Source organism: Halomonas garicola, assembly GCF_031935715.1.
GTDB classification, from domain to species: domain Bacteria; phylum Pseudomonadota; class Gammaproteobacteria; order Pseudomonadales; family Halomonadaceae; genus Vreelandella; species Vreelandella garicola.
Genome location: NZ_JASSZF010000005.1, coordinates 1 through 57671, shown reverse-complemented (window position 1 = coordinate 57671; position 57671 = coordinate 1). Strand labels below are relative to the sequence as shown.

General features: G+C 66.0%; 48 protein-coding genes (1 of these 48 running past the window's edge). 18 read left to right on the top strand and 30 right to left on the bottom strand.

Annotated features, from left to right (window positions below; all coding sequences use genetic code 11):
• Positions 1-1056, bottom strand: partial view of an LPS export ABC transporter permease LptG gene (gene lptG, locus RS027_RS03405; protein WP_311954183.1) — the 5' portion only. 9 nt of this gene lie to the left of the window's left edge; only the first 1056 of its 1065 coding nucleotides appear in the window; the start codon lies at positions 1054-1056; its stop codon lies off the left edge, out of view.
• The gene (gene lptF / locus RS027_RS03400; protein ID WP_311954181.1) at positions 1056-2132 is read right to left on the bottom strand and encodes an LPS export ABC transporter permease LptF; all 1077 of its coding nucleotides are present in this window, start codon (positions 2130-2132) and stop codon (positions 1056-1058) included. The genes lptG and lptF overlap by 1 nt, the downstream gene beginning before the upstream one ends.
• 108 nt (positions 2133-2240) lie before the next feature.
• Between lptF and RS027_RS03395 the strand changes: the two genes are divergently transcribed.
• The 11 genes from RS027_RS03395 to RS027_RS03345 all read left to right on the top strand — a co-directional run bounded on the left by RS027_RS03395 (position 2241) and on the right by RS027_RS03345 (position 17769).
• Complete coding sequence (locus RS027_RS03395; RefSeq protein WP_311954178.1) at positions 2241-3761, top strand: leucyl aminopeptidase; 1521 nt, start codon at positions 2241-2243, stop codon at positions 3759-3761.
• A gap of 159 nt (positions 3762-3920) precedes the next feature.
• On the top strand, positions 3921-5000 hold the full coding sequence (locus tag RS027_RS03390; protein ID WP_376717575.1) for a branched-chain amino acid aminotransferase: 1080 nt from the start codon (positions 3921-3923) through the stop codon (positions 4998-5000).
• Positions 5001-5023: 23 nt separating this feature from the next.
• The gene (locus RS027_RS03385) at positions 5024-5455 is read left to right on the top strand and encodes a DNA polymerase III subunit chi (protein ID WP_311954172.1); all 432 of its coding nucleotides are present in this window, start codon (positions 5024-5026) and stop codon (positions 5453-5455) included.
• Between the two features lie 42 nt (positions 5456-5497).
• Positions 5498-6697, top strand: coding sequence for an MFS transporter (locus RS027_RS03380; protein ID WP_311954169.1), 1200 nt, complete (start codon positions 5498-5500; stop codon positions 6695-6697).
• Between the two features lie 102 nt (positions 6698-6799).
• A complete protein-coding gene (locus tag RS027_RS03375) occupies positions 6800-9646 on the top strand; it encodes a valine--tRNA ligase (protein WP_311954167.1) in 2847 nt (948 codons plus the stop codon).
• Between the two features lie 223 nt (positions 9647-9869).
• Positions 9870-10889 (top strand): aminoglycoside phosphotransferase family protein, encoded by a 1020-nt coding sequence (locus RS027_RS03370; RefSeq protein ID WP_311954164.1) that lies wholly within the window; start codon positions 9870-9872, stop codon positions 10887-10889.
• 28 nt (positions 10890-10917) lie between these two features.
• Positions 10918-12165 (top strand): ABC transporter substrate-binding protein, encoded by a 1248-nt coding sequence (locus RS027_RS03365; RefSeq protein ID WP_311954160.1) that lies wholly within the window; start codon positions 10918-10920, stop codon positions 12163-12165.
• Positions 12166-12167: 2 nt separating this feature from the next.
• The gene (locus RS027_RS03360; RefSeq protein WP_311954157.1) at positions 12168-13865 is read left to right on the top strand and encodes an ABC transporter permease; all 1698 of its coding nucleotides are present in this window, start codon (positions 12168-12170) and stop codon (positions 13863-13865) included.
• Positions 13858-14442: a TIGR04283 family arsenosugar biosynthesis glycosyltransferase gene (locus RS027_RS03355; protein ID WP_311954154.1), complete on the top strand. Its 585-nt coding sequence runs from the start codon at positions 13858-13860 to the stop codon at positions 14440-14442. The genes RS027_RS03360 and RS027_RS03355 overlap by 8 nt, the downstream gene beginning before the upstream one ends.
• Positions 14443-14482: 40 nt before the next feature.
• Positions 14483-16627: a dihydrolipoyl dehydrogenase family protein gene (locus RS027_RS03350; RefSeq protein WP_311954151.1), complete on the top strand. Its 2145-nt coding sequence runs from the start codon at positions 14483-14485 to the stop codon at positions 16625-16627.
• Entirely contained in the window at positions 16624-17769 is a 1146-nt protein-coding gene (locus RS027_RS03345; protein ID WP_311954149.1) for a slr1591 family oxidoreductase, read from the top strand. Before RS027_RS03350 ends, RS027_RS03345 begins: the two co-directional genes overlap by 4 nt.
• A gap of 3 nt (positions 17770-17772) precedes the next feature.
• Here RS027_RS03345 and RS027_RS03340 read toward each other — a convergent pair whose 3' ends face one another.
• The 9 genes from RS027_RS03340 to rho all read right to left on the bottom strand — a co-directional run bounded on the left by RS027_RS03340 (position 17773) and on the right by rho (position 25642).
• Positions 17773-18258, bottom strand: a complete 486-nt coding sequence (locus RS027_RS03340) for an META domain-containing protein (RefSeq protein WP_311954146.1) — start codon at positions 18256-18258, stop codon at positions 17773-17775.
• Positions 18259-18279: 21 nt separating this feature from the next.
• On the bottom strand, positions 18280-18720 hold the full coding sequence (gloA, locus tag RS027_RS03335; RefSeq protein ID WP_311954137.1) for a lactoylglutathione lyase: 441 nt from the start codon (positions 18718-18720) through the stop codon (positions 18280-18282).
• A gap of 64 nt (positions 18721-18784) precedes the next feature.
• Positions 18785-19537 carry an MliC family protein gene (locus RS027_RS03330; protein ID WP_311954131.1) on the bottom strand — a complete coding sequence of 251 codons (753 nt, stop codon included), beginning with the start codon at positions 19535-19537 and terminating at the stop codon, positions 18785-18787.
• A gap of 69 nt (positions 19538-19606) precedes the next feature.
• On the bottom strand, positions 19607-20122 hold the full coding sequence (locus RS027_RS03325) for a DUF3087 family protein (RefSeq protein WP_311954126.1): 516 nt from the start codon (positions 20120-20122) through the stop codon (positions 19607-19609).
• A gap of 30 nt (positions 20123-20152) precedes the next feature.
• On the bottom strand, positions 20153-21256 hold the full coding sequence (locus RS027_RS03320) for a 3-deoxy-7-phosphoheptulonate synthase (RefSeq protein WP_311954121.1): 1104 nt from the start codon (positions 21254-21256) through the stop codon (positions 20153-20155).
• Between the two features lie 532 nt (positions 21257-21788).
• A complete protein-coding gene (locus RS027_RS03315) occupies positions 21789-21914 on the bottom strand; it encodes a hypothetical protein (protein ID WP_311954118.1) in 126 nt (41 codons plus the stop codon).
• Between the two features lie 107 nt (positions 21915-22021).
• Positions 22022-22765, bottom strand: a complete 744-nt coding sequence (locus RS027_RS03310; protein ID WP_311954114.1) for an FAD-binding oxidoreductase — start codon at positions 22763-22765, stop codon at positions 22022-22024.
• Between the two features lie 49 nt (positions 22766-22814).
• Entirely contained in the window at positions 22815-24314 is a 1500-nt protein-coding gene (gene ubiD / locus RS027_RS03305) for a 4-hydroxy-3-polyprenylbenzoate decarboxylase (RefSeq protein ID WP_311954110.1), read from the bottom strand.
• A 68-nt stretch (positions 24315-24382) separates the two neighbouring features.
• Positions 24383-25642 (bottom strand): transcription termination factor Rho, encoded by a 1260-nt coding sequence (rho, locus tag RS027_RS03300; RefSeq protein WP_311954106.1) that lies wholly within the window; start codon positions 25640-25642, stop codon positions 24383-24385.
• A gap of 581 nt (positions 25643-26223) precedes the next feature.
• Here rho and RS027_RS03295 point away from each other — a divergent pair.
• Positions 26224-27258 carry a Ppx/GppA phosphatase family protein gene (locus RS027_RS03295; RefSeq protein WP_311954102.1) on the top strand — a complete coding sequence of 345 codons (1035 nt, stop codon included), beginning with the start codon at positions 26224-26226 and terminating at the stop codon, positions 27256-27258.
• Here RS027_RS03295 and tilS read toward each other — a convergent pair.
• From tilS to rpsB, 18 genes are all read right to left on the bottom strand, one after another.
• Positions 27185-28510, bottom strand: coding sequence for a tRNA lysidine(34) synthetase TilS (tilS, locus tag RS027_RS03290; protein ID WP_311954095.1), 1326 nt, complete (start codon positions 28508-28510; stop codon positions 27185-27187). The genes RS027_RS03295 and tilS overlap by 74 nt on opposite strands.
• Positions 28491-29447 (bottom strand): acetyl-CoA carboxylase carboxyltransferase subunit alpha, encoded by a 957-nt coding sequence (locus tag RS027_RS03285; RefSeq protein ID WP_311954092.1) that lies wholly within the window; start codon positions 29445-29447, stop codon positions 28491-28493. The genes tilS and RS027_RS03285 overlap by 20 nt, the downstream gene beginning before the upstream one ends.
• A 120-nt stretch (positions 29448-29567) precedes the next feature.
• On the bottom strand, positions 29568-33068 hold the full coding sequence (gene dnaE / locus RS027_RS03280; protein ID WP_311954089.1) for a DNA polymerase III subunit alpha: 3501 nt from the start codon (positions 33066-33068) through the stop codon (positions 29568-29570).
• A gap of 45 nt (positions 33069-33113) precedes the next feature.
• Positions 33114-33749, bottom strand: coding sequence for a ribonuclease HII (gene rnhB, locus RS027_RS03275; protein WP_311954087.1), 636 nt, complete (start codon positions 33747-33749; stop codon positions 33114-33116).
• Positions 33742-34947, bottom strand: coding sequence for a lipid-A-disaccharide synthase (gene lpxB / locus RS027_RS03270; RefSeq protein ID WP_311954082.1), 1206 nt, complete (start codon positions 34945-34947; stop codon positions 33742-33744). The genes rnhB and lpxB overlap by 8 nt, the downstream gene beginning before the upstream one ends.
• A 52-nt stretch (positions 34948-34999) precedes the next feature.
• A complete protein-coding gene (lpxA, locus tag RS027_RS03265; protein WP_311954079.1) occupies positions 35000-35767 on the bottom strand; it encodes an acyl-ACP--UDP-N-acetylglucosamine O-acyltransferase in 768 nt (255 codons plus the stop codon).
• On the bottom strand, positions 35764-36207 hold the full coding sequence (gene fabZ, locus RS027_RS03260; RefSeq protein WP_311954074.1) for a 3-hydroxyacyl-ACP dehydratase FabZ: 444 nt from the start codon (positions 36205-36207) through the stop codon (positions 35764-35766). The genes lpxA and fabZ overlap by 4 nt, the downstream gene beginning before the upstream one ends.
• A 137-nt stretch (positions 36208-36344) precedes the next feature.
• Complete coding sequence (gene lpxD / locus RS027_RS03255) at positions 36345-37376, bottom strand: UDP-3-O-(3-hydroxymyristoyl)glucosamine N-acyltransferase (RefSeq protein WP_311954072.1); 1032 nt, start codon at positions 37374-37376, stop codon at positions 36345-36347.
• A gap of 46 nt (positions 37377-37422) precedes the next feature.
• Complete coding sequence (locus tag RS027_RS03250) at positions 37423-37920, bottom strand: OmpH/Skp family outer membrane protein (RefSeq protein WP_311954070.1); 498 nt, start codon at positions 37918-37920, stop codon at positions 37423-37425.
• Positions 37921-37998: 78 nt separating this feature from the next.
• A complete protein-coding gene (bamA, locus tag RS027_RS03245) occupies positions 37999-40344 on the bottom strand; it encodes an outer membrane protein assembly factor BamA (RefSeq protein ID WP_376717573.1) in 2346 nt (781 codons plus the stop codon).
• A 99-nt stretch (positions 40345-40443) separates the two neighbouring features.
• On the bottom strand, positions 40444-41802 hold the full coding sequence (gene rseP, locus RS027_RS03240) for an RIP metalloprotease RseP (protein WP_311954068.1): 1359 nt from the start codon (positions 41800-41802) through the stop codon (positions 40444-40446).
• 29 nt (positions 41803-41831) lie between these two features.
• On the bottom strand, positions 41832-43040 hold the full coding sequence (ispC, locus tag RS027_RS03235) for a 1-deoxy-D-xylulose-5-phosphate reductoisomerase (protein ID WP_311954065.1): 1209 nt from the start codon (positions 43038-43040) through the stop codon (positions 41832-41834).
• A complete protein-coding gene (locus tag RS027_RS03230; protein ID WP_311954063.1) occupies positions 43037-43849 on the bottom strand; it encodes a phosphatidate cytidylyltransferase in 813 nt (270 codons plus the stop codon). Before RS027_RS03230 ends, ispC begins: the two co-directional genes overlap by 4 nt.
• Positions 43842-44537, bottom strand: a complete 696-nt coding sequence (gene uppS / locus RS027_RS03225) for a polyprenyl diphosphate synthase (protein ID WP_376717574.1) — start codon at positions 44535-44537, stop codon at positions 43842-43844. The genes RS027_RS03230 and uppS overlap by 8 nt, the downstream gene beginning before the upstream one ends.
• 167 nt (positions 44538-44704) lie before the next feature.
• Positions 44705-45259 (bottom strand): ribosome recycling factor, encoded by a 555-nt coding sequence (frr, locus tag RS027_RS03220; protein WP_311954058.1) that lies wholly within the window; start codon positions 45257-45259, stop codon positions 44705-44707.
• Positions 45260-45264: 5 nt separating this feature from the next.
• Positions 45265-46050, bottom strand: a complete 786-nt coding sequence (gene pyrH / locus RS027_RS03215; protein WP_311954057.1) for a UMP kinase — start codon at positions 46048-46050, stop codon at positions 45265-45267.
• A 120-nt stretch (positions 46051-46170) separates the two neighbouring features.
• Positions 46171-47049, bottom strand: coding sequence for a translation elongation factor Ts (tsf, locus tag RS027_RS03210; protein ID WP_311954054.1), 879 nt, complete (start codon positions 47047-47049; stop codon positions 46171-46173).
• A 90-nt stretch (positions 47050-47139) separates the two neighbouring features.
• Positions 47140-47904: a 30S ribosomal protein S2 gene (gene rpsB, locus RS027_RS03205; protein ID WP_311954052.1), complete on the bottom strand. Its 765-nt coding sequence runs from the start codon at positions 47902-47904 to the stop codon at positions 47140-47142.
• A 401-nt stretch (positions 47905-48305) separates the two neighbouring features.
• Between rpsB and map the strand changes: the two genes are divergently transcribed.
• The 4 genes from map to dapE are packed head-to-tail and all read left to right on the top strand — an operon-like array spanning position 48306 to position 53995.
• Positions 48306-49097, top strand: a complete 792-nt coding sequence (gene map / locus RS027_RS03200) for a type I methionyl aminopeptidase (RefSeq protein ID WP_311954049.1) — start codon at positions 48306-48308, stop codon at positions 49095-49097.
• Positions 49097-51769: a [protein-PII] uridylyltransferase gene (locus RS027_RS03195; protein ID WP_311954047.1), complete on the top strand. Its 2673-nt coding sequence runs from the start codon at positions 49097-49099 to the stop codon at positions 51767-51769. The genes map and RS027_RS03195 overlap by 1 nt, the downstream gene beginning before the upstream one ends.
• A 44-nt stretch (positions 51770-51813) precedes the next feature.
• Positions 51814-52839, top strand: coding sequence for a 2,3,4,5-tetrahydropyridine-2,6-dicarboxylate N-succinyltransferase (gene dapD / locus RS027_RS03190; RefSeq protein ID WP_311954044.1), 1026 nt, complete (start codon positions 51814-51816; stop codon positions 52837-52839).
• A complete protein-coding gene (gene dapE, locus RS027_RS03185) occupies positions 52826-53995 on the top strand; it encodes a succinyl-diaminopimelate desuccinylase (RefSeq protein ID WP_311954041.1) in 1170 nt (389 codons plus the stop codon). Before dapD ends, dapE begins: the two co-directional genes overlap by 14 nt.
• A gap of 170 nt (positions 53996-54165) precedes the next feature.
• Here dapE and pdxR read toward each other — a convergent pair whose 3' ends face one another.
• Positions 54166-55662 carry a MocR-like pyridoxine biosynthesis transcription factor PdxR gene (gene pdxR, locus RS027_RS03180; RefSeq protein WP_311954038.1) on the bottom strand — a complete coding sequence of 499 codons (1497 nt, stop codon included), beginning with the start codon at positions 55660-55662 and terminating at the stop codon, positions 54166-54168.
• 122 nt (positions 55663-55784) lie between these two features.
• Between pdxR and RS027_RS03175 the strand changes: the two genes are divergently transcribed.
• Both RS027_RS03175 and pdxK read left to right on the top strand, forming a co-directional pair.
• Entirely contained in the window at positions 55785-56594 is an 810-nt protein-coding gene (locus tag RS027_RS03175) for a YggS family pyridoxal phosphate-dependent enzyme (protein ID WP_311954035.1), read from the top strand.
• Positions 56591-57514 (top strand): pyridoxine/pyridoxal/pyridoxamine kinase, encoded by a 924-nt coding sequence (pdxK, locus tag RS027_RS03170; protein ID WP_311954032.1) that lies wholly within the window; start codon positions 56591-56593, stop codon positions 57512-57514. Before RS027_RS03175 ends, pdxK begins: the two co-directional genes overlap by 4 nt.
• The last annotated feature ends 157 nt before the right edge of the window (positions 57515-57671 follow it).

The window sequence follows — 57671 nt, the reverse complement described above, 5'->3', positions numbered from 1 at the left end:
GCGGCGCAAAAGGAAAAGCCCCGCCGCCGCGCAGGCCAGAATGGGCACCAGCACCGCCCATACCGGCGAAAAGCCGAAGATGGTCGACGCCGGGGCGAGCAGGTCCTGGGTATATTTGAACAAAAGCCCGGTAATCACGCCGTAAAACACCCGGGTGCCGGCGGCTACGGTGCGCAGCGGGCCAAACACGAAGGAGGCCGCGATCAGCACCAGCGACCCCATAGTCAGCGGCAGCAGCATTTTCTGCCAAAAGTACAAAAGCGGCTGCTCGGCGCTGCGCCCCTGGGACTCGAGAAACTGCGCATAGGCATAGAGCTCGCTTGGCGACTGGCTTTCGACGTCGCGCAGCAGTCGCTCAAGCTGCTTGGGCGTGAGCGCGGTCTCCCAGCGCTCGCTTGAGCGGTTAGCGGCCTCGGTATGGTCGGGATAAAACCGCGTGGTCGAGACGTTGCTCAGGCGCCACTCGCCGTTTTCCCAGTAGGCGCGCTCGGCGTAGGACGCCTCGACCAGCTGGCGGTCGTCAAAGCGGTAGCGCAGCAGGTCGAGCACCACGTTGTCGGCACGGATGGCCCCGAAGCGATAAATGCTGTCCTCCTCGATCTGCCAGGCGCTGCGGCTGGTCAGCAGCGCGCCCTCGCCCCGGCGCTGCTCGAACTGCCAGGCCTCGGCAAACTGCTCGGTGCGCGGGCTGACGAACTCCGCCACCAGCAGCACCGCCACCACCACCAGCAGCACCGGCTTCATCACGCCCCAGACAATGCGCGATAGCGAACGCCCGGCGGCGCGCATCACGGTCAGCTCGTTGCTCGAGGCCATGCTGCCAAGGCCGATCAGCGCGCCGATCAGCACCGCCACCGGGGCGTACTGGTAAAACCGCCAGGGCAGGCGCATGCTCAGATACAAAAGCACGTCCAGGCTTGAGTAGGCGCCCTGGACGTCGTCCAGGTCGTCGATATAGGCGATGATCAGGTCAAGCCCCAGCAATACGACCTGCACCACCAGAATGGAGGCCAGCACGTTGCGTGCGATATAGCGGTCCAGACGATCCATCAGCATTAGCGCATCCCCTTGCGTTGCGAACGCCATAAAAGCCCCAGCCCCAGCGCCAGAAAGGCGCCGTGAACCGGCCAGACGCCAATCGCGGCGGGCAGGGTTGCGTTACCCACGGCGTCCACCGCAGCCAGCAATAAGCTAAGATAAGCGACATACAGAAACACCGCCGGCAGCAGTTTGGCAAAGCGCCCCTGGCGGGGGTTGACCCGGGAAAGCGGCTGGGCGATCAGCCCCAGCACGAAGACCATCAGCGGCACGCCCATGCGCCACTGCCATTGGGCCATGGCCTCGGGCTCGCCGCTTTGCCACAGCGAGGCGGTGCTCTGAAACTCCGCCGCATCCAGCTCCTGACGATCGCCGCTTACCCCCAGCCGGATGGTATAGCGCTCAAAGGCCAGGTGTTCGGCCTGGTGCTCACCCGGCGTCACGCCAAAGCGATCGCCGCTTTCCAGCACCAGAAAGCGGCTGCCGGTCTCGTCGCGCACCTCCTGATGGCCCTGCTCGGCCCGGGTCACGTAGTTGGGCACCTCTTCGCCGCGGCTGCCGAGCTGATGGACGAACACGTTCTGCATCTGCTGGCCGTCCCGGGAAAAGCCGCTGATGTAGGCCGTGCGCCCCTGGCCGAAGTTCTGAAAGCGGCCCGGCGCCAGTATCGAGGCATCCAGCCGGCTGCGCTGCTCCTGAATCACTTCCTCGTTGAGCATGCTGCCCCAGGGCGTCAGCCAGATACTGCACAGGCCCACCAGCAGGGCCACCAGCAGCGAGGGCAGCAGGGTAATCTGTAAAAGCTTCCCCGGGCTTACCCCGCAGGCCACCATGACGGTGATTTCGCTGTTCATGTAAAGCTGGCCGTAGGCCAGCAGTATCCCCAGAAAAAACGCCAGCGGCAGCACCAGCTCCATGAACCCCGGCAGATGAAAGAGCATCAGATTGCCAAGCACCGTCACCGGGAAGTCGCCCTCTGCCGCCTTGCCAAAATAGCGGATAAAGCGCCCGCCCATGACCACCAGCAGCAAAACGCCGGCCACTGCCGACATGGTGAGCAGCACTTCACGGGTCAGATAGCGAAATAAAATCAACGTGATCTCCGGCCAGTCTTGCGGGATGCCATGCAATGCGCCCACGGCTTGGGTACACTGGCGGGCATTATCCTGAATCTCTCGATGCTTGTCTTGTTTGGAGACGCCATGCAATTTTCCGTTCAGACCGCCAACCCCGCCAAAGCCGAAACCGCCTGCGTCGTCGTCCCGGTGTTTAAGGACGGCGAGCTGCTGCCCGCCGCCGCCAGGCTGGACGACGCCAGCGAGCGGCTGATTGGCCAGCTGATGGAGCGCGGCGACTTCGACGCGGCCCTGGGCAACGTGCTGATGGTGCCTTTCGCCCCCGGCCTTTGCACCGAGCGGCTGATGCTGGTGGGTCTCGGCGAGCGGAAAGACTGCCGGGAAGCGGCCTTCCTCAAGGCGCTGGACGCCGCCAGCGAAGCGTTGATCAAGCTGCCCGCCGACGACGCCGTGATCGCCTTTGCCGACGTGCCGCTCGACGAGCGCGACAGCGCCTGGAAAGCGCGCAAGGTGCTCGAGGCCGTGCTCGGCGCCGGCTACCGCTTCGACCGCTTCAAGACGTCGCCGGCCGAGTCTCCCGTTCTTGAACGGGTCGCGCTCTGCGCCCGGGACAGCGACGAAGCCGCGCTCATCGAACAGGGAGCGGCCATCGGCCGCGCCATTGGCGAAGGCATCAACCATACCCGCACGCTTGCCAACCTGCCCGGCAACGTCTGCACGCCGCGCTACCTGGCCGCCGAGGCTGAAGCCCTGGCGGCCGAGTCCGACGGCGCGCTCACCGCCGAGATCCTCGACGAAGACGCCCTTGAGGCCCTCGGCGCCGGATCGCTGCTTTCGGTGGGGCGCGGCAGCGTCGAGCCTACGCGGCTGATCGTGATGCACTATCGGGGCGCCGACAACCCTGACGAGGCGCCCCACGTGCTGGTAGGCAAGGGCATCACCTTCGACTCCGGCGGCATTTCGCTCAAGCCCGGCGCCGGCATGGACGAAATGAAATTCGACATGGGCGGTGCGGCAAGCGTATTCGGCACGGCCAAAGCCATGCTCGGCATTCGCCCCGCCATGAACCTCGTGTTCATCGTCGCCGCGGCGGAAAACATGCCCGGCAGCGCGGCCACCAAGCCCGGCGACATCGTCACCACCCTCAAGGGGCTCACCGTCGAAGTGCTCAATACCGACGCCGAAGGCCGCCTGGCGCTGTGCGACGCCCTGACCTACGCCGAACGCTTTGAGCCGGCAAGCGTCGTGGACATCGCCACCCTCACCGGCGCGGCGATCATCGGCCTTGGCCACCACGCCAGCGGGCTTCTGGCCAACGACGACGACGTCGCCCTGGACGTGCTCGACGCCGGGGAAACCGCCTGGGACCGCGCCTGGCACCTGCCGCTGTGGGACGAATACCAGGAGCAGCTGGACTCCAACTTCGCCGACCTGGCCAACATCGGCGGCAAGCCGGCGGGCACCATTACCGCAGGGTGCTTTCTCTCGCGCTTCACCCAAAGCTACCCCTGGGCGCACCTGGACATCGCCGGCACCGCCTGGCACTCCGGCAAGCAGAAAGGCGCCACCGGCCGCCCGGTCGGGCTTTTGACCCAGTACCTGCTGGATCGGCAAAACGAGGCTGACGTGGAAGACGTCGAGCGCTAACATGGAAAGCCCCAGGGCTTGCCGGTCCTCTGTGCCGGCAAGCCCGCGCCGGCTTTTCACTCCGGTTTTACGCCCGTCTTTTATCCGCCAGCCCCGCGCTGGTTTTCAGCGGAGAACACGCCCGTGCCTTCAGACTCATATCCTGCCGACGCCTTTCAACTGGTACCGTCCAACCAGCCCGTGCCCGACAACGTCCGCGACAGCATTCTTCAGGCCCCGGGGTTCGGCACCCACTTCAGCGATCATATGGCGCACATCCGCTGGACGCTGGAGGCCGGCTGGCACGCCCACGGCATTTCTCCCTACGGCCCGCTGACCCTGGACCCGGCCGCCGCGGTGCTGCACTACGGCCAGGAAATCTTCGAAGGCATCAAGGCCTACCGCCACGCCGACGGCTCGGTGTGGACCTTCCGCCCGGAGAAAAACGCCGAGCGCTTTCGCAAAAGCGCCCGCCGCCTGGCGCTGCCGGAGCTCTCCGACGACGACTTTATCGGCGCGCTCAAGGCGCTGCTCGCCCAGGATCACGCCTGGGTGCCCACCCCGGCCGACGCCGCCGACGAGTGCAGCCTTTACCTGCGCCCGTTCATGATCGCTACCGAAGCGTTTCTCGGCGTGCGCCCCTCCCACGAAGTGGACTTCTACGTCATCGCCTCGCCGGCGGCGGCCTACTTCAAGGGCGGCGTGGAGCCGGTGTCGATCTGGCTTTCCAGCCACTTTAAGCGCGCCGCCCCGGGCGGCACCGGCTTTGCCAAGTGCGGCGGCAACTACGCCGCCTCGCTCGCCGCGCAAAAGCAGGCCGAAGCCCAGGGCTGCAGCCAGGTGGCGTTTCTCGACGCCGCGGAGAACCGCTGGATCGAAGAGCTGGGCGGCATGAACCTGTTTTTCGTCTTCAGCGACGGCCGCCTGGTGACCCCGCGCCTGACCGATACCATCCTCGAAGGCGTCACCCGGGACTCGGTGCTGACCCTTGCCCGGGACGAGGGCCTGACCCCGGAAGAGCGCCCGGTGAGTCTCGACGAATGGCGCGAAGGCGCCGAGTCCGGCGAGATTACCGAGGTCTTTGCCTGCGGCACGGCGGCGGTGATTACCCCGGTCAGCGAGCTGGTTACCGAGCACGAGCGCATCCGCCTGACCGCCGGCGGCGACAACGCCGTGGCCAAGCGCCTGCGCACCCAGCTGCTGAACCTGCAGTACGGTCGGAGCGAAGACACCCGCGGCTGGCTGACCCGGCTGGTATAAGCGCCGGCAGCGCAGGAGCCCCTATGGCGCGTATCGACTTCTACATTCTGCCGGACACCACCCTGGACGCGCGGCTGGCGTTTGCCTGCAAGCTTTCGGATACTATCTGGCGCCGAGGCTACCGGCTGCACCTGCACTGCGAAGACCGCGCCCTTGCCGAGCAGGCCGACGCCGCGCTGTGGGACTTTCGCCCGGACGCCTACCTGCCCCACGCGCTGGAAGACAGCGAAATGGCGGCAGAGGTGCCGGTCACCCTGGGGTGGGGCAACCTGCCCGCCCCCAAGGGAGAAACGGCGCTTTTAAACCTGCACCCGGATATTCCCGAGGGCTTCGAGCGCTACGCCCGGGTGGCCGAGATCATCAACCAGCACCAGGCCGTGCTCATGGCCAAGCGCGCCTGCTGGCAGCGCTACAAGGCGCTGGGCCACGAGGTGGTACCGCACCAGCTGGGCTAACGGCCGGCTGGGACGCCATTCGCTTTTCTTTGCGGTGAACCTATGCTGCGGCTTGCTCGCTTTCCGCTGGTGACCATCGTCATCGCCCAGCTCTTCGGCACCTCGCTGTGGTTCAGCGTCAACGGCGTCGGCGAGGCGCTGAAATGGGCCGCGGAATTCACCGACGGCGACCTGGGGCTTTTGACCATTGCGGTGCAGGCGGGCTTTATTAGCGGCACCCTCGCCATTGCCACCACGGGCCTTGCCGACCGGGTGCGCGCCAGCCGCCTCTTCGCCAGCGCCGCGCTTGCCGGCGCGCTGGTCAACGGTGCTTTTATCCTCACCGCCCACCAGCTGGCGCTCGGCGTGCTGCTGCGCTTTCTCACCGGGCTGTGCCTGGCTGGCATCTACCCGCTGGGCATGAAGCTGGTGGTCAGCTGGACGCCCCGCCAGGCGGGTGCCGCGCTGGGCTGGCTGGTCGGCATGCTCACCCTGGGCACCGCCTCGCCGCACCTGCTGCGCGGGCTCACGTTGGCTCTCCCCTGGCAGTGGCCGCTGCTGCTGGCCTCGCTGCTGGCGGTGGTCGCCGCCGCGCTCATCCTGGCGCTGGGCGTGGGGCCGCACCTACCGGAAAAGGCGCCCGCCGGGCCGCCCTGGGCCGGCGCGCGCGCCTTCAAGCAGCGCCCTTTTCGCGCCGCGGCGCTGGGCTACTTTGGCCACTCCTGGGAGCTTTACGGCTTCTGGGCGCTGGTGCCGCTGCTCGTCACCCGGGAGCTTGAGCGCCTTGACGCTCCGCTGGCGGGCGTGGCCTGGCTCAGCTTCGCCGTTATGGCTCTGGGCACCCCGGGGTGCATTCTGGCCGGCCGGGCCAGCCGCCGCTACGGCAGTCCGGCGGTCGCCCGCGCGGCGCTGGCCACCTCCGGCGCGCTGTGCCTGAGCTATCCGCTTCTGGGCAGCGCCCCGCCGCTTTTGCTGATCGCGCTGCTCGGCGTCTGGGGGATCAGCGTGATTGCCGACTCGGCGCAGTTTTCCGCGCTGGCCTCCCAAAGCGCCCCGCCGGAGCGGCTGGGTGCGGCCCTTGCCGGGATGAACGCCATCGGCTTTGCCCTGACCATCCCCGCCATCGCGCTGGTCACGACGCAGTGGGCCGATCACGGCCCGGCCGTGCTCTGGTGGCTATTGCCCGGCCCGGCGTTCGGGCTTCTCGCTATGGGCGGCAGCGCCCGCCGGCCGGGAAGCCACTGCCGCGGGGGCGAGGCCTGACGCCGGACGGCCTCAGGGGTTATACTCGACGCCATTTTTCGCCTGCTGCCCCACAACATCAATGCGATGCCCCGGCGCGGCATCCTTGCTATGAGTGAACCCATGGAAAAGACCTACCAACCCGAAAGCATCGAAACCCGCTGGTATCAGCGCTGGGAAGCCGACAACCGCTTTGCGCCCTCCGGCAGGGGCACGCCGTTTTCCATGATGATCCCGCCGCCCAACATCACCGGCAGCCTGCACATGGGCCACGCCTTCCAGGACACCATCATGGATACCCTGGCCCGCTACAAGCGCATGCAGGGTAACAACACCCTGTGGCAGATCGGCACCGACCACGCCGGCATCGCCACGCAAATGCTGGTCGAGCGCAAGCTCGCCGCCGAGGAAGGCAAGACCCGCCACGACCTCGGCCGCGACGCCTTCATGAACAAGGTCTGGGAGTGGAAGAAAGAGTCCGGCGGCCACATTACCCGCCAGCTGCGCCGCATGGGTGCAAGCGTGGACTGGTCCCGGGAGCGCTTCACCATGGACGACGGCTTCTACCAGGCCGTCCAGGAAGTCTTCGTTCGCCTGCACGAGGACAACCTGATCTACCGCGGCAAGCGGCTGGTCAACTGGGACCCCACCCTACACACCGCGATTTCCGACCTGGAAGTGGAAAACCGCGACCAGCAGGGCAGCTTCTGGCACTTCCGCTACCCGCTGGCCGACGGCGTCAAAACCGACGCCGGTCAGGACCATCTCGTCGTTGCCACCACCCGCCCGGAAACGCTGCTGGGTGACACCGGCGTGGCGGTCAACCCGGAAGACCCGCGCTACGCCTCGCTGGTGGGCAAGTTCGTCGAGCTCCCGCTGGTGGGCCGGCGCATCCCCATCGTCGCCGACGAGCACGCCGACATGGACAAGGGCTTGGGCTGCGTGAAGATCACTCCGGCCCATGACTTCAACGACTACGAAGTCGGCAAGCGCCAGGGGCATCTTTTGATCAACGTTTTCTCCCAGGACGCCACCGTCCTTGAGCGCGCCGAGATCTACGATCTCAAGGGGCAAATCCAGCCCGGCGAAGACTCAAGCCTGCCGGCCAAATACGCCGGGCTCGACCGCTTCGAGGCACGCAAGCGGATCGTCGCCGACATGGACGCCGCGGGCCTTCTGCAGGAAGTCGAAACCGTCAGCAACACCCTGCCCTTTGGGGACCGCTCCGGCGACCTTATCGAGCCGCTTTTGACCGACCAGTGGTTTGTCGCCGTGGAGGAGCTTGCCAAGCCCGCCATCAAGGCGGTGGAAGACGGCGATATCGAGTTTGTGCCCAAGAACTACGAGAACATGTACTTCTCGTGGATGCGCGACCTGCAGGACTGGTGCATCTCCCGCCAGCTGTGGTGGGGCCACCGTATTCCCGCCTGGTACGACGAAAGCGGCCGCGTCTTTGTCGCCCGCACCGAGGCCGAAGCCCGGGAGAAGCACGGCATCGCCGCCGATGTCACCCTGACCCAGGACGACGACGTGCTCGACACCTGGTTCAGCTCGGCGCTGTGGACCTTCGGCACGCTTGGCTGGCCCGAGCAGACGCCGGAGCTTGCCACCTTCCACCCTACCAGCGTGCTGGTCACGGGCTTTGACATCATCTTCTTCTGGGTCGCGCGGATGATCATGATGACGCTCAGGTTCACCGGCGAAGTGCCGTTCAAGACGGTCTACGTCCATGGCCTGGTGCGCGACGGCCAGGGCAACAAGATGTCCAAGTCCAAGGGCAACGTGCTCGACCCCATCGACCTGATCGACGGCATCAGCCTCGACGAGCTCGTTGAAAAGCGCACCGGCAACATGATGCAGCCGCAGAAGGCCAAAGCCATCGCCAAGGCTACCCGGGCCGAGTTCAAGGACGGCATCGAGCCCCACGGCACCGACGCGCTGCGCTTTACCTTCCTCTCCCAGGCGACCACCGGGCGCGACATCAAGTTCGACATGAGCCGTCTCGACGGCTACCGCAACTTCTGCAACAAGCTGTGGAACGCCTCGCGCTACGTGCTGATGAACGCCGACGGCGAAGACTGCGGCGTGGATGGCGGTGAAGTGACGCTGTCGCTGGCCGACCGCTGGATTCTCTCGGCGCTGCAAAAAACCACGGCCAGCGTCACCCGCTACATCGACGACTACCGCTTCGACCACGCCTCCCAGGCGCTTTACGACTTCGTCTGGAACGAGTACTGCGACTGGTACCTGGAGCTGTCCAAGCCGGTACTTTGGGGTGAACAGGAAAGTATTGAGGCCAAGCGCGGCACCCGCCAGACGCTGGTGCGCGTGCTCGAAGCCGTGCTGCGCCTGGCGCACCCGATGATGCCCTACATCTCCGAAGAGATCTGGCAGCGCGTGGCCCCGCTCGCCGGCACCCACTCAGGCGACGGCGATTCCATCATGGCCAAGGCCTGGCCCGAGGCCGACGAGGGCCTGATCGATGACGCCGCCGCGCGGGACATCGAATGGCTCAAGGGCGTGATCGTCGCGGTGCGCAACGTCCGCGCCGAGATGAACATCGCCCCGGGCCGGCAGATCGACGTACTGCTGACCAAGGGACGCGCCGAAGACGCCGCGCGGCTTGAGCAAAACCGGCCGTTTCTGATGAAGCTGGCCAAGCTTTCAAGCGCCACCTGGCTTGACAACCCCGACGACGCGCCGCTTTGTGCCACCCAGCTGGTAGGCCACATGGAGGTGCTGGTGCCCATGGCCGGGCTCATCGACAAGGACGCCGAGCTTGCTCGGCTGGACAAGGAAATCGCCAGGCAGAACAAGCAGATCGACGGCATCGAGAAAAAGCTCGGCAACGAGGGCTTTATCGCCAAGGCCCCCGAAGCCGTGGTGGAAAAGGAGCGCGGCAAGCTCGCCGAGGTGCGCGCCGCCCGGGCTCTGCTGGAAGAGCAGCGGCAGAAAATCGACTCGCTCTAACCCTCTCGGCCACAGCTGCCCAGGCACAACGCCCGCTCCGCGCGGGCGTTTTACCGTCCCCCGAGCCAACGGGTGGCGCTTTCGGCGGCGCCGTGACGAAAGCGTTGAAAGCCCGGGCGCCGCCCGGCGCCTCAGCGTGTATACTATGTGCAACTCTTGTATCATAATCGTCAAGCCATAAAAGCCTCGCCGGACACGCTCAACCCCCTGCCAGGGAGCGCTTATGACTATCGCCATCAAGCCGCTTGAGGCGGCGCTGGAGCACGCCGGAATCGCCTGGCATCACCTTGAGCCCATGGCCGATACTGGACTTGCCCACGATCACGTTTGGCTTCGCGACGACGGCGTCGACGACCGGGTGATACGCCTGCCCAAACCGGGCCGGCTGGATTCCACACCCGAGGCCCGCCTGGCGCACCAGGCCGCGTGCTACCGGCGAGCCGCGGAAAGCGGGCACGCGCCGCATCTGCATGCGGTACTGCCCCCGGACGACCACCTGCCCCAGGGCGGGCTGGTGGTCGACGCCGTGCTCGGCCGGCCGGCCGCGCTGCCCGACGACCTGCCCCGCATTGCCGCAGCGCTTGCCGCGCTTCATAACCTGGCACTGCCCGCGCCCGAGCATCGCCCGCCGCTGCCCGCGCCGGCCAATCCGTGGCGCGCCCTGTACCGCGAGATCGCCGAGCAGTCGCTGTTCGTGGATACCGCCCAGCTGCCCGACGCCGTCAGCCGGCGCATACACCGCGCGTTTAAGGCGCTGCCAACGAAGCTTTACTACGCCACCCCCTGCCTGATCAGCTTGGCAGCCCACCCGAGCAACTTTCTCATCGACGAGCGGGGGCGCGCCCTGTTCCTCAACCTGGACAGCTGCCGCTACGGCCTCGCCGGGTTCGACCTGGCCCACGCCAGCCTGGCTACCTCGACCCCCTGGGATACCGCCAGCTACGCCGTGCTCACGCCGGAAGACGTCGCCGACTTTTATCAGCGCTGGCAGCGCAAAATGAGCGCCACCCAGGGCGAAAATATCCCCAGCGTCGAGACCCTGCTCGCCTGCCGCCGGGCCATGTGGCTGCGTTCGCTGACCTGGTGTGCCAAGTGGCGCACGCAGCGTTTACAGGCGCGCGGCAGCCCGCACGATCCGGCGCAGGGCGAAGACGTCCGCGATCGCGTGGAGCACTATCTGTCGCTGCCGGCCATTGACGCCGCGGAGAACGAGCTCGCCTACCTGGACGACGTGCTCTATTGACTGCTGCCGCTAATACCAAGGACCCCGCATGACCGAGCCTTACCGCCGCCGCTCGCTGGCCACCGCCGGCCTGCTGGCCATGCTCTCGCTGCCCGCTTTTGCCGCCGCGCCGGCGGCACCCGACCCCGACGACTGGCGCGCGGTGCTCAAGCGCGCCGAGGGCCAGACGGTGTACTGGAACGCCTGGGGCGGGGACTCCCGCGTCAACCGCTACGTCGACTGGGTCGCGGGGCAGATGCAAGCGCGCTTCGGCGTTAACGTCGAGCACGTCAAGCTTGAGGACACCGGCAGCGCCGTTGCCCGGGTGCTGGCGGAAAAGCAGGCGGGCAACGACGAAGACGGTAGCATCGATGCCATCTGGCTCAACGGCGAAAACTTCGCCGCCATGCGCGAAAGCGGCCTGCTGTTCGGCCCCTTCGCCGAGTCACTGCCCCACTTTGCGCTGACCAACCCCGCGGACAACCCCGAGGTGGCCACCGACTTCACCCTGCCCGTTGATGGCTTTGAGTCGCCCTGGGGCCGCGCCCAGATCACCTTTTACTACGATAGCGACGCGCCGGGCTTTAGCGCGGATCAGGCGCCGCCGGGCAGCATGCACGAGCTGCTCGGCTGGGCCAGAGAAAACCCCGGGCGCTTCACCTACCCGCGCATTCCGGACTTCACCGGCAGCACTTTTCTGAAGCAGGCGCTGATCGAGCTCACCGATAGCGCTGAGGCGCTCTATGCGCCGGTGACGGAAAGCGACTTTGACAGCGTCACCGCGCCGCTGTGGGACTACCTTGACGCGCTGCACCCCACCCTGTGGCGCGAAGGGCGGAGTTTCCCCGCCTCCGGCCCCCGGCTGCGCACTCTGATGAGCGACGGCGAGCTATCGCTGGCGTTTTCCTTCTACCCTACCGACGCCGCCGTTGCGGTGAAGGAATATCAGCTGCCGCCGAGCGTGCGCAGCTACGTCTTCGACGGCGGCACCCTGGGCAACGTGCACTTCGTCGCGATCCCCTACAACGCGCCGCACAAGGCCGGCGCCATGGCGCTGGCCAACTTCCTGCTCTCCCCGGACGCCCAGGCGCGAAAGCAGTCGCTGGACGTCTGGGGCGATCGCACCGTGCTCGACCTCACCCGGCTGAGCGAAGACGACCGGGCGCTATTTCGAACGCAAAACGATAGCCCCGCCCTGCCGCCTCCTGGCGCGCTGGCCAACACCCTGGCCGAGCCCCACCCCAGCTGGACGGGCGCGCTGCAGGACGCCTGGCTTAAGCGCTACGGAGTGAACTAGCCGTGCTGCGGCTGGCGCCCGTGCTGGTGATCGCCCTGCTGACGCTACCGGTGGTGGCGGGACTTACCATGATTGTGCTCCCGGCCTTTGGCTACCTGCCGGCGCTGGGCGGGGAAACGGTCAGCCTCGCGCCCTGGCGGGAGCTGCTTGACCAGCCGGGGCTCGGGCGCTCGGCGGCGCTGAGTCTGGCAAGCGGGCTGGTCACGCCGGCCGTCGCCCTTGCCGCCGTGGTGCTGTTTCTTGCCGCCGGGCAAAGCGGCCGACTGGCGCGCAGCGTGCGCCGGCTGGTGTCGCCGCTGCTCGCCGTCCCCCACGCCGCGCTGGGCTTTGGCCTGGCGTTTCTCATCGCGCCGTCGGGGCTTGCCATGCGCCTGGTATCGCCCTGGCTTACCGGCGCCGAACAGCCGCCGGACGCGCTGATCGTCAACGACCCGCTGGGGCTTTCGCTGATGGCCGGGCTGATCCTCAAGGAAATCCCGTTTCTGCTGCTGATGAGCCTTGCCGCCCTCGAGCGGCTGCAGCCGGAAAAGCGCGTGGAAATCGCCCGATCGCTTGGCTATGCGCCCACCCTTGGCTGGCTCAAGACCGTACTGCCGGCGCTCTACCCGCTGATCCGCCTGCCGCTGTATGCGGTCATCGCCTACGCCACCGCCAACGTGGACATGGCGCTGATCCTCGGCCCGGCGCTCCCGCCGACGCTTGCGGTGTCGATCCTTGAGTGGTTCAACGACCCGGACTTAAGCCAGCGCTTTATGGCCTCGGCGGCGGCGGTGCTGCAGCTGGGCGTAACGCTTGTCGCCCTTGCCATCTGGTGGCTCGGCGAGCGGCTTGTCACCCGGCTTTTGCGCCCCTGGCTGACCGGGGGCGGCCGCCGGCGCGGCGAGGCGACGCTGCGCGTGATCGGCCGCGCGGGGTTAGCCGGCGCGAGCCTTACCGCCGTAGCCGCTCTCGCCGGGCTGGTGCTGTTTTCCTTCGCCGGATTCTGGCGCTTTCCGGATGCCCTGCCACAAACGCTGACGCTTGATCACTGGCGGCGCTTCACCCCGATGCTCGGCGAGGCGCTTGTTAACACCGCCGGGATTGCGCTGGCGGCCACGCTGCTGGCCACCCTTTTGGTACTCGCCGTGCTGGAAAACGAGCACCGGCGCAACATAAAGCCCTGGCGAGCGCTGTGGCTTTTGTACGCGCCGCTGCTGGTACCGCAGATCGCCTTTCTCTTCGGCCTGGTGGTAGCCGCCGAAAGCGCCGGCATCGGCCCCAATCTCGGCCTGGTGATTGCCGGGCACCTGCTGTTTGTGCTGCCCTACGTCTACCTGTCGCTTGCCGAGGCCTACCGGCGGCTCGACCCGCGCTGGCTGGAAATCGCCCGCACGCTCGGCGTCTCGCGCAACGCCGCCTTCTGGCGGGTGCGCCTGCCGCTGCTGGCCGCCCCGCTTGCTACCGCCTTCGCCGTGGGGCTTGCCATCAGCATTGGCCAGTACCTGCCCACCCGGCTTCTCGGCGCGGGGCGGGTCGAGACCGTCACCACCGAGGCCGTGGCGCTGGCGTCGGGCGGCAACCGGCGGCTGATCAGCGTCTGGGCGCTGGTGCAGGCCGCCCTGCCGCTGGTGGGCTTTACCCTCGCCGCCACGCTGCCCGGGCGCCTGGGCGCGGCAAAGCACACGACACAGACTGTTAAAGAGGACGCTACGCTTGGCTGACACCGCGACACTCAACCCGGCCCACCTCAGCATCGTCATCCCGGTGCTCAACGAAGCAGCGACCCTTGCGGCAACGCTTGAAGGCCTGCAGCCTCTGCGCCGCCGGGGTGCGGAGCTGGTGGTGGTCGACGGCGAAAGCACGGATCGCAGCGCCGCTCTGGCCCTGCCGCTGGCCGATACCGTGATGACCGCTCCGCCCGGCCGCGGCGCGCAGATGAACCTCGGCGCCAGCGCCGCAGGCTTCGACACGCTGCTGTTTCTCCGCGCCGACACCCGGCTGCCGGACGGCGCGCCGGAGCGGATCCAGCAGGCGCTTTCTACCCACCGCTGGGGCCGCTTTGACGTCTCCCTGACACACCGGCCCGGCGTCATCGCCGCGCTGATCAACGCGCGCTCGCGGCTCACCGGCGTTGCTACCGGAGCCCAGGCCATGTTCATGACCCGGGCAGCCTTCGCCGCCGTCGGGGGCTTTCCCGAACGGCCGCCACGAGAAGACATCGCCATGAGCCGACAGCTGAAAAAGCAGGGCAGGCCCGCCTGCCTCAAAGCCCGGGTCACAAGCGCGGGCCACCGCTGAATACGCCTTACCCACGACACCCCACTCGCCGGAGATATCCGTGAACCGACAACGCCTGCTGATCGCCGCCCTGCTTTTGCTCGCCATCGGCGCCTTTTTTGCCACCGGCGCCCACCAGTGGTTCAGCCTGGATACGCTCAAGGCCTACCAGAGCGACTTCCAGGCGGCGTTTGACCGCCGGCCGTGGCAGATCGCCGGGACCTTTTTTGCCGTCTACGTGATCATCACCGCGCTGTCGCTGCCGGGGGCGGCGATTCTTACCCTGCTCGGCGGGGCGCTTTTCGGCCTGCCCCTGGGCCTTTTGCTGATCTCCTTTGCCAGCGCCATCGGGGCGACGCTTGCGTTTCTGATTTCGCGCTACCTGCTGCGCGGCCCCATCGAGCGGCGCTTTCCCCGCCGTCTGGCGGCGATCAACCGGGGGGTGGACCGCGACGGCGCGTTTTATCTCTTCAGCCTGCGGCTGGTGCCGGCGTTTCCGTTTTTCGTCATCAACCTGGTGATGGGGCTGACGCGAATCAAGGCGCGGACGTTTTACTGGGTCAGCCAGGTGGGCATGCTTCCCGGCACCGCGGTGTTCGTCAACGCCGGCGGCCAGCTGGGCGAAATCGAGCGCCTGGGCGACGTGGTCTCCCCGGGGCTTCTCGCCTCCTTTGTGCTGCTGGCCTTCTTTCCCTGGATCGCGCGGAAAATTATGCGCCTGGTTCAGCGCCGCCAGGTCTATCGGGGCTTTACCCGCCCAAAGCGCTTTGACTACGACATCCTGGTCATCGGCGCTGGCTCCGCGGGGCTTGTGAGCGCCTATATCGGCAGCGCGGTCAAAGCCAAAGTGGCGCTGGTGGAAGCCGGCGACATGGGCGGCGACTGCCTGAACACCGGCTGCGTGCCTTCCAAGGCGCTGATTCGCGCCGCCCGCGCCGCGCACGAGGTGCGCCACGCCGAGCGCTTTGGCATTCTCGTAGGCCACGCCGGCACGCCCGCGGTGGATTTCTCCCGGGTGATGGGCCACGTACGCAAGGCTATTGCCACCGTCGCCCCCCACGATAGCGTCGAGCGCTATACCGCGCTCGGCGTCGACGTGCACAAGGCGCACGCTACGCTCGCTACGCCCTGGGAGGTCGAGGCCGGCGGCAAGCGCCTGAGCGCCCGGCATATCGTCATCGCCACCGGCGCGCGGCCGGCCATCCCGGCGCTTCCCGGCATCGACGAGGCCCGGGTGCTGACCTCGGAAAACCTCTGGCAGCTTGAAGAATTGCCCGGGCGGCTGGCGGTGCTCGGCGGCGGCGCCATCGGCTGCGAGCTCGGCCAGAGCTTTGCCAGGCTTGGCAGCCGGGTCACGCTGGTCGAAGGCGGCGAGCAGCTGCTGGGCCGCGAAGACGCCGAGGTGGGCGAACACATGGCCAACACCCTGGAGCAGGACGGAGTGGCCGTGCTGACCCGCGCCCGCGCCGAGCGCATCAGCCACGACGGCGGCCAGCGGCTGCACCTGAGTACCGCCGCCGGCGGCGAACAAAGCGTCGAGTTTGACTATCTGCTGGTGTGCGTGGGCCGCCGTGCCAACGTCGAAGGGCTGGGGCTCGAGGCGCTGGGGATCGCAACCGATACTGGCACTCTGGCGCTCAACCGCCAGCTGCAAACCCGCCTGCCCAACGTCTGGGCCTGCGGCGACGTCGCCGGCCCTTACCAGCTCACCCACGCCGCCGCCCACCAGGCCTGGCACGCCGCGGTCAACGCGCTGTTCGGCGAGCTCAAGCGCTTCAACGTCGACTATCGATTTATCCCCGCCGTGGTCTACACCCAGCCGGAAATCGCCCGGGTGGGGCTCAACGAGCGCGAGGCCAAAGAGCAGGGCATCGCCTATGAGCTGACCCGCTACGCCATGAATGAGAGCGACCGCGCCATTGCCGAGGGCGCCACGGAGGGCTTTATCAAGGTGCTCACCGTCCCCGGCCGGGACAAGATTCTGGGCGCGACTATCGTGGCCGAAAACGCCGGCGAATGGCTCGGCGAGTTCAGCCTGGCGATGAAGCACAACCTGGGCATGAACAAGCTGTTGGGCACGGTTCACCCCTACCCCACCCTGAGCGAGGCGGCCAAGGCCACCGCCGGGGCATGGAAAAACGCCCACAAGCCCGAGCGCGTGCTCAGCCTGCTTGAGCGCTACTTCGCCTGGCGTCGCCACGTATGAACGCAGGAGCGAAAAAAGAGCTGGTGCTGATCGGCGGAGGCCACGCCCACGCCTTGGTGCTCGAAGCCTTCGCCCGCCGCCCGGAACCCGGCGTTCGCCTGACGGTGATCAGCGAAGGCCGCTTCGCGGCGTATTCCGGCCGGGTGCCCGCCTGGCTTGCCGGGAAATGCACGCTTGCTGATACCCAAATCGACCTCGCCGCGCTGTGCCGCCGGGCCGGCGCCCGGCTGATCGAGCAGCGCGCGACGGCGTTCAGCGCCGAGACGCGGGAAGTGACGCTTGCCGGCGGCGAACGCCTGGGTTTTGACGCGGCCTCGATCAACGTCGGCGCAACGCTTTATAAACCCGAAACAGCGGCGCAGGCGCCCAACGTGCTCGCCCTGCGCCCGCTTGCCAAACTGCCGTCGCGCTGGCAGGCGCTGTGCGCGCGGGTTGACGCCCTGCCCGCCGGCAGTCGGCAAAGCGTCGTCAGCGTTGGTGGAGGCGCCGCCGGGTGCGAAACCCTGCTCGCGGTGCTCGCGGCGCTGCGCGCGCGCCGCTCGGACGTGCGCTTTGACGGCGCGCTGATCAGCGGAGGGCAAACGCTCTTACCCGACGCGGGCCGGCTGCCCCGAGCGCTTTTGGCTCGGGCGCTGAAAAAAGCCGACGTGACGCTGCGCACCGGCGTGCGCGTAAGCGAGCTTGGGGAAGAGGCAGTGATGCTTGAACAGGGCGCGCCGGTGCCGGCAGATATCGTGCTCTGGGCCACCGGTGCCATCGGCCACGGCTGGCTGAAAGAGAGCGACCTTGCGCTTAACGAACGGGGGTTTATTGAGGTGGGCAAAAGCCTTGAGGCGCGGGGCGCGCCCGGGGTGTTCGCCGCCGGAGACGGCGCGGCGTTCACCCCCGCCCTGCCCAAGGCCGGCGTCTACGCGGTGCGCATGGGCCCGCCCCTGGCGGCCAACCTGCGCCGGGCGTGCCGGGGCGAGGCCCCGAAGGACTGGCGGCCGCCCCGGCGCGTGCTTTCGCTGATCGGCACCGGCGACGGCCGCGCGGTGGCAAGCTACGGCCCGCTCGGGGCGGCCGGGCGCTGGGCGTGGCGCTTAAAAGAGCGCATCGACGGGCGCTTTATCGCCCGCTTTAACCCTGACCCGAAGCGCTGACGGCTAGTTTGCCTTGCGCCAGCCGCCGATGACCCGGCTATCCGGGCCGAAGAACACCAGCCGGTCGTGGTCGATCAGGTAGCGGTAGGCGTTTTCCAGCATATCGGTCACGCGCTTTGCATCGTCAAGCTGGGGGCAGGCCTTGCGCGTGGTGGCAAGCTCCTCGATGCTGATGCGCTGCTTGTCGCCAAGCGATGCCTTGCCGGTAAAGCGGTTGCAGCCGTCGCTGCCGCTGATGCGGCCGTCCGGCGCGATGCGAAAGTGCGCCGATTCGGGCAGGTCCAGGCGCTCGTGGGTGCCGATGAGCAGCAGATTCCAGCGCTGGTCGACCACCTCGCCGCTGAGCGGTTTGCCGCCGCCCGCCTCATCGGGCGTTGATGCCGGCGGGGTGCTGGAACAGGCGGCCAGCAGCGTGACGGCCGCCGCCAGGGCGCCGGCGGCCGACCAGCGGCGGGTAAAAAAGGAAGGCTTCGAGACGGGGGGCGTCATGTGGTTTCCTCGTTGCGGCGCCTACCAGGTGCCGGTGTTGTCCATGGAGGCCCAGGGCTCGGCGGGCGCCAGCGGCTCGCCCTTTTGCAGAAGCTCTACCGAAATGCCGTCCGGGGAGCGCACGAAGGCCATGCGGCCGTCCCGGGGCGGGCGGTTGATGGTGACGCCGTTATCCTGGAGGTGCTGGCACAGGGCGTAAACATCGTCCACCTCATAGGCCAGATGGCCGAAGTTGCGCCCGCCGTCGTAGGTTTCCGGGTCCCAGTTGTGGGTCAGCTCGATTTCCGGCGCCTGCTCCTCAGCCGAGCGGGTTTCGTCTTCGGGTGCTGCCAGAAATACCAGGGTAAAGCGGCCCTTGTCGTTGTCCTTGCGGCGCATTTCCTTGAGCCCCAAAAGGTCGCAGTAGAAATGCAGCGCGGCGTCCAGGTCGCTGACCCGGACCATGGTGTGAAGATATCGCATGACTCTCCTCAACGATAAAGTGCAAACGCTTAAAGGCTAACGCCGCGGCCGATACTTAACAAGCTCAGGGCGCGATGCCTTCGCCGCAGCCGCTGTACTGCTCGCCGTCGATGGAGAGCGTCACCCGGGCCGGATGAGGATTGCCGCTCATGTCGTCAAAGCAGGCGGCGGCCTCGATGCGCACGCGGAAAAACCGCCCGGCGTTGGCGTTTTCCAGCACTACACGACCGGCGTCGTTGTCCATGACGCTCATCATATAAGGCAGCGTTTCTGTGGTGTCGCCGTAGTCGGTGGAAAGCGTCAGCAGCGGCTCGTGGTTGTCCAGCTCGACGGTCCAGCCCGGCTCGTTGCCGTGGGCGAAAAACATCACGCCGGGGTGATTGTCCCGGGTGCGCGCGTCGCGGCTGTGCGCCAGCTGGCATTTAAGCTGGCCACGGGGCGTTTCCACTTGGGCCTTGTCGCCGCGGTTCCAAAAGCTGATCTCGCCATTCTGGTAGCGCGCGCCGCTGGCGACGACCGCCTGGGGCAGCTGCCAGGCGCCGTGCAGCGACCAGAGTTTGAGCGTCTCATCGCCGAAGGCGGTGACCATATGCTGGTTGGCCGGCGCACACCGCCAGGCCTCGAAGCCTTCGCCCTCGCCGGGAAAGAGCGCCGGCGGCAGCAGCGGCGCGGTGGAGACGTCGGCGCCCAACGGCTTGCCTGACGTGCTCTCCGCCGACCCACCGGTAGCAGACGGCCCGGCGCCCGGGGCAGCACAGCCGCCAATGAGCAGCGCGCCGGCCACGGCCGCCGGCCAAAAGTCGCGATAGGTTCCCATCCAGTCTCCCTGATCCTTGGTTTTACAAACAGTTTTACAAACGGTTTTGGTAACGCGCGCGGCCGGCGTTCACGCGCGCCGGTAGCGCCGCAGGTCGTCGGGGTTGAAGCTTGCTACCGCCTCGGGCAGGTCGAGGGCTTCGCGCTTGAGCCTGACCTGCATCTTTTCCGCCAGCCTTTCGGCGTCGTCGTCGGTGGTACGGCCGTTGAGCTCGGCCAGCTGCTCCATGCCCTGATGATAAAAGGTGAGGATATCCAGCGCCGTGGTGTCGTCCTGCTCAACGGCCGGGCGCAGGGTGACCAGATATCCGCTGACCTGGCCCAGGTGGTGCTTGAGCTGCCAGGCATAGCGCACTTCGTTCATCCAGGGGCGATCCTTGAGCACGGCAAACATCGCGCTGGTGGCCAAAAGCCCCAGCACCATGCCCAGGGCATTCAGCGCCAGGCTTGAGCCGAAGGCCGCCGTCAGCAGCATTGCAAACAGCATGCCCAGCACGGCAAACTGCCCGGCCATGACCAGGCTGATGATACGCGATTTGCGCCGGTAGGCGTGGGCATCCTGGTGCTGCAGTGTAAAACGCGCCATGGGGCGGCCTCTTGTGTCATGCGTAAAACGTTATGCCAACCGTTCGGCGGCGGTTTTGAGCAGCCGCTCGGTGGTCTCCCAGCCGATGCAGGCATCGGTGATGGAGACGCCGTGGCGCAGCGCGCCGGGGGTCAAGGGCTGCCTGCCTTCGTGGAGAAAGCTTTCCAGCATCAGCGCGGCCAGGTTCAGGTTGCCCGCCTCGCGCTGGGCGAGCACGTCAAGCATCACCTCGCTCTGGCGGCGGTGGTCCTTGCGTGCGTTGGCGTGGCTGCAGTCGACCATCAGTCGCGGGTTCTGCCCGGCGCTTTCCAGCGCCGCCGTCGCCGCCCGAACGTGCTCCGCTCGGTAGTTGGGCTCGCCGCTGCCGCCGCGCAGTACCAGGTGGGTATCCGGATTGCCCGGCGTCTGCGCCACCACCGGGCGGCCGGCGGCATCCATGGCGAAGCGCTGGTGCGGGTGGGCCGCCGCGCCCATGGCGTCAACGGCAACCTGAACGCCGCCGTTGGTCGCGTTCTTGAAGCCAACCGCGGCGTTGAGACCGCTGGCAAGCTCGCGGTGCAGCTGGGACTCGGTAGTCCGGGCGCCAATGGCCACCCAGCTCAGCAGGTCTTCCAGGTACGGCGCCAGCATGGGCTGCAAAAGCTCGGTGGCGACCGGCAGGCCGCATTCGGCTACGTCGCGCATCAGCTCCCGAGAAAGCGCAAGCCCCCGGGCGATATCGCCGCGGCCGTCGAGGTCCGGGTCATAGGCAAGGCCCTTCCAGCCAACGGTAGTGCGGGGCTTTTCCACGTAGACGCGCATCACCGGCACGATCTGCCCGGCGACTTCGTCGGCCAGGCGCGCCAGGCGCTCGGCGTATTCCCGCACGGCGCGGGGATCGTGGGCGGAACAGGGTCCGACCACGAGCAAAAGGCGCGAATCTTCGCCCGAGAGGATGCGCTTGACCGCCGTGCGCCGGGCTTTGATGCCCTCGCGCAGCGCCGGGCTTAGCGGATACTCGGCGTGCAGCGCGTCCGGGGCGGGCAGCGCCCGCGGGTCGGCCGGCGCGGCGGGCTTACGGGCGGTGACGGCGTCGGGCGCCGTCGCCGTTTGCGGGGCAGTGGCGGTCTTGAGGATAGTGGCAGTCGCATTCATCGGTTATCGCTCCGTCGGCAAGGGACATCGTGGGCTCTCGCCACCGCGGTGAACACGGCCGGAGGTGGCAGCTGCTGCCGGCCGCGCGGGGCTAAATCGCCACCCGTAGCCATACGCCGGATAGCCGTACAGGGCGGGGGTAGCGATGTTGGCCGGTGCGCGGTAACTCATGGTGCAGCTCCTGTGTAACGTAAGCGATCTAGCGTGATAGCGGCTCAACTGCCGCAATGAACCGGGATTCTTAAACGCGAAAAGCCCCGGCGGGGGTTTACCCACCGGGGCTTTTCGCGGCAGGCAACCCGGCGGGATGCCCGTTGGCGCGGCTCAATCGCCGGCCACGGCCATCCCCTGGCTAAACCAATCACCATAGCCATAACCGCCGCCAGGCGCGGTGCCGTGCACCGATGAAATGCCTGCCGTGTAGGGAAATGCTGCGGTATGCATGGGGTTTGCCTAATCAGCCGGGTTGTCGTGATATATCGTGTAGCGAAAGTCAGGGTAGCCCGATAACGGGCTGCCTGACAAGCGGCCATCAGCCGGTGAACGTCTGGATCCAGGCGATGGTCGCCGGAAGGCAAGCCATGCCGACCAGCACGACCAGCCCGGCCAGTATGGCCAGAAAGCCGGTATCGTCGTAAGAGTTTTCGTCGCGGGCCATACAAACCTCCTCGGTGTCCTGTCATGCGCGAACTGCGTAGCGCGTAGACGCAATCGGCGTTGATATCGTCAATACACGCCCAGTCTAGCAAATTCCCCGCCGCCGTTTCAGGCTTTATCCCGCGGGGCATAGCTGAAGACGTCGGAAAACACCCGGGCCTCGTCGATGCCCTTGTCTTCCAGAATATCCAGACAGGCGTATACCATGCCCGGCGATCCGGAGAGATAAATATCGCACTCGACGGGATCCAGGTCCGCCGCTTCCAGCGCTTCGTCGATGCGGCCCTGGTGGTGAATCAGGCGCTCGCCTTCCGCCAGCGGCTCGGCAAGCGGAAACTCGGTCACCGCATGAAACGTAAACTGCGGATACGTCTGCGCCCAGTGCGTGGCGAGCGGCTCAAGATACAGCTCGCGATGCTCCCTTGCGGCCCACCAGAGGTCAATCCGGCGCTCGGGATGGCGCGCCAGCGCCGCCTCAATCAGCGCCTTCATCTGGGCAAAGCCGGTGCCGGCGGCAATCAGCAGAAGCGGCCGGGTGCTGTTTTCCTCCAGCACGCAGTCGCCGCCGGGCAGGCGCACGGTCAGCTGGCCGGTTTCCCGGAGCAGCTCGCGCAGCCGCGCGGAGTTACTGCGCTCGGGCCAGTGCTGCACGTGAAGCTCCAGCCGGCCGTCGTCGCGGTTGCCGCTGGCAATGGAAAACGGCACCCAGGTGGACTCGTCCAGCTCAAGCTCCAGATACTGTCCCGGCGCGTGCGCCAAGGCCTCGGCACGCCCTTCCAGGGTAACGCCAAAGACGTCGGGATTGAGATCCTCCACTTCGGTGACCCGGCAGGTCATCGTCCTTGCGCTCATGCAAACCTCTTGTTCAGCGTCCCATCGAGGCGATGCGACGGGGTGAATGTCAGTTGCCGCCGCTTCGCGCCGGCGGCAGCGGTATACCGATGCCAAGCGATTCCCAGCGCTCGTCGACCCGCGCCTTGACCGCGCTGTCCATGGCGATGGGCTCGCCCCACTCGCGGTCGGTTTCGCCGGGCCATTTGTTGGTCGCGTCAAAGCCCATCTTGGAACCCAGCCCCGACACCGGCGAGGCGAAATCCAGGTAGTCGATGGGCGTGTTCTCCACGGTGACGGTATCCCGGGCCGGGTCCATGCGCGTGGTCATCGCCCAGATGACGTCTTCCCAGCGGCGGGCGTCGACGTCGTCGTCGAGCACCACCACGAATTTGGTGTACATAAACTGACGCAAAAAGCTCCACACCCCCATCATCACCCGTTTGGCGTGGCCGGGGTACTGCTTTTTCATGGTCACCACCGCCATGCGGTAGGAACAGCCTTCCGGCGGCAGGTAAAAGTCGACGATCTCGGGGAACTGCTTGCGCAGGATGGGCACGAAGACTTCGTTGAGCGCCACGCCCAGTATCGCCGGTTCGTCGGGCGGGCGGCCGGTGTAGGTGGAGTGATAGATGGCATCCCGGCGCCGTGTCAGGCGAGTGACCGTGAACACCGGAAACGTCTCCACCTCGTTATAGTAGCCGGTATGGTCGCCAAAGGGGCCTTCCGGGGCCGTGTCGTCGGGGTAGATGTAGCCCTCAAGGATAATTTCCGCCGATGCCGGCACCTCAAGCTCGGCGTGGCCGCACTTGACAAGCTCGGTGCGCGAGCCGCGCAGAAGCCCGGCGAAGGCGTACTCCGAGAGCGTATCCGGCACCGGGGTGACCGCGCCGAGGATGGTGGCCGGGTCCGCGCCCAGCGCCACCGCCACGGGGAAGGGCTCGCCGGGGTGGGCCTTCTGGAACTCCTGAAAGTCCAGCGCGCCGCCGCGGTGGGAGAGCCAGCGCATGATCAGACGATTCTTGCCGATCTTCTGCTGACGATAAATCCCCAGGTTCTGGCGCTCCTTGTGCGGGCCTTTGGTCACCACCAGCGACCAGGTCACCAGCGGGGCGGCGTCACCGGGCCAGCAGTGCTGAATGGGCAAGCGGTCCAGGTCGACGTCGTCGCCCTCTTCCACCACGTCCTGCACCGGCGCGCGCTTGACCGTTTTCGGCCCCATGCTCAGCACCTGGCGGAAAATCGGCAGCTTTTGCCAGGCGTCCTTCAGGCCTTTGGGCGGGTCGGGCTCCTTGAGAAACGCCAGCAGCTTGCCGATCTCACCCAGCGCTTCGACCGAGTCTTCGCCCATGCCCATGGCCACCCGTTCGGGCGTGCCGAACAGGTTGCCCAGAAGCGGCATGTCGTGGCCCTTGACGTTGTCAAACAGCAGCGCCGGCCCCCCGGCGCGCAGGGTACGATCGCAGATTTCGGTGACTTCCAGATAGGGGTCGACCTCGGCGCTGACACGCTTGAGCTCGCCCCGAGCCTCAAGCGCCTGGATAAATTCGCGAAGATCGCGGTATTTCACGGCAGGTCTCCCTTGTCCTCGGCACTTTTCTCAGCACTCATCTAGGCACTCACCGGCAGCTCAGCGCCCTAGCGGCGCTTCATGGCCTCGAAGAATTCCAGGTTGGTCTTGGTATCCTTCAGGCGGTCGATCAGGAACTCGGTGGCGCCGATATCATCCATCGGGTGCAGCAGCTTGCGCAAAATCCACATGCGCTGCATTTCCTCTTCCGAGGCGATCAGGTCTTCCCGGCGGGTGCCGCTGCGGCGGATGTTGAACGCGGGGAAGACGCGTTTCTCGGCCAGCTTGCGGTCCAGGTGGGCTTCCATGTTGCCGGTGCCCTTGAACTCTTCGAAGATGACTTCGTCCATCTTCGAGCCGGTATCCACCAGCGCGGTGGCGAGAATCGTCAGGCTGCCGCCCTCTTCGATGTTGCGCGCGGCGCCGAAGAAGCGCTTGGGCTTTTCCAGCGCATGGGCGTCAACGCCGCCGGTGAGCACCTTGCCCGAGCTTGGCACCACGGTGTTGTAGGCCCGGGCCAGGCGGGTGATGGAGTCGAGCAGAATCACCACGTCCTTTTTGTGCTCGACCAGCCGCTTGGCCTTTTCGATGACCATTTCGGCCACCTGAACGTGGCGCGCCGGGGGCTCGTCGAAGGTCGAGGCCACCACTTCGCCGCGCACGGTGCGCGACATCTCGGTGACCTCTTCCGGGCGCTCGTCGATGAGCAGCACGATCAGGTGGCATTCGGGATTGTTGCGCGTGATCGAGGTGGCGATGTTCTGCAGCATCAGCGTCTTGCCCGCCTTGGGCGGCGATACCAGCAGGCCGCGCTGGCCCTTGCCGATGGGCGCGGTGAGGTCGATGATCCGCGCGGTCAGATCCTCTTTGGAGCCGTTGCCCATTTCCATGCGCATGCGCTCGTCGGGAAACAGCGGCGTGAGGTTTTCAAACAGGATCTTGTGCTTGGCGTTTTCCGGCCGGTCAAAGTTGATCTGACTGACCTTGAGCAGGGCAAAGTAGCGCTCGCCATCCTTGGGCGGGCGGATCTTGCCGGCGATGGAATCGCCCTTGCGCAGGTTGAAGCGGCGGATTTGCGACGGCGAGACGTAGATGTCGTCGGGGCCGGCCAGATAGGAGCTGTCGGCGCTGCGCAAAAAGCCAAAGCCGTCTTGGAGAATTTCCAGCACACCGTCGCCGTAGATGTCCTCGCCGCTCTTGGCGTGCTTTTTGAGGATGGCGAAAATGATGTCCTGTTTGCGCGAGCGGGCCAGATTATCGATCCCCATCTGGCGGGCGATATCGAGCAGCTCGGGAACGGATTTTTGCTTGAGTTCGGTAAGATTCATCGGTGTGTTAGAACGTTGCTCATGAAAGCGAGCGCCAGGCGCCGCAAAGAAGAAAGGAGGCGTGGCAGTAATGCGCCGTATGATGCGTTCAGATCCCGACAAGACACGCGCTCGATATGCAGGAAGCCTGACTGACCCGAACGCATCGGATTCAGCTCGACGGCTCAACTCCTGATTTCAAGGCCGGCACCGGATGGGCCGGACAAACGGGCTATCTGACGACTTGGACAGCTGGCGGACTTTACCCCCCGTACAACACCCCCGTGCCAAACCGCCGAACGGCTCGGCGCGCCGGGAACGTCACGACGTCGACGCCATGCTGCATCAACGTCAGGCGCGTAGCGACGCCATGGGAAACGAGAAAACGCCCGGCTCGGCGTGGATGAGGTTGGGTAAAGCTTGAGAAGGACGAAAGTAACGCTGGCGTGCTGCCGGTGGCTAGCCATGCCGTATCACGGCGTCATTTCGATTCAAGCCAGTAAACGGATGGTAGTCAAGCCCTGAAGTAAACGCAAGCCTTGCCAATTGACAATCCGGCAGGGGCCACGCAACCTTGCCCGGACCACCCGGAAGGACTGCCCATGCCCAAGGATACGCCTTTTTCCGCCGCTGCCGGACGCGCCGTCTCCCGCCACCCGGGCCGGGCCGCCCGGCGGCTCGCCGCCATTGATCTTGGCTCCAACAGCTTTCACCTGCTGGTGGCAAGCGTGGTCAACCAACGCCCGCACATCGTCACCCGACGCGGCGTCAAGGTGCAGCTGGCCGCCGGGCTCGACGCCGACGGCAACCTCGACCGCGACGCCATGCAGCGCGGCCTTGAGTGCCTTCGGCAGTTTGCCGCCATGCTGCACAAGGCGCCCTGCGCGCAGCTGCGCATCGTCGGCACCAGCGCGCTGCGCGATGCCGGCAACCGCCACGCCTTTCTCGACCGCGCCGCCGCGCTGCTGGGCCAGCCCGTCGAGGTGATTTCCGGGCGCGAGGAGGCTCGTCTGATCTACCTCGGCGCCGGCCACGCGCGCGCGTTCAGCGGGCGCCGGCTGCTGGTGGATGTCGGCGGCGGCTCCAGCGAATGCGTGATCGGCGAGGGCATGGCGCCGCAGCTGCTGGAAAGCCTGGCCATGGGCTGCGTGACGTTTTCCCGGCGCTTTTTTCCCGGCGGCGTGCTCAATCAGGCCAACCTCCAGGCCGCCGAGCAGGCCGCGCTCGAGCAGCTGTCGCCCGTCCAGGCGCGCTACCGCCGCGCCGGCTGGGACGAAGCCGTCGGCACCAGCGGCACGCTCAAGTCGGTGGCGCGCGTCCTTTACGCCTACGGCGATAGCCGCGAAAAAGGCCTGATCACCCGCCCGGGGCTCGAGCAGCTGCGCGCCCGGGTGCTGCGCTACCGCCACCTCGATGACCTGGCGCTCAAGGGGCTTAAAGCCAATCGAGCCGGCATTTTCCCCGCCGGCATCGCCATTGTCAGCGCCATTTTCCAGGCTTTTGACCTTCAGCAGCTGCGCTTTGTCGACGGCGCCCTGCGCGAGGGCATGCTGCACGACATGCTCAGCGCGCTGCCGGACGAACCGCGGCAAACCGCCAGCCCGCTGCCTGATAGAGTAGCGTATCGGGCGCCTTGATCGCCGCCACGCACGCCTCTTCTGCCCGGACGACAATGACCGCATGGCGCTCCCAGGGCGGCACCCCGGCCTCGGCCAAAAGCCGCTTGAGATCCCGCCGGCCGCGCCCGGCGAGGCGGATGACTTCGCCGCCCCGGCGCCAGCCGACGGTCAGCGGTAGCGTCGCCCCTGCCGCCTTTGCTACCAGCGCGACGTCCACGTCGCCCAGCGGCGTAGCGAGCGGCGCGCGGCCGTCCCAGGTCGTGTCCCAGTCGAGCTCTGCCGCTTCGCGCGCTTCGGGTAAAAGATACAGCCGCCCCCGCCATAGCCGGGCACAGCCGCCGGGCCAGGCCACGTGCGCCTGCGCATCCGCCGCGGCGCCCAGCTGCTCGAGCAGTGTGTCAAGCCGGCGCTTGGGCGGCGTGGCAAGCCCCAGCCGGCGGCAAAAGGTGCGCACCAGCAGCCGCTGACGGGCCCGGGAGCGCCGGTAAAGCGCCGCGGCGTCAAGCTGTTCTTCGCCGACCTGCAGCGTGGCAAGCTCTTCAAAAGCGTAGGCCTCAAGCAGCGCGTCGGCGTCCTGCATATGCCCGGCGGCAGCCGCCAGCGAGCGCTCGGCGTGCGGCCAGCGCGCTTTCAGGGCAGGAAGAATCCGGTGGCGCAGATAGTTGCGCTCAAAGCGGGTATCGGCGTTGGTGGGGTCGTCGCACCAGCCGAGCCGGCCCTCCTCCGCTAGCGCCCGGGCCACGGCGGCAAGCTCGGCATGCCCCGCGTCGAGCCAGGGGCGGGCCAGGGTAATATCGTGCAGTACCCGGCGCTCGGGCATCGCCCCGAGCCCGCGCACGCCGCTGCCGCGCATGGCGGCCAACAGCCAGGTTTCCGCCTGGTCGGTACGGTGCTGGGCGAGCATTAGCGTATCGCCCGACGGCACCTGCTCGGCAAAGGCGGCGTAGCGGGCCTTGCGGGCCGCCCCTTCTACGCCGCGGCCCCGGGCGTCGACGCTCACCCGGGTTACCGTCAGCGGCACGTCAAGCCACCGGCACAGCGCGCGGCAATGGCCCTCAAACGCCCCGGCGGCCTCCTGCAGGCCGTGGTTGACGTGCAGGGCGCGAAGCGCGCGCTGGCGGTCGCGGCAAAGCTTGGCGGCAAGCGCAAGCAGCAGCGAAGAATCCATGCCCCCGGAAAGCGCCACCCAAACGCAGCGCCCCGGCGGGACCTCCGCCAGGGCGCGTTCAAGCAGGGTTAGCAGCCGTTGACTATGCGGCGGGCGCGCCATAGCTCATCAGCCGTTCGTAGCGACGCTCCAGCAGCGTCTCGGTATCCAGCCCTTCCAGCCGCTCAAGGCTCTGACCCAGCGCTTCCTTCACCCGCTCGGCGGTTTGCTCGTAGTAGCAGTGGGCGCCACCCAGAGGCTCTTCAATCAGCGTATCGACGAAGCCCAGCTCCTGCAGGCGCTCGGCGGTAATGCCCATGGCCTGGGCGGCTTCGGAGGCTTTATCCGCGCTCTTCCACAGAATCGAGGCGCAGCCTTCCGGCGAGATCACCGAGTAGGTGGAATACTGCAGCATAGCGAGTTCGTCGCATACGCCGATGGCCAGCGCCCCGCCGGAGCCGCCCTCGCCTACCACGGTGGAGACGATCGGGGTTTTCAGCCGCGACATCACCGCCAGGTTGTGGGCAATCGCCTCGGACTGGCCGCGCTCCTCGGCGTCGATGCCCGGGTAGGCGCCGGGGGTGTCGATAAAGGTCAGCACCGGCATGCGAAAACGCTCGGCCATTTCCATCAGCCGGCAGGCCTTGCGGTAGCCCTCGGGGCGCGGCATGCCGAAGTTGCGCCGCACCTTCTCCTTGACGTCGCGGCCTTTCTGGTGGCCGATGACCATCACCGGCTTGTCGTTGAGGCGCGCCACGCCGCCAACCAGAGCGTCATCGTCGGCAAAGCGGCGATCGCCGTGGAGCTCGTCGAAGTCGGTAAAGACGTGCGCCAGGTAGTCCCGGGTATAGGGACGCTTGGGGTGGCGCGACAGCTGGGATACCTGCCAGGGAGTGAGATCGCGGAAAATGGATTCGGTCAATTTGCGGTGCTTGACTTCCAGACGTTCGATTTCGTCGGCAAGATTGACCTGGCTGTCGGAGCTGACCAGCCGCAGCTCTTCAATTTTTGCCTGTAGCTCGGCAATCGGCTGTTCAAAATCGAGGTAGTTGGGATTCATGGACGTTGCCTGTAAAAAACCTGTAGGGAAAAAGCAAACCTTGTCGATCGAGCGTATCCGGGTGGCATTATCGCAGCTTGGTGCGGCCACGCAAGGCAGCCGGCGGTCGCTGCCGCCAGGCTAGTCGTAGCGCAGTTTGACGCCGACCTGGCCCTCAACGTCGCGCAATGCCAGCAGCAGCTCGTCGTTCGGCGCTACCCGCCAGCTGTCGTCGAGCTTAAGCCAGCCCGTGGCGTCGGGGTGGCGATACTGCAGGCGCACCGGTAGCCCCTCGGCGTCGCGGTGTGGGCTCAGGCTATCACGCAGGCTGTCGACCAGACGACCGTTGATCCGAGTGGCGTCCAGCGCCAGATCCACGGACTGGCCGTAGCGCACCCGGGCCGCCGTCATCGGAGTGACATCCTTGCCGCGCAGCTTGACGCCGCCCGAGTAGTCGTCGGTGGAGACCTCCCCCTCGACGATGATCACCTCGCCGGTGTCGATCTGGCCGCGCAGGGCGTCGTAAAGCTCGCCGAACAGCGACGCCTCGATGCGCCCGGTACGGTCGTCCAGGGTAATGAACGCCATGGTATCGCCGCGCTTGGACTTCATGGTGCGCACGCCGATCACCAGCCCGGCCACGCGCTGGGGCTCCCGGGAGGGGTTAAGATCGCTGATGCGTGTCGACACAAAGCGCTTGAGTTCGCGCTCGTACTCGTCGATGGGATGGCCGGTGAGGTAGAGCCCCAGGGTGTCCTTCTCGCCGGCCAGCCGCTCGCGGTCGCGCCAGTCGCGCACGCCGCGGTAGTCGGCGTAGACGTCGCGGTCTTCGACCGGGGCAAAGGCCTCGCCGAACATGTCGAGCATGCCGGCGTTCTGGTTGGTGTGGTTCTGCGCGGCGGCCTTGAGCGCGTCTTCCATGGCCGCGGCCAGCACCGCCCGGCTGGGGCCCAGGTTATCCAGGGCGCCGGCGCGGATCAGCGCCTCCAGGGTGCGCTTGTTGATGCGCCTGGGGTCGAGCCGGCGGCAGAAGTCGAACAGGTCGGCGAAGGCGCCGCCCTCCTGGCGCGCCTCGACGATGGCGCCGATGGGGCCTTCGCCCACCCCGCGAATCGCGCCCAGGCCGTACACCACGCGGCCTTCTTCATCCACGCTGAACCGGTAGGCGCCGACGTTGACGTCCGGCGGCGTCACGGTCAGCCCCTGGTGGCGGCACTCTTCGATCAGCGGCACCACCTTGTCGAGGTTATCCATTTCGGTGGACATCACCGCGGCCATAAAAGGCCCCGGGTAGTGCGCCTTGAGCCACGCCGTCTGGTAGGACACCAGCGCGTAGGCCGCGGAGTGCGACTTGTTGAAGCCGTAGCCGGCGAACTTCTCCACCAGGTCGAAGATGTTGCCCGCGAGGTTCTTTTCGATGCCGTTGGCCGCGCAGCCCTCCATGAAGCCGGCGCGCTGCTTGGCCATCTCCTCGGGCTTTTTCTTGCCCATGGCCCGGCGCAGCATGTCCGCCTGGCCCAGGCTGTAGCCGGCCATGACCTGGGCGATCTGCATCACCTGTTCCTGGTAGAGGATGATGCCGTAGGTCGGCGCGAGCACGGGCTTCAACAGCTCGTGCTGGTAGTCCGGGTGGGGGTAGGACACCTCGGCGCGGCCGTGCTTGCGGTTGATAAAGTCATCGACCATGCCCGACTGCAGGGGCCCCGGGCGAAACAGCGCCACCAGTGCGATCATGTCGTCCAGCGAGTCCGGCTGCAGGCGCTTAATCAGCTCTTTCATACCCCGGGACTCGAGCTGGAACACCGCCGTGGTTTCGGCCTTCTTGAGCATCTCGAAGGTGGGCTTGTCGTCAAGCGGGATGGCGTCGATATCCAGCGCCGCCTCGCCGTCCACGGCGCGCACCTTGTCGACCATTTCCAGCGCCCAGTCGATGATGGTCAGGGTGCGCAGGCCGAGAAAGTCGAACTTCACCAGCCCCGCATCCTCGATGTCGTTCTTGTCGAACTGCACCATCAGTCCAGAGCCGTCCTCGTCGCACAGAAGCGGCGAAAAATCGGTGAGCTTGGTCGGCGCGATCACCACCCCGCCGGCGTGCTTGCCGGTACCCCGGGTGATGCCCTCGAGCCTTTCCGCCATCTCCCAGATTTCTTCGGCCTCGTCGTCGGCGTCGATAAACTCCTTCAGCGCGGGCTCGGCTTCGATGGCCTTGGCAAGGGTCATGCCCACGTCGAAGGGGATCAGCTTGGAGAGCTTGTCGCCCAGCGAATACGGCTTGCCCTGGGCCCGGGCGACGTCGCGCACCACGGCCTTGGCCGCCATGGTGCCGAAGGTGACGATCTGGGACACGGCGTCGCGCCCGTAGCGGTGGGCGACGTACTCGATCACCCGGTCGCGCTTCTCCATGCAGAAGTCGACGTCGAAGTCGGGCATGGACACGCGCTCGGGGTTCAAGAAGCGCTCGAACAGCAGGTCGTAGCGCAGCGGGTCAAGATCGGTGATCTTCTGCGCGTAGGCCACCAGCGACCCGGCGCCGGAGCCGCGCCCCGGCCCCACCGGCACGTCGTTGTCCTTGGCCCACTGGATAAAGTCCATGACGATCAGAAAATAGCCGGGAAAGCCCATCTGCAGGATGATGTCGAGCTCGAAGTCGAGCCGCTCGCGGTAGCGGGCGTCGATCTCGCGGTAGGCCTCGCCATCCCGGGGGTAGTCTGCCTGGGGGTAAAGAAAATCCAGCCGCTCGGTGAGGCCGTCGTGGGACACCTTGCGGAAGTATTCGTCCTGGGTCATGCCTTCGGGAATGCCGAACTCGGGCAGAAATATCTCGCCCAGGCGCACGTCCACGCTGCAGCGTCTGGCAATCATCACGCTGTTTTCCAGCGCCTCGGGGATGTCAGCGAAGAGCTCGGCCATTTCGTCCGGGCTTTTCAGATACTGCTCTTCGCTGTAGCGGCGCTCCCGGCGCGGGTCGGCAAGCGCCTTGCCTTCGCCGATGGCCACCCGGGTCTCGTGGGCCCAGAAGTCGTCGCGCTCGAGAAAGCGCACGTCGTTGGTGGCGACCACCGGCGTGCCGGTGGCAAGCGCCAGCTCGACGCTTTTGTGCACGCAGTCTTCCTCGAGCGCCCGGCCGGTGCGCGTAAGCTCCAGATAAAAGCGCCCGGGAAACGCCGCCTGCCACTCGTCCAGCTGCCGGCGAGCGTCGCGCTCGTGGTCGGCGAGCAGGTGGCGGCCGACGTCGCCTTCGCGGCCGCCGGACAGCGCAATCAGCCCCTCGCTTTGCTCGAGCACCCAACTTTTTTGCAAAAGCGCCCGGCCCTGGTGCTGGCCTTCGGTCCAGCCCCGGGAAATCAGCTCGGTGAGGTTGCGATAGCCCGTCTCGTTCATCGCCAGAAGCGTGATGCGGTACGGATGAGCCTCGTCGTGGGCGTTGGCCAGCCACAGATCGGCGCCAATGATCGGCTTGAGCCCGGCCCCCTGGGCGGCGGTATAGAATTTAACCAGGCCAAACAGGTTGGCTTCGTCGGTCAGCGCCACCGCCGGCGCCGCGCGCTCGGCGGTGGTGCTCACCAGCGACTTGAGTTTGACCAGGCCGTCCACCAGGGAAAACTCGCTGTGGACACGCAGATGTACAAAGGGAACCGTCATGGCAATCTCGGTAAAACGCGGGAAAAGAAAACCGTTCGGCGCCGGCTACCATAGCGCCAGCTGCCGGGCCACCGGGGCAAAGCTGCGGCGGTGCTCAGGCACCGGGCCGTGCCGTTCAAGCGACGCCAGGTGGGCCTTTGTCGGGTAGCCCTTGTGGCGGGCAAAGCCGTAGGCCGGATAGCGGGCGTCCAAAATAAGCATCTGGGCGTCCCGGGCCACCTTGGCCAGTATCGAGGCGGCGGCGATGGCGTCGTGGCGGGCGTCGCCCTTGACCACGGCCTGGCCCGGCAGGGCATGCCCCGGCAGGCGGTTGCCGTCCACCAGCAGATACTCCGCTTGCGGTGCCAGGGCGTCAATAGCCCGGCGCATGGCCAGGTGTGTGGCGTGATAGATGTTGAGCGTATCGACTTCGGCGGCGCTCGCCTCGGCCACGGCAAAGGCCAGCGCCCGCTGGCGAATTTCCCCGTCCAGCGCCTCGCGGCGCCGGGCGGTGAGCTTTTTGGAGTCGGCAAGCCCGTCGAGCGGGCGCGCCGGATCGAGTATTACCGCGGCGGCGACCACGCTACCAACCAAGGGCCCGCGCCCAACTTCGTCGACGCCGGCCAGCCGCTCGCCGGCATAGGCGATCTCAAGGGGCACCGGCTCGGCGGCCTTTTTCGCGCCGGTTTCAGCCTTACCCATCGGTTTTCTCATCGGCTGGCTCCTCGACGCTCGCCTCAACGCTGTGCCCGGCGGCCAGCGCCTCGATGGCGTCCGCTGCGCGGGCGCTGGCGCCGCGCCGAAGCTCGGCGTGCATAGCGGCAAAGCGGGCTTCCAGGGCGGCGCGCTCGCCGGCGCCGTCAAGCATCGCGCCCAGGGCATCGCTGATAGCCTCCGGCGTGGCGGCGTCCTGGATCAGCTCGGGCACCAGCGTCTCCCGGGCGATAAGGTTGGGCAGCGAAATCCACGGGGTCTTGACCAGGCGGCGCGCCAGCCAATGAGTGGCCGGCGCCATTTTGTAGGCCACCAGCATCGCCCGGTGGCAGAGCATGGCTTCGAGCGCGGCGGTGCCCGAGGTCAGAAGCACGGCGTCGCTAGCCACCATGGCCTGGCGGGACTGTCCGTCAATCAGCGTTATGCGATCGCGTGCCGGCGAATCCGTCGGCAGCGTTTCAAGCAGGGCCTCAAGCTCGTCGCGCCGGGCCGGCGTGGCCGCAGGAATCACTACCTGCAGCGACGCACAGCGCCGGCACAATCGCTCGGCGGCGGCGAGAAAGGTCGGCCCTATAAAGCCGATTTCGCTTTTGCGCGAGCCCGGAAGCACAGCAAGCGTCGGCGCTTCCGGGTCCAGGCCCAGCGCGCTTCGAGCCGCCGACCGGTCATTTTCCAGTGCCATCTCGTCGGCCAGGGGGTGGCCGACAAAGGCCACCGGCACGCGGTGCTTTCGGTAAAAATCGGCTTCAAACGGCAAAAGCGTCAGCATGGCGTCCACCGAGCGGGCAATGCCTTTGACCCGGCCCCGGCGCCAGGCCCAGACCGAGGGGCTGACGTAGTGCGCGGTGGTAATGCCGGCCTCGCGCAGGCGGCGCTCAAGGCCCAGGTTAAAGTCCGGGGCGTCGATGCCCAGCATGACGTCGGGCTGGAAGGCAAGCGCGTCGGCGGTGAGCTCGCGGCGCACGCGCAGAAGCCTTGGCAGGTGCTTGACCACCTCGACCAGGCCCATCACCGAAAGCGTTTCCAGAGCAAAGTAGCCGTGCATGCCTTCGGCCAGCATGCGCGGCCCGCCGATGCCGCGAAACTCGACGCCCGGATGGCGCTGCTTAAGCTCGCGCATCAGCCCCGCGCCGAGGATATCGCCGGACAGCTCCCCGGCCACTAAGTAAATTCGCCTGAGCATCATGGCAAGCCTCGCCAAAGCGGTCGATTAACGCGCGCCGTCGGGCGGGCGGTTACTAGCGGATAATGCCCCGGGTTGAGCATTCGATGGACGCGGCAAAGCGCTCCACCGCATCGAGGGCATAGCGCTTGCGCATGGTGACAAGCGCCTGGTCCACGGTCAGCCCCTGGCGATAAATCAGCTTGTAGGAATCGGTCAGCGCCTTGATCGCCTCGCGGTCAAACCCGCGGCGCTTGAGTCCCACGGCGTTGAGCCCGTGGGCCTGGGCGGGGTTGCCGTTGATCATGATGAAGGCGGGAGTGTCCTTGGTGATGATGGACCCGCCGCCGGCCATGGCGTGCTCGCCGAAGTGGCAGAACTGGTGCACGGCGGAAAGCCCGCCGATGATGGCAAAGTTCCCCAGGTGAACGTGGCCGGCAAGCGTTACCTGGTTGGCCAAGATGCAGTCGTCGCCGATCACGCAGTCGTGGCCCACGTGGACGTAGGCCATGAAGAGGTTGCGCGACCCGATGGTGGTTTCCCCGCGGTCCTGGACCGTGCCTCGGTGTAGGGTCACGCCCTCGCGGATGACGTTGTCGTCCCCCATTACCAGGCGGGTAGGCTCACCGGCGTACTTCTTGTCCTGGCAGTTCTCACCCACCGAGGCAAACTGGAAGATACGCGTCCGCGCCCCGAGCACCGTGGGGCCCTTGATCACTACGTGGGGCCCGATAACGGAGCCGGGGCCGATCGTAACGTCGGGGCCGATCACGCTGAACGGACCGACCTCGACGTCTCCGGCAAGGCTCGCCGACGGGTCAACCAGGGCAGTCGAATGAATCAAGCCACCTTCCTCTCGGCACAGGTGATCTCGGCTTCGCAGGCCACTTCGCCGTCTACTGTCGCCCGGCAGGCGAACTTCCAGATGCCGCGCTTGCCGCGAATCACGTTGGCTTCCAGTACCAGCATATCACCGGGCATGACCGGGCGCTTGAAGCGCACCTTGTCGCTGCCCACCAGGTAATACACGTAGCCGTCGGCGGGGCGTTTGTTGACGGTCTTGAATCCGAGGATGCCGCAGGCCTGGGCCAGCGCTTCGATGACCAGCACGCCGGGCATGATCGGATGATGGGGAAAGTGGCCGTTGAAAAACGGCTCGTTGATGCTGACGTTCTTGTAGGCAACGATGGTTTCGCCTTCCACCAGCTTCGTTACCCGGTCCACCAGTAAAAACGGGTAGCGGTGGGGCAAATATTCGCGAATTTCGTTGATATCCATAGCCATCGTAGCGACCTCTGTATGACAAGATACCCGGGAAGATCCCGGGCGCTCCAGCGCTCCCGCCGGTAAAAAAGCAGTGGATTATACCGCGCTAATCGAGAGCCTCAAGCGCGCCACCGTATCAATGCGCCGACGGCCGTTCAGTCGCGACGCTTTTCCAGCCGCGACAGCCGCTTGGCGATGTCGTCCAGCTGCTTGAAGCGCACCGCGTTCTTGCGCCACTGGTGGTTGTCCATGGCGCCGGTGCCTGAGGAGTACACACCGGGCTCATGGATGGAGTTAGTGACCAGGCTCATGCCCGTCACCTGAACGCCGTCGCACAGAGTGAGATGGCCGGAAAGCCCGACGCCGCCGCCCAGCATGCAGTGCCGGCCCACCCGGGTGGAGCCGGCGATGCCTACGCAGCCGGCAAGGGCGCTGTGGTCGCCGATCTGAACGTTGTGGGCGATCTGGACCTGGCTATCGATCTTGACGTCGTCGCCGATCAGGGTGTCGCCAAGCGCGCCGCGATCGATGCTGGAGCAGCTGCCCACCTCCACGTCGTCGCCGAGCACCACGCCGCCGAGCTGGACGATCTTGTGCCAGGCGCCGCCGTCGTGGGCAAAGCCGAAGCCGTCGCCGCCGATCACGCAGCCGCTTTGCAGAATGACCCGCTTGCCGATCACCACGCCGTGGCAGACGGTGACGTTGGCGTGCAGGCGAGTGTCCTCGCCAAGCACGCTGTCGGCCCCGATGACGCTGCCCGGGCCCACTACCACGCCGCTTTCCAGCACCGCGCCGGCCTCGATCACGGCGTTGGCCGCCACGCACACGCCCTCGCCCAGCCGGGCGTCGTCAGCCACCGTTGCCGCGGGGTGAATGCCCGGCCGGTCCCGGGACGGCAAGGGGTCAAACAGCTGGGAAAGCCGGGCATAGCCAAGGTAGGGATTGTCCATCTCCAGGCGCGGCACCGGGCAGCTCTCGCCGTGCTCGGGATGCAGCAGCACGGCGCCCGCCCGGGTCGCCGCCAGATCCTTGAGGTAGGCGCGGTTGGTCAGAAATGCCACCTGGTCGGGCCCGGCGTCGCTGAGCGTCGCCAGGCCGCGAATGGGCGCCTGCCCGCGGCCATCAAGGGTGACGCCCAGGTGGCGGGCAACATCGGCCAGGGTCAAAAAGTGAGGAGCGTGCGTCATAAGAGCCCAAACATGCTGGCAGTGCGGCACCCCGCACTGAATAAGGTTAATTCAGCGAATTGAACTCCTGCGTGACCTCGTCGGTGAGGTTAGGCAGGTCCATGGAAGAGTGAAGAACGCCCTGAGGCTCCACCAGTATATCAATGCCGTGGCGCTCGATGACCCGGTCAACGGCCTGCTCAAGCGTTGGCTCGGCCTGCTCAAGGAACTGCTTTTCCGAGCGCTGCTGAGCGGTCATGACTTCCCGGCGCAGGCTTTCAAAGCGGCTGCCCTTCTGCTGCAGCTCTTCGATCAGCCGCTGGCGCTCGGCATCCGACATCACGTCGCCTTCGTCCTGCAGGCGCTGCTGCAGGCGCTTAAGCTCATCGCCCAGCCGTTTGGCCTGGCTTTGCTGGGAGCCCACGTCGCTCTCCAGCCGGCTCAGCGAAGACTGGGCGGAGTCGGTGTTCATCAAGGCGGCACGCCAGTCAAGCACGGCCACCTCTGCTGCGTACGCCGGCGCCGCCATGACGCACAGCGTAACGGCCGCTATCAGTTTGCGCATGCTTGTCTCCTCGTTAATACCGCTTGTTATTACCGGCCGGCGTCATGACGGACTGCCTGCATGCGCCGTTTCAGCCCGTCAGAACGACTGGCCCAGCGAGAACTGGAAGAACTGGGTGTCGTCCCCGCTTTCGTCGTTGATCGGCTTCGCCACGCTGAAGGTCAAGGGGCCTACCGGCGTCAGCCAGGAAAGCCCGATACCCGCACTGTAGCGCAAGTCGCCCAGATCCACGCCCGAGCTGCAGTTCTGCCGCCCGGCATCGACCTCGAGCACGTCGTAGCAGGACGTCAGGAAGGTGTTGCCGCCGTCCACGAACAGCGAGGTCTGCATGGAGTCCTGGTTTTCCACGAACGGCATCGGGAACAGCACCTCGGCGCTGCCTTCCATCAGCACGTTGCCGCCCAGGGTGCGGTCGCGCCCGCCGACATACTTGGGCGTGGTGCGCTGCCCCAGGGTGTTGGAAGTAAAGCCGCGCACCGAGCCCAGGCCCCCGGCGTAGAAGTTTTCGTAGAAGGGGAACGGGTCGTCGCCAAAGGCCTCGGCATAGCCGAGGTTACCGGAAAACTTAAGCGACCAGAGATCGTCGTCGTCCAGGGCAAAGAGCTTCTGGGCCCGGCCGCGCAGCTTGTAATAGCTGACGTCGCTGCCCGGTGCGGCGGCCTCCAGCGACAGGCGCTGATAGCTGCCGTCGGTGGGCATGATGCCGCGGTTGAGGTTGTTGCGCGTCCAGCTGGCGGTGAGCTTCACGGTCTGGGCACTGTCGCCCTCGTCCTCGACGTAGCGCTCGATTTCCGAGGCGGTATCGTAGTAGGTCTTGACCTTGAGGTCTTCGGCGCTGGCGCCGAAGTTAAGCCTTGAAAGCTCGCTGATCGGGTAGCCGAAGTTGATGCCGGCGCCGTAGGCGTCGGTGGAGTAGGTGGAAATATCCGAATCTTCGTAGTCGGTTTCGCGATAGAAGACGTTATAGCCCCGGGAGATGCCGTTGATCGTCCAGTAGGGGTCGGTGAAGCCGAAGTTGACGCTGGTGAAGGTGTCACTGCGCTGAGCACCGAGGTTGACGCGGTTGCCCGTGCCCAAAAAGTTTTTCTGCGACAGCGAGGCGCCGTAGATGACGCCGGCGCTCTGGGAAAAGCCGATGCTCGCCGACACCGAGCCCGAGGGCTGCTCTTCCACTTCGTAGGTGACGTCGAGCTTGTTGGGCTCGCCGGGAACGCGCTGGGTGTCCACCTCGACCTGGCTGAAAAACCCGAGGCGGTTGAGGCGCTGGCGCGACTGGGTGATCTCGTCGGTGGAGGCCGGCGCGCCTTCCATCTGGGTCATTTCCCGGCGCAGCACCTCGTCCTGGGTGGTGGTGTTGCCCTTGAACTCGATGCGGCGCACGTAGGTGCGCTCGCCGGGCTCGACGTCAAGAATCAGGTCCACGGTGCCGTCGTCGTGCATCTCGGGCCGGCCGTTGACCTCGGCAAAGGCGAAGCCTTCGGCGCCCAGCCGCTTGCGCAGGGCTTCGGTAGAGGCGTTGAGCTTGCTGCGCGAAAACTGCTGGCCGGACTGGATCTCGAGCAGGTTGCGCGCCTCGCGCTGGGAAATGGCCATGTCGCCGGCGAAGCGGATGTCGCCCACCCGGTACTGCTCGCCCTCGTCCACGTTCAGGGTGATGTAGATATCGGTCTTTTCCGGGCCGATGGAGACTTGGGTCGAGGTCACCTCGAAGTTGGCGTAGCCGCGGTCGAGATACCATGAGCGCAGCCGCTCGATGTCGCCGCCCAGCGCCTGGCGGGAATATTCGTCGCTTGAGAACCAGCCGAAGAACATCCCCGGCTTGTCCTCGAGCTCGAACAGATCGCGCAGGGTGTCGTCGTCGAAGGCGCGGTTGCCGACGATGTTAATCTGGCGGATCTTGGCGACTTCACCCTCGTTGATGTCGATATTGACCTTGACCCGGCCGGTATCGATTTCCTCGACGCTGGCGTCGATGCGCGCGCTGTAGCGCCCCTGGGCCTGGTACACGCTTTCCAGCTCGCGCTGGATTTCTTCCAGGGTGGAAAGCTCGAGCACCTGGCCTTCGGACAGCCCGGCCTCGGTCAGGCCCTTGCGCAGGTCGTCTTCGGCAATCTGGTCGTTACCGCTGATGTCCAGCCGGGCGATGGTGGGTCGTTCAACGACCTTGATCACCAGCACGTTGCCTTCCCGGGCCAGGGAAACGTCGTCAAACAGGCCGGTGGCAAACAGCTCCCGGGAGGCACGGGCCAGCTCGCGCTCGGTGACGGTATCGCTTGCGCTTACCGGAAAGGCGTTAAAGACCGAGGCGGCAGAAACCCGCTTGAGTCCTTCTACACGTATATCGGAAACGTCAAAGGGTTGTGCCTGGGCGCTGCCGGCCGTGGCCAGCAGGAATACCGCCATTCCAAGGGACTTTATTTTCATGCAGTCAGTTCGCTCGCGTTGGTCTGCCCACCGTATCAGACAGGCACCTTATACATTTGTGCGGGCAGATGACAAGGCACGCTACCACGACACACGTCATTACCACAGGCGCATCAGATCAAAGTACAGCGCCATCAGCATCAGCGTTCCTACCATGGCAAGGCCGATTCTGAGCCCCAGAGCCTGGGTCCTTTCCGACACCGGCCGCCCCCGCACCAGCTCGACGACGTAGTACATCAGGTGGCCGCCGTCGAGCACCGGGATGGGCAGCAGATTGAGCACCCCAAGGCTGATGGACAGATACGCCAGAAAGCCGACGAAGGCGTCCATCCCCGCCCGGGCGGAATCCCCGGAGATCTTGGCAATGGTCACCGGCCCCGACAGGTTCGACGGCGAGATCAGCCCCACCAGCATCTTGCGGATGGAGTCCAGGGTCAAAAGCGTCATTTCGCCGGTGCGCGCCACCGCCCGGCCTACCGCGGCCACCGGCCCGAAGCGCACCTCGCGGCGCATCTCCTCGGGCCATTCGGCGGGGGCGACGCCGGCGCCGATATAGCCGATCCGGGTATCGCCGGAAAGCGTCTGCTCGCCGGGCGTCAGGGACGTTTCCCGGGTGTCGCCGCCGCGCTCGAAGCGCAGCGCCAGGTTCCGGCCCGGGCTTTGGCGAACGACCTCGACAAAGCTCATCCAGTCGTCGACCGGCTCGCCGTCGACCGCGACGATGCGATCGCCGGCCTCAAGCCCGGCGCGCGCCGCCGCTTCATCGTCGATGACCTGGCCAAGCACCGGGGGAAACGCCGGCTGCCAGGGCGTAATGCCCAGGGTCTTGAGCGGCTTTGGCGGGTCCTGGCGGACCAGGTAGCGCTCTACCGCCAGCGTGTAGCGCCGGGAGGCGCTCGCCCCTTCCGGCCGCGCCTTGACGGCAAGCTCGCCGTCAAGGCCAATTTGGCCCACCAGCGCCAGGTTGACGTCTTCCCAGGAGCGCACGGTCTCTCCGGCCACGCCGGTCAGCTCGTCGCCCTGGCGCAGCCCGGCCTCAAAGGCCGGCGACTCGGGCGCCACCGCGCCAACCTTGGGTACCACTACGCTGGTGCCGACCACAAACAGCGCCCAGTAGGCCACGATCGCCAGCAGGAAGTTGGCCGCCGGCCCCGCCGCCACCACGGCGATACGCTGCCAAACGCTCTTGCGGTTGAAGGCGCGGTGCTGCTCTTCCGGCGCCACCGGCGCTTCGCGCTCGTCGAGCATCTTGACATAGCCGCCCAGCGGAATCGCGGCCACGGCAAACTCGGTGCCGTGGCGGTCCACCCGGGACCACAGCGGCTTGCCGAACCCCACGCTGAAGCGCAGCACCTTGACCCCGCAGCGGCGCGCCACCCAGAAGTGGCCGAACTCGTGGAAGGTAACCAAAAGCCCCAGCACCACGATGACCGCAAGAATGTTCTGTACCAGACCCATCGGCTGTGTCTCCTGCGCTTGCTGCGCGGTTAAGCTTGCGGCGCGCCGGCGTGGCGCTGAAGCTGCCGGCCGGCTCTCTCGCGTGCCCGCCGGTCGGCGTCGATAATCGCGTCAAGGCTTTCCGCGGCGGCCACCGGCTGGCTTGCGAGCACGTCTTCCACCACCCGGGCAATGGCGGCGAACCCCAGCCGGTGGTGCAGAAAGGCGTCGACGGCCACTTCGTTGGCGGCGTTGAGCACCGCGGGCGCCGTACCGCCGGCGAGCATGGCCTCCCGGGCCAGGCGCAGGCAGGGAAAGCGCGCCTCGTCGGGGCGTTCGAAGTCCAGCCGCGCGACCTGGAAAAGATCAAGCGACTGCACCCCGGCATCGATGCGTTCGGGCCAGGCCAGGCCGTAGGCAATGGGCGTGCGCATGTCGGGATTGCCCATCTGCGCAATCACCGAGCCGTCGTCGTAGGCCGCCATGGAGTGCACCACGCTCTGCGGGTGTACCACTACCTGCACCTGGCCAGGCTCGGCGTCGAACAGCCAGCAGGCCTCGATGAGCTCAAGGCCCTTGTTCATCAGCGTGGCGCTGTCCACCGAGATCTTCCGGCCCATGGACCAGTTGGGGTGGGCGCAGGCCTGCTCGGGGGTCACCTGCTCCAGGGCGTCGCGGCTCAGGTCGCGAAACGGCCCGCCCGAGGCGGTGAGCAGCAGCTGCGAGACGCCGTGGCGGGAAAGCCCCCCGCGATGCTCGGCGGGTAGACACTGGTAGATGGCGTTATGTTCCGAGTCGATCGGCAACAGCGTCGCGCCGGACGCCGCTACGGCGTCCATGAACAGCGCCCCGCTCATCACCAGCGCTTCCTTATTGGCCAAAAGCACGCGCTTGCCGGCTCGGGCCGCGGCGAGCGAGGGCAAAAGCCCGGCGCCGCCGACGATCGCCGCCATGACGGTGTCAGCGGCGCTGTCCCGGGCGACGTCGCACAGCGCCTCGGCGCCTGACGCCACCTCGGTTGCCAGCCCGGCGGCGGCAAGCTCGCGGCGAAGCCAGGCGGCGTCTTCTTCGCCGCCGAGCACCGCCACCGCCGGGCGATGCACCAGGCACTGGGCGAGAAGCGCCTCCCGGGAGCGGTGGGCGGTCAGCGCATGCATCCGGTAGCGCTCCGGGTGGCGGGCGATCACGTCTAACGTGCTTTGGCCAATGGAGCCCGTGGCGCCAAGCACGGTGACCCGGCGAACGGCGGCGTCGGTCATAGCGGCAGCACCTGCAGATACAAAAGCGCAAATATCGGCACCGCCGCGGTCAGGCTGTCGATGCGGTCGAGCACGCCGCCGTGGCCGGGCAGCAGCGTGCTTGAATCCTTGATGCCGCGGTGGCGCTTGAGCATGCTCTCCAGCAGATCGCCGAGCACCGATACCAGGGTCACGCCGGCGGCGATCACCAGCAGCATGGCCGCGGCAGCGGCCTCCAGCGACTGCCAGACGGCAAAGCCGAGCGCCAGCAGCGCCGTGGCGCCCATGCCGCCCCACACGCCCTCCCAGGTCTTGCCCGGGCTGACGCCGGGGGCGAGCTTGCGCCGGCCAAAGCGCCGGCCGGCAAAGTAGGCGCCGATATCCGCCGCCCACACCAGCAGCAGCACAAACAGCAGCCAGACGCCGCCTGGCTCGGTGGCGCGCAGCACGTTAAAGCCTACCCAGCACGGCACCAGCACCCAGAGGCCCATGGCGAGTCGCCGGGGCGTCGAGCCCCACCGGGCGGTGCCCACGGGATAGCGCGACACCCAGTAAAAATTGAGCGCCCAGCCCAGCGCCCCCAGCGCCAGCGGCCAGGCGGCGCGGGCCGCGCCGGCAAACCACAGCGCCAGCAGCACCCCGGCCAGGCCGGCTACCGTAAGCCCGCGCCCGAGCGACGTCGTGACGCCGGCCAGATTGGCCCACTCCCGGCCGGCCAGCAGCACAATGGCGCCGGCAAACAGCGCAAAAGCGCCGCCGTCAAGGCCGAACAGCCCGGCAAGCGCCAGCGGCGCCAGCCAGGCGGCGGTAATAATGCGCTGTTTAAGCACCCCGGGCCTCTATCTGTTCGTGAGTCTTGCCAAAGCGGCGCTTGCGTCCGGCAAAGTCGTCAAGGGCGGCATCCAGCGCCTCGGCGCCAAAGTCCGGCCACAAAAGCGGCGCAAAGTACAGCTCGGCGTAGGCCAGCTGCCAGAGCATGAAGTTGGACAGGCGCTGCTCGCCGCTGGTACGGATACACAGGTCAACCGGCGGCACGCCGGAGTGCCCCATGGCCTGGTCCAGGCGCTCGGCGTCCACTTCGGAAGCATCGAGTTTTCCGGCCGCCACCTGTTCGGCCAGGCGCCGGGCGGCGCAGGCGATATCCCACTTGCCGCCGTAGTTGGCGGCAATCACCAGGTGCATACCGGTATTGTCCCGGGTCAGCGTTTCGGCCCGCTGGATCTGCTGCTGGATGGCGTGGGAAAAGGCCCCGCGATCACCCAGCACGGTCAGGCGAACGCCGCGCTCGTGAAGCTTTTTGACCTCGCGCTTGAGCGCCATCAAAAAAAGCTCCATGAGCGCGTTGACCTCTGACGCCGGGCGCTTCCAGTTCTCGCTGGAGAAGGCGAACAGGCTAAGCGTGGCGACGCCCCGCTCGGCGGCGCGCTTGATGACCGCGCGAACCGACTCGACGCCGGCCCGGTGGCCGCGCACGCCGGCCAGGCCGCGCTGCTTGGCCCAGCGGTTGTTGCCGTCCATGATCACGGCCACGTGGGCAGGCAACGGCGGTGCGCCCGAGGGTGCGCCGGAGACGCCGGCGCTGGCCGGCCCTGTATCATCAGCAAGCGGCTCATCAGAAAGCGGCGGTGGCGTCATAGCGTCTCGGCCCCGTAATCGTGCGTAAAAAAACGGCGTGCGGCCGCATGTCATACCTTCAGCAGGTCGTCTTCCTTGGAAGCCAGCGCCTTGTCGATTTCGGCGATGTGCTTGTCGGTCAGCTTCTGGATCTCTTCTTCGCCCAGGCGCTGGTCATCTTCGCTGATGTCCTTGTCCTTGAGCCGCGTCTTGAAGGTGGCGTTGGCATCGCGACGCACGTTGCGCACGGCAACCCGGGCGTTTTCCGCTTCGCTGCGCGCCTGCTTGATATAGCCCTTGCGCGTCTCCTCGGTCAGCATCGGCAGGGGCACGCGGATCACGTGGCCGGCGCTTGCCGGGTTGAGCCCCAGATCCGAGGTCATGATGGCCTTCTCGATCTTGGGCACCATGCTGCCCTCCCAAGGGCTCACCGCCAGCGTGCGCGCGTCTTCCACGTTGATCGACGCGACCTGGTTGAGCGGCACCTCGCCGCCGTAATAGTCTACGGTGACCGAGTCGAGAAGGCTCGGATGAGCGCGACCGGTACGGATCTTGTTGAAGTTGGTGTGCAGCACATCCACGCTTTTCTTCATGCGGGCTGCGGCATCTTTCTTGATGTCTTCCATTACGTCTACCCTCTGTTAATCAGCGTGCCTTCCCGGCCCCCGACGACCAGATTCAACAGGGCCCCGGGCTTATTCATGTCAAATACCCGCACCGGCATATTATGGTCACGTACCAGGCAGATAGCGGTCAAATCCATAACGCCAAGCTTCTGCTCCAGGGCGTCATCGTAGCTCAGCTGCTCGTACTTCACCGCATCGGCGTGTTTTACCGGGTCCTTGTCGTAGACGCCGTCGACCTTGGTGGCCTTGACCACGACGTCGGCGTCGACCTCGATACCGCGCAGGCAGGCGGCGGAATCGGTGGTGAAAAACGGATTGCCGGTGCCGGCGGAAAACAGCACCACGTCGCCCGACGTCAGGTAGCGAATCGCCGAACGGCGGTCGTAGTGCTCGACCACGCCGCTCATCTGGATGGCCGACATGACCCGGGAGCGGATGTTGGAGCGCTCCAGGGCGTCGCGCATGGCCAGGGCGTTCATCACCGTCGCCAGCATGCCCATGTGGTCGCCGGTGACGCGATCCATCCCGGCCTCGTTGAGCGCTGCGCCGCGGAACAGGTTGCCGCCGCCGATGACGATCCCCACCTGGACGCCGATACCGACCAGCTGGCCGATTTCCAGCGCCATGCGGTCAAGCACCTTGGGATCAATGCCGAATTCGTGATCTCCCATCAGCGCCTCGCCCGACAGCTTGAGCAAAATACGCCTGTAGTTCGATTTGGCATCGCTCGCCTTCGAGCTTTCAGCCGGTTGCGCGGCGGGGGTCAGCGGTTCGTTCGTCTCGTTGGGCATGGCAACTCTCCTGCAGCAGGCCTGAACACCGGATGGTATGGCAATGGCTCCCGGCTGAGGGGAGCAGATACACGAAGGCGTGCGCCGAGACGCACGCCTTGCGCGTTGAAACGTCTGACCTTACGCGCGGCCAGCCTGTTCCATCACTTCCTGGGCAAAATCGACTTCCTCGACCTCAATGCCTTCACCCACTTCAAAACGGGTAAAGCTGGTCACTTCGCCGCCGGCTTCCTTGACGTATTCGGCCACGGTCTGGTCGGGGTTCTTGACGAACGCCTGTTCGGTCAGGCTGTTTTCCGCCAGGTACTTCTTGAGACGGCCCTGAACCATTTTCTCGGCGATGTTCTCCGGCTTGCCGGCCATGTCCGGCTGGGCCATGATAATCGCCTTTTCTTCGTCCAGCTGCTCTTGGGGCATGTCTTCCGGACGCGTCGCTGCGGGGTTGATCGCCGCCACGTGCATGGCAACGTCCCGAGCGGCGTCAACGGTGCCGCCCTTGAGCACGGTGAGCACGGTGAGCACGCCAATGCGGCCGCCGTGGACGTACTCGCCTACGATGCTGCCTTCGCCGGGATCCACGACCACGGCGCGACGTACGCTGATGTTCTCGCCGATCTTCTGCACCAGCTCTTCGCGAGTCTTTTCCAGCTCGCCGTCCATGACCGCGGCCACGTCGTCGCTTTTCGCGGCGAAGAAGGCATCAACGATGGTGCTGGCAAAGCCGGTGAAGTTATCGTCCCGGGCGACGAAGTCGGTTTCCGAGTTGATCTCGACCATGACGCCGTAGCTGCCGTTGTCGGCCACCTTGGTCACCACAGCACCTTCGGCGGCGGTACGGTCGGCTTTCTTGGCGGCTTTGAGGCCGGAGTTCTTGCGCAGGTTTTCGATCGCGACGTCGATATCGCCGTCGGTTTCGGTGAGTGCTTTTTTACACTCCATCATGCCAAGGCCGGTGCGCTCGCGCAGTTCCTTGACCTGAGAGGCACTGATAGCTGCCATGGAAATTCACCTCTAATGAGTCTGACTGAATGATGAAACGCCAGGGCCAGGGAGCCTAAGCCCCCTGGCCGGTACCACGGGCGAGCCGTCTTACTCGGCGGCGGCGCTCTGATCAGCGGCGCCCTCTTCGGCGGCGGGCGCTTCGTCGGTCACTTCGACGAACTCGTCCGGGTCCCCTTCCTTGGCGCTGGCGCAGGCATCGGCAATGGCCTTGACGTAGATCTGGATGGCGCGGATGGAGTCATCGTTGCCCGGGATCACGTAGTCGACACCGTCGGGGTTGGAGTTGGTATCCACCACGCCGATGACCGGGATGCCCAGCTTGTTGGCTTCGTTGATGGCCAGGCGCTCGTGATCGACGTCGACCACGAACAGCGCGTCCGGCAGGCCGTTCATGTGCTTGATACCGCCGATGGAGCGCTCGAGCTTTTCCTGCTCGCGGGTCGTCATCAGCACTTCTTTCTTGACCAGCTTGTCAAAAGTGCCGTCTTCACGCATGGCTTCCAGATCGTGCAGGCGCTTGATCGACTGCCGGATCGTCTTGAAGTTGGTCAGCATGCCGCCGAGCCAGCGGTGGTTGACGAACGGCTGACCCACGCGGTTGGCTTCTTCCTTGATGATCTTGCTGGCGCTGCGCTTGGTGCCCACAAACAGAATTTTGTTGTTGGCCGCGGCCATCTTGGTCACCACGTCGATCGCTTCGTTCAGCGCCGGCAGCGTGTGCTCAAGGTTGATGATGTGAATCTTGTTGCGTGCGCCGAAGATGTACTGCCCCATCTTCGGGTTCCAGTAACGGGTCTGGTGGCCGAAGTGGGCGCCTGCCTTGAGCAGGTCACGCATATTGACATGTGCCATGGTAAAACTCCTGAAACTCGGGTTAGGCCTCCACGCACCCCATGGATCCGACCGGTGACGCCAAGTGGCGCTCATCGGCACCCGGGACCATGTGCCGGTGCATGTGTGTTTTCAAGGCTTGCTGTTAATGTAGTGGTGGCAGCCGCGCACGGCGCGAATTGCCGCTGCGCTTCTCTTCAGCCGCCAGCGACCGGACATGGTATCCCATCAGGGCCTTGCCGACAGGCGGACGATTGCAGGAAAGCGCGCGGCTTTATACCATAGATCCCCGTCAAGATGAAGTCGCTGCGCCTTTGTAAACCGGCTGACAAGGCACGCCATATAGCGCGCCGGGCCGGGCAGCACGCGGCCCCCGCCGTTTATCACCTTGCGTTTTCCACCCTTACTGCAACCGAGTGTCCATGAACGTTCCGATTAAAACGCCCGCCGAAATCGACAAGATGCGCGAAGCCGGCCGCCAGGCCGCCAGCGTGATTGAAATGATCACCCCCCACGTCAAGGCGGGCATCAGCACCGGGGAAGTCGACCGGCTGTGCCACGAGTATATCGTTGACGAGCTGGGCTCCACCCCGGCGCCGCTGAACTACCACGGCTTTCCCAAGGCCACCTGCACCTCGATCAACCACGTGGTCTGCCACGGCATTCCCGATGACGCCAAAAAGCTCAGGAAAGGCGACATCATGAACCTCGACATCACCGTCAAGACCGCCGACGGCTACCACGGGGACTCAAGCGTCATGTTCATCGTCGGCGAGTCGATCCAGGGTGAGCGGCTGAGCCGCGTGACCCAGGAATGCCTGTATAAAAGCATGGCGGCGATCAAGCCCGGCGTGCGCCTGTCACAGCTTGCCCGGGTCATCCAGGACCACGCCGAGGATCACGGCTACTCGGTGGTACGCGACTTCTGCGGCCACGGTATCGGCGCGGGCTTTCACGAAGAGCCGCAGTTTCTCCACTACGACGGCTACGCCCCGGAAGCCGACATCGAGCTTGCCGCCGGCATGTGCTTTACCATCGAGCCCATGATCAACGTCGGCAGCTACAAGACCAAGGTGCTGCGCGACGGCTGGACGGCGGTCACCCGGGACCGCGGCCTTTCCGCCCAGTGGGAGCACACTCTGCTGGTCACCGACACCGGCGTGGAAGTGCTCACCGCGCGCGGCGACGAAGACCTGAGCTTTCTCGAGCGCTGATGCTACTCCACCATTACCGCTTCGTGCCGGACACCACCCTGCTCGACCTTGACACCTTTCGCGCCGAGCTTGCCGGCTCGCGCTCGCCGGTAGCGCCGTTCAAGGCCGCGCTTGAATCCCTGCAGGAACGGCTCGACGCGCGGTTTCGCGCAGGCGCGGATATCCGCGACCTGGTGCGCGGCCGCGCCTGGCACCTCGACCGGCTGCTGGCCATTGCCTGGGAGCAGCACGCCTGGCCCGACGACGGCATCGCCCTGCTCGCCGTGGGCGGCTTTGGCCGCGGCGAGCTGCACCCGCATTCCGACATCGACCTGATGGTGCTGCTCGAAGGCGACGACGATCGCGCCTACCGCGAGCCGCTCACCGCCTTTATCACCTTTCTCTGGGATATCGGCCTGGAAATCGGCCACAGCGTGCGCTCGCTCAACGACTGCGAGCGCGAAGCCGAAGCCGACGTCACGGTCATGACCAACCTGCTGGAAACGCGCCTGATCAAGGGCCCCGAGCGCCTGCGCAAGGCCATGCGCGAGCGCCTGGGCGCCGAGCGCCTGTGGCCGGCGGACCGCTTTTTCGCCGCCAAGCGCGACGAGCAGATCGCCCGTCACCAGCGCTACAACAACTCCGAGTACCATCTCGAACCCAACATCAAAAGCTCCCCCGGGGGGCTTCGCGACATCCAGATGATCGGCTGGGTGGCCAAGCGCCACTTTGCTACCGAATACTACGCCGACATCGTCGCCAAAGGCTTCATGAACGACGCCGAGCTGCGCATTGTCAGCCAGGGCCAGGCGTTTTTGTGGCAGGTGCGCTACGCCCTGCACATGCTGGCCGATCGCGCCGAAGACCGGCTGCTGTTTGACCACCAGCGCCGCATCGCCGAGCTATTTGGCTTCAGGGACACCGCCGAGCGCCTCGCCGTCGAGCAGTTCATGAAGCGCTACTACCGCCACGTAACGGCGCTTGCCGGGCTCAACGACATGCTGCTGCAGCACTTTGACGAAGTCATCCTGCGCGGCGGCGAGGCGCTCGATACGGTCACGCTTAACGCGCGCTTCGAAACCCGGGGCGGCTATATCCAGGCGCGCTCGCGTGGCCTTTTCCGCGAGCACCCCGAGGCGCTTCTCGAGCTCTTCCTGCTCATGGCCGAGCACCCCGAGATCGAAGGCGTGCGCGCCGACACCATCCGCCTGATCCGCGACCATCGCCACCTGGTCGACGACAACTACCGCGACGCCCCCGAGCACCAGCGACTGTTCATGGCGCTTCTACGCTCGTCGGGCAACGTCCCGCGCCAGCTTAAGCGGATGAACCGCTACGGCATTCTGGGCAAGTACCTGCCCGACTTTGGCCGGGCGGTGGGGCTGATGCAGCATGATCTCTTTCACCTCTACACCATCGACGCCCACACCCTGAAGCTGCTCAAGCTTTTGCACCGCTTTCGCAAGCCCGAAGCCCGAACGGACTTCGCCGTGGCCGCCGAGCTGATGCCCAGGCTGCCCAAGCTCGACGTGCTGTGGATCGTCGGGCTCTTTCACGATATCGGCAAGGGTCGCGGCGGCGATCATTCGATCATCGGCGCCCGGGACGTGGAAGCCTTTTGCCAGCGCCACCGGCTGTCCCCCCACGACACCCGCCTTGCCGCTTGGCTGGTGGAGCATCATTTGTTGATGTCGATGATCGCGCAGAAGCGCGACATTACCGACCCCGAGGTCATCCGCGACTTCGCCCTCACGGTGCAAAACGAAACCCGGCTGAACTATCTTTACGTGCTCACCGTGGCCGACATCAACGCCACCAACCCGTCGCTGTGGAACGGCTGGCGGGCCACGCTTTTGCGCCAGCTTCACGCCGAAACCAAGCGCGCGCTGCGCCGGGGGCTGCACAACCCGCCGGACCGCGACGACTGGGTCCGCGAAACCCGGGACGAAGCCCGCGCGCTGCTCCACGACGCCGGCATCGACGACGCGCACATCGACCCGCTGTGGGCGTCGCTTGGCGAAGACTACTTTCTCCAGTACGCCCCCGGCGAGATCAGCTGGCAGACCCGGGGTATTCTTGCCCACCGGGAAACGCACCTGCCGCTGGTGCTGATCAGCGCCCCCGACGGCACCGCCGAAGGCGGCACCCAGGTGTTCATCCACACCCGCTCGGTGGACGATCTCTTTGCCGCCACCGCCGCGGCCATGGAGCAGCTGGGGCTTTCGATCCACGACGCCCGCATCGCCACCTCGCGCAACGACTGGACGCTGAATACCTTCATCGTGCTGGATAACCAGCACCAGGCCATCCGCGACGACGAGCGCATCGAAGAAATGCGCCGCCATCTGGTCGAGGAGCTCGACGACCCGGACGACTATCCGCGCATCGTCACCCGGCATACGCCGCGCAAGCTCAAGCATTTCAAGGTGCCCACCACCGTGCTCATCGAGCAGGACCCGGCCAACGAGCGCACCCTGCTCGAGCTCACCGCCCCGGACCGCCCCGGCCTGCTGGCCCGAGTGGGGCGCATTTTCATGGAGCAGGACATCGCCCTTTCCGCGGCCAAGATCGCCACCCTCGGCGAGCGCGTGGAGGACGTCTTCTTCATCACCACCAAAGCCGGCGAGCCGCTGACCGACCCTGAACGCCAGGATCAGCTGCGCGAACGCCTGACCGAGGTGCTGGGCGTATAGCCCGCCACCCCAGCCCCTGACGACCCGCATGGAGGATGACGCACATGCTCAGCTTTGCTCTCGGCATCGGCACCCAGAACACCCGGGGGGACTGGCTGGAGATCTACTACCCGGCGCCGCTTGTGCATCCCGACGCCAGCCTGGTCGCCGCGGTGCAAAAAACGCTCGACGCACCAAAGGGCACCGCGGCCGTAAGCTTTCTCCCCGAGGACTGCGCGGCCCTGGCCGAGGCGCTCAAGGATGCCGGCCACCCCGAGCAGGCCGACCTTGCCGAGGCGCTGGCCGCCAGCCGGCGCCCGCTGGTGGCCATGCTGGTGGACGCCAACCGGCCGCCGCAGACGACCCCCGAGGTCTATCTCAAGCTGCACCTGCTGTCCCACCGCCTGGTCAAGCCCCACGGCGCTGACCTGACCGGCATGTTCGGCCTGCTGCGCAACGTGGCCTGGACCAGCGAAGGCGCCATCGACGTCGACGAGCTGCCCGCCCGCCGGCTGAAGGCCCGCCTCGAGGGCCGCGCCCTGAGCGTAGCAAGCGTGGACAAGTTCCCCCGCATGGCCGACTACGTAGTGCCCGAGGGCGTGCGCATCGGCGACGCCTCCCGGGTGCGCCTGGGCGCCTACCTGGGCGAGGGCACCACGGTCATGCACGAAGGATTTGTCAACTTCAACGCCGGAAGCGAGGGCCCAAGCATGATAGAAGGTCGCGTGTCCGCCGGCGTCATTGTCGGCCGGGGCTCGGATCTCGGCGGCGGCAGCTCGACCATGGGCACGCTCTCCGGCGGCGGCAACCTTATCATCAGGGTGGGCGAAGACTGCCTGATCGGCGCCAACGCCGGCGTCGGCATACCCCTCGGCGATCGCTGCACCGTCGAAGCCGGCCTCTACGTCACCGCCGGGGCCAGAGTCACGCTGATCGACGCCGACGGCGAGGAGGCCGGCGTCGTCACCGCCCGGGAGCTCGCCGGCCAGAGCGACCTGCTGCTGCGCCGCCACTCCCAAAGCGGGCGCATCGAGTGCCTGACCAACCAGAGCGCCGTGGCGCTGAACGAGGCGCTGCATGTGCATAACTGAGCCGGCCGGCCTCTCGCCGACGCTCAGGCTCGCCTTTGAGCTGATACGCCGGCCGTCGGTCACGCCCGACGACGAAGGCTGCCAGGCCGTGCTGATCGAGCGCCTGGAAGCGCTTGGCTTTCACGTCGAGCGCCTGCCCTTCGGCGACGTCGATAATTTCTGGGCGGTGCGCGGCCACCACGGTCCGGTGCTGGCCTTTGCCGGGCACACCGACGTGGTGCCCAGCGGCCCGGAAAGCGCCTGGGAACACCCGCCGTTTGCGCCCTGCGTTGACGCCGACCGCATGCTCTGCGGGCGCGGTGCGGCGGACATGAAAGGCAGCCTTGCCGCCATGGTCATCGCCGTCGAGCGTTTTATCGCCGAGCACCCGGACCACGACGGGCGCATCGCCTTTCTGATCACCTCGGACGAGGAAGGCCCCGCCGTTGACGGCACCCGAGCCGTGGTCGAACACCTGCGCGAACGCCACGAGCGCCTGGACTACTGCCTGGTCGGCGAACCCTCGTCCACGGCGCGGCCGGGGGATGTGATCAAGAACGGCCGGCGCGGCTCGCTTGGCGGCACGCTGCGGGTCAAGGGCGTTCAGGGCCACGTGGCCTACCCCCATCTGGCGCAAAATCCCATCCATCAGGCCATGCCGGCGCTGGATGCGCTAGCCCGGGAGCACTGGGACAGCGGCAACGACTTCTTCCCTGCCACCAGCTTTCAGATCGCCGGCCTGCGCGCGGGCACCGGCGCCACCAACGTTATTCCCGGCGAGCTTGAGGCGGTATTCAACTTCCGTTTCTCCACGGAGATCACCCAGGAGGCGCTCCGGGCGCGCACCGAGGCGCTGCTCGACGCCCACGGGCTGACCTACGAGCTTGACTGGGCGCTCAACGGCAACCCCTTCCTCACCGCCGAAGGCGCGCTGGTGGACGCCACCGTCCGGGGCATAGAAGCCGTGACCGGCGAGCGCCCGCGGCTTTCCACCTCCGGCGGCACCTCGGACGGGCGCTTCATCGCCACCCTCGGCGCCCAGGTGGTCGAGCTCGGACCGCCCAACGCCACCATCCACAAGGTCAACGAGCGCGTTCGCGCCGACGACCTGGAGACGCTCGGGGACATCTACACGGCCATTCTCGAAGCGCTTTTCGTCCCGGCTCAGCGCGGATGACGGGGGGAGGCGGGGCTGGCTGCGAACGCAGCATGGCCACCTCGGGGTTTTCTACTGTCCCCCCGCAACTACGAGATCGCCACGTCGCTGCGCGACTCGCGATGACTGCAGCGGGGAAAGCGCCCATGCCCACTATGTCATAGCAGCGATAGCCCTGCGGGGCATTCCGCTCACCTTCTGAGTGAGTCGGACAAACTCAATATGGCAGACTCAATTTCGTGACTGGTCAACGAGGCATAACCCAATAGCCATCCCTGCTGCTTCTCCTTTCCCGCATACAAGCGGCTGAGCCCGGGTAACAGCACTCCAGCGGTGGCTGCGCGGCGGATGGTCTCCAGCTCCGACCATCCTGAAGCCAGAAAACAAGGAATCTGCAATCCGCCGGCGGGACGTAAGGCGGTGACAATCCCATCCAGATGGTTGGCAATCGCATCAAGAATTACCTCTCTGCGATCCGCGTAGAGCTTACGCATGGCGCGAACGTGGGAGGTATAATGGCCCTCGTCCATAAATCGCGCCAGGGTTAACTGAAGGATCTGTGGCGTGTGCCCGTCCATGATGCTTCTCGCGTAGGTGAAGGCGCTTACCAGCTCCTCCGGCAAGGCCATGTAGCCTATTCTGAGGCCGGGATAGAGGGTCTTGCTGAACGTGCCCAAATAGATAGTTCTATGATGTTGATCAACACCTTGAACGCAGGCGGTGGGTAAACCCTCATAGTGAAACTCGCTGTCGTAATCGTCTTCGATGATCCAGCCGCCGTTTTCTACGGCCCAATGGGTCAAGTCCAACCTGCGCTCCAGCGAAAGTATCGCCCCGGTAGGATATTGGTGTGACGGCGTGACAAACACACAGTTTGCACCGCTCCGATCCGCTCGCAGCTGATCGGTTCGAATGCCCTGAGCGTCAACGTCGACGGGGACCGTTTTGGCCTCGGCCGCTTCAAATGCCCGCTTGGCGCCCAGGTAACCCGGATTCTCCATCAGGATGGACTCGCCGGCGTCAACCAATAGCTGGGCGCATAAAAACAGTGCCTGCCGGGTGCTGCTTAACACGAGAATCTGGCTGGCAGAGACCTTCGCGCCCCGCTCGAGGCTTAAATAAGTAGCGATGGCTTTACGCAGCGGCTCGGCACCTTGCGGATCCCCGTGCAGCAATACATGGGACCGATAGTCCTTCAGGGCCTTTCGCTGTAAGCGCTCCCAGACACCGGTGGGGAAGTTTCGCGTTTCGGGCAACCCTGTGGCGAACGCCCTGATGCTCTGCTGGTCAGTAACGCCCCCGCTTTCGAAAATCATCCGGCCCCGCTGGCTGAGGCCTGCGCCAGCCGCATCGATAGCGCCGCTGTAAGATGGTAGCTTCCTGCGTCCTTGCGCTATCCCGCGCAGCTCGGTACCCAGGGTCTCTAACACATAGCTTCCTGACCCGCCGCAGCGCACGATGAATTCGTCACGCTGCAGTTGCACATAAGCGTTTTCCACGGTATCCCGAGAAACGCCAAGCGATCTGGCCAGAGCGCGGGTCGCCGGCAGCTTGACCCCGGGATCAAGTGCGCCGTCAAGAATCAGCGTGCGCAGGGCACGCTGAATTCGCTGGTGCAGAGTCAAAGGCTGAAGGTCGGCATCGTTCATCCGCATCTTCAGCGTTTCAAGCTCGAATTGTCGGGTCATAGGTGCCCCAAGTGGTCTGGTTGTCTTACTGAAAGCGTACTGACTAAACGGACCAAAAGCATGTTACAAAGATAGCTCCCATGCGTAGTTATCCGTCCACTTTAAGGAGGCCCAGTACCGCCATGCCGACTCCTTCCGATATACAGACCCACCATGACCGGCACGGCCGGTATCCAGAGGCCGTCACGGTCGAGGACTTCCGGCGCAACCTGGCAGCGGTACAGGCACGTATCGATGCAGCCTGCCATCGCGTTGGCCGTGATCCGGCAACGGTACGTCTGCTGCCGGTCAGCAAGACCAAGCCCGAGGCCAGCCTGCGCATGGCCCATGCGGCGGGCTGTCGGATGCTGGGCGAGAACAAGGTGCAAGAAGCCTATCGCAAGTGGGAGGCCATGCAGGATTTGACCGATCTGCAGTGGTCCGCTATCGGCCACTTGCAAACCAACAAGGCCAAGCTGGTGGCACGCTTCGCTACTGAGTTTCAGGCGCTGGACAGTCTGCGCCTGGCCAGAGCGCTGGATCGTCGCCTGCAGATGCAGGGACGCTCTCTGGACGTGTTCGTACAGGTCAACACGTCCGGCGAGGAGAGCAAGTACGGACTGGCCCCCGAGGACGTGCCCAGCTTTATCCAGGCCTTGCCGGCGTTTTCCGCGCTTCGCGTGCGCGGTCTGATGACGCTTGCGCTGTTCTCCAGCGAGGCCGAACGGGTGCGCCAATGCTTCGTGCTGCTGCGCACCCTGCGTGATCGACTGCGGCAAAGCGCGCCTGCCGGCATCGAGCTGGACGCGTTATCCATGGGAATGTCCGGCGATTTCGAAATCGCCATCGAAGAAGGCGCCACGGTAGTGCGCGTCGGTCAGGCCATCTTTGGTGCCCGCGACCTGCCGGATAGTCACTACTGGCCGGGAGAGCCCACTGGGGACCAATCATGACCGAAGCAGCCTCTGTATCCGCACTGCACCCAATGCAGCTGGATGTGGTCTCGGTGCAGTCCCAGGTGGTTTATGGGCGGGTGGGCAACAACGTTGCGGTTCCGGCCCTGGAGGCGCTGGCCTTGACGGTGGCCGCTGTACCCACCGTGATATTCAGTAACACGCCGCACTACCCGACGATACACGGCGGCGCGGTGCCCATCGAATGGTTCGATGGCTATTTGCAGGATCTTTCCGCGCGCGGAGCCTTGAATGCGCTACGCACCATTCTGGTCGGCTATCTTGGCAACCCGGCGCAGGCGCAGGCCCTGGAGCGCTGGGTGCGAGGGCTGCTGATAGAGCATGCCAACCTGCGCATCGTGATCGATCCGGTGATCGGCGATCACGACCACGGTATCTACGTCGATCCGGAGCTGATCGACTCCTACCGCAGCCTGCTGCCTCTGGCCGATGGGTTAACGCCGAACGGCTTTGAACTGGGGCATCTGACCGGGTTGGCGGTGAACGACGTTGACAGCGCCATTACCGCTGCCCGCACGCTGCTGACGGGGCGCACGCAGTGGGTCGCGGTAACCAGCACTGCGCCCGATACTCGGGTTGGGAATGAGGTGCAGGTGGTGCTCGTGACCCGCACGCAAGCCGAGGTTATTGCGCATCCCTTCATTCACGCCTCACCCAAGGGCATTGGCGATCTGTTCTGCGCCACCCTGACCGGGCACTGGATCAAGGGTGCCGGCCTGCCAGAAGCCACTGCGCAAGCGTGCCGCCAGGTCATGCGCGCATTGCGCCATACGGATCAGAAGCGCTGCGCCGAACTCCTGCTGCCACCGAGGGCAAAGGGCCACGGCAACGACGCAGGACAGAGGCATGAATACATACGCCACTTTACCTATCGGATCCAATCCGGGGATACCTCATGAAACCAGCAACCTCTCCCCTGATGCGGGCTTATGCCTGACGAATCCCCACGAATATGTTGCTACTCGCCGCATAGGCTCTGCTCCCTGACTTCCTCGCGAAGTCGTGCTCGGAGGGTTGTCCAAGCAGGCCAAGGCACGGCGTCGGGTTGATGACGAC

Coding starts and splice junctions, on each gene's coding strand:
- RS027_RS03250 (WP_311954070.1), bottom strand. CDS start 37,920: ATGCGCAAACTGATAGCGGCCGTTACGCTGTGCGTCATGGCGGCGCCG.
- gloA (WP_311954137.1), bottom strand. CDS start 18,720: ATGCGATATCTTCACACCATGGTCCGGGTCAGCGACCTGGACGCCGCG.
- tilS (WP_311954095.1), bottom strand. CDS start 28,510: ATGGCGCGCCCGCCGCATAGTCAACGGCTGCTAACCCTGCTTGAACGC.
- RS027_RS03375 (WP_311954167.1), top strand. CDS start 6,800: ATGGAAAAGACCTACCAACCCGAAAGCATCGAAACCCGCTGGTATCAG.
- RS027_RS03340 (WP_311954146.1), bottom strand. CDS start 18,258: ATGACGCCCCCCGTCTCGAAGCCTTCCTTTTTTACCCGCCGCTGGTCG.
- RS027_RS03285 (WP_311954092.1), bottom strand. CDS start 29,447: ATGAATCCCAACTACCTCGATTTTGAACAGCCGATTGCCGAGCTACAG.
- dapD (WP_311954044.1), top strand. CDS start 51,814: ATGCTCAGCTTTGCTCTCGGCATCGGCACCCAGAACACCCGGGGGGAC.
- RS027_RS03195 (WP_311954047.1), top strand. CDS start 49,097: ATGCTACTCCACCATTACCGCTTCGTGCCGGACACCACCCTGCTCGAC.
- RS027_RS03370 (WP_311954164.1), top strand. CDS start 9,870: ATGACTATCGCCATCAAGCCGCTTGAGGCGGCGCTGGAGCACGCCGGA.
- ispC (WP_311954065.1), bottom strand. CDS start 43,040: ATGACCGACGCCGCCGTTCGCCGGGTCACCGTGCTTGGCGCCACGGGC.
- rnhB (WP_311954087.1), bottom strand. CDS start 33,749: ATGGGTAAGGCTGAAACCGGCGCGAAAAAGGCCGCCGAGCCGGTGCCC.
- RS027_RS03320 (WP_311954121.1), bottom strand. CDS start 21,256: ATGAATGCGACTGCCACTATCCTCAAGACCGCCACTGCCCCGCAAACG.
- RS027_RS03365 (WP_311954160.1), top strand. CDS start 10,918: ATGACCGAGCCTTACCGCCGCCGCTCGCTGGCCACCGCCGGCCTGCTG.
- pdxK (WP_311954032.1), top strand. CDS start 56,591: ATGACCGAAGCAGCCTCTGTATCCGCACTGCACCCAATGCAGCTGGAT.
- rpsB (WP_311954052.1), bottom strand. CDS start 47,904: ATGGCACATGTCAATATGCGTGACCTGCTCAAGGCAGGCGCCCACTTC.
- fabZ (WP_311954074.1), bottom strand. CDS start 36,207: ATGGCTATGGATATCAACGAAATTCGCGAATATTTGCCCCACCGCTAC.
- frr (WP_311954058.1), bottom strand. CDS start 45,259: ATGGAAGACATCAAGAAAGATGCCGCAGCCCGCATGAAGAAAAGCGTG.
- rseP (WP_311954068.1), bottom strand. CDS start 41,802: ATGGGTCTGGTACAGAACATTCTTGCGGTCATCGTGGTGCTGGGGCTT.
- RS027_RS03330 (WP_311954131.1), bottom strand. CDS start 19,537: ATGGGAACCTATCGCGACTTTTGGCCGGCGGCCGTGGCCGGCGCGCTG.
- RS027_RS03395 (WP_311954178.1), top strand. CDS start 2,241: ATGCAATTTTCCGTTCAGACCGCCAACCCCGCCAAAGCCGAAACCGCC.
- tsf (WP_311954054.1), bottom strand. CDS start 47,049: ATGGCAGCTATCAGTGCCTCTCAGGTCAAGGAACTGCGCGAGCGCACC.
- lpxB (WP_311954082.1), bottom strand. CDS start 34,947: ATGATGCTCAGGCGAATTTACTTAGTGGCCGGGGAGCTGTCCGGCGAT.
- uppS (WP_376717574.1), bottom strand. CDS start 44,537: ATGGACGGCAACAACCGCTGGGCCAAGCAGCGCGGCCTGGCCGGCGTG.
- pdxR (WP_311954038.1), bottom strand. CDS start 55,662: ATGACCCGACAATTCGAGCTTGAAACGCTGAAGATGCGGATGAACGAT.
- dnaE (WP_311954089.1), bottom strand. CDS start 33,068: ATGACGGTTCCCTTTGTACATCTGCGTGTCCACAGCGAGTTTTCCCTG.
- lpxD (WP_311954072.1), bottom strand. CDS start 37,376: ATGACGCACGCTCCTCACTTTTTGACCCTGGCCGATGTTGCCCGCCAC.
- bamA (WP_376717573.1), bottom strand. CDS start 40,344: ATGAAAATAAAGTCCCTTGGAATGGCGGTATTCCTGCTGGCCACGGCC.
- RS027_RS03325 (WP_311954126.1), bottom strand. CDS start 20,122: ATGGCGCGTTTTACACTGCAGCACCAGGATGCCCACGCCTACCGGCGC.
- RS027_RS03175 (WP_311954035.1), top strand. CDS start 55,785: ATGCCGACTCCTTCCGATATACAGACCCACCATGACCGGCACGGCCGG.
- RS027_RS03295 (WP_311954102.1), top strand. CDS start 26,224: ATGCCCAAGGATACGCCTTTTTCCGCCGCTGCCGGACGCGCCGTCTCC.
- dapE (WP_311954041.1), top strand. CDS start 52,826: ATGTGCATAACTGAGCCGGCCGGCCTCTCGCCGACGCTCAGGCTCGCC.
- RS027_RS03385 (WP_311954172.1), top strand. CDS start 5,024: ATGGCGCGTATCGACTTCTACATTCTGCCGGACACCACCCTGGACGCG.
- RS027_RS03380 (WP_311954169.1), top strand. CDS start 5,498: ATGCTGCGGCTTGCTCGCTTTCCGCTGGTGACCATCGTCATCGCCCAG.
- RS027_RS03315 (WP_311954118.1), bottom strand. CDS start 21,914: ATGGCCCGCGACGAAAACTCTTACGACGATACCGGCTTTCTGGCCATA.
- RS027_RS03310 (WP_311954114.1), bottom strand. CDS start 22,765: ATGAGCGCAAGGACGATGACCTGCCGGGTCACCGAAGTGGAGGATCTC.
- pyrH (WP_311954057.1), bottom strand. CDS start 46,050: ATGCCCAACGAGACGAACGAACCGCTGACCCCCGCCGCGCAACCGGCT.
- rho (WP_311954106.1), bottom strand. CDS start 25,642: ATGAATCTTACCGAACTCAAGCAAAAATCCGTTCCCGAGCTGCTCGAT.
- map (WP_311954049.1), top strand. CDS start 48,306: ATGAACGTTCCGATTAAAACGCCCGCCGAAATCGACAAGATGCGCGAA.
- RS027_RS03345 (WP_311954149.1), top strand. CDS start 16,624: ATGAACGCAGGAGCGAAAAAAGAGCTGGTGCTGATCGGCGGAGGCCAC.